At 37.4% G+C, this 57,671-nt stretch carries 49 protein-coding genes (2 of these 49 cut by a window edge); 25 read left to right on the forward strand and 24 right to left on the reverse strand.

The window, feature by feature from the left end; translation table 11 throughout:
* Window positions 1–418: the 5' portion of a hypothetical protein gene (locus RGQ13_RS03215; protein ID WP_348392118.1), read on the reverse strand. It extends 290 nt beyond the left edge of the window; the window shows 418 of its 708 coding nt (coding positions 1–418); it begins with the start codon at window positions 416–418; the stop codon falls past the left edge of the window.
* A gap of 133 nt (window positions 419–551) precedes the next feature.
* On the opposite strand from RGQ13_RS03215, the gene RGQ13_RS03220 reads away from it, so the two are divergent.
* The 6 genes from RGQ13_RS03220 to RGQ13_RS03245 all read left to right on the forward strand — a co-directional run bounded on the left by RGQ13_RS03220 (window position 552) and on the right by RGQ13_RS03245 (window position 7,880).
* Window positions 552–917, forward strand: coding sequence for a YacL family protein (locus RGQ13_RS03220; protein ID WP_348392119.1), 366 nt, complete (start codon window positions 552–554; stop codon window positions 915–917).
* Window positions 918–1,078: 161 nt separating this feature from the next.
* On the forward strand, window positions 1,079–2,326 hold the full coding sequence (locus RGQ13_RS03225) for an efflux RND transporter periplasmic adaptor subunit (RefSeq protein WP_348392120.1): 1,248 nt from the start codon (window positions 1,079–1,081) through the stop codon (window positions 2,324–2,326).
* 5 nt (window positions 2,327–2,331) lie between these two features.
* Complete coding sequence (locus RGQ13_RS03230; RefSeq protein WP_348392121.1) at window positions 2,332–5,469, forward strand: efflux RND transporter permease subunit; 3,138 nt, start codon at window positions 2,332–2,334, stop codon at window positions 5,467–5,469.
* Between the two features lie 55 nt (window positions 5,470–5,524).
* Window positions 5,525–6,118 carry a lipase family alpha/beta hydrolase gene (locus RGQ13_RS03235; RefSeq protein WP_348392122.1) on the forward strand — a complete coding sequence of 198 codons (594 nt, stop codon included), beginning with the start codon at window positions 5,525–5,527 and terminating at the stop codon, window positions 6,116–6,118.
* A gap of 164 nt (window positions 6,119–6,282) precedes the next feature.
* Complete coding sequence (locus RGQ13_RS03240; RefSeq protein WP_348392123.1) at window positions 6,283–6,621, forward strand: P-II family nitrogen regulator; 339 nt, start codon at window positions 6,283–6,285, stop codon at window positions 6,619–6,621.
* A gap of 14 nt (window positions 6,622–6,635) precedes the next feature.
* Entirely contained in the window at window positions 6,636–7,880 is a 1,245-nt protein-coding gene (locus tag RGQ13_RS03245; RefSeq protein ID WP_348392124.1) for an ammonium transporter, read from the forward strand.
* A gap of 160 nt (window positions 7,881–8,040) precedes the next feature.
* Here the strand turns inward: RGQ13_RS03245 and RGQ13_RS03250 are convergent, their stop codons facing one another.
* Entirely contained in the window at window positions 8,041–8,874 is an 834-nt protein-coding gene (locus RGQ13_RS03250) for a 2OG-Fe(II) oxygenase family protein (RefSeq protein WP_348392125.1), read from the reverse strand.
* Between the two features lie 140 nt (window positions 8,875–9,014).
* Here RGQ13_RS03250 and RGQ13_RS03255 point away from each other — a divergent pair, with 140 nt between their 5' ends.
* The gene (locus tag RGQ13_RS03255; protein WP_348392126.1) at window positions 9,015–9,395 is read left to right on the forward strand and encodes a hypothetical protein; all 381 of its coding nucleotides are present in this window, start codon (window positions 9,015–9,017) and stop codon (window positions 9,393–9,395) included.
* Window positions 9,396–9,411: 16 nt separating this feature from the next.
* Window positions 9,412–9,906, forward strand: coding sequence for a TlpA disulfide reductase family protein (locus RGQ13_RS03260; protein ID WP_348392127.1), 495 nt, complete (start codon window positions 9,412–9,414; stop codon window positions 9,904–9,906).
* Window positions 9,907–10,026: 120 nt separating this feature from the next.
* Here the strand turns inward: RGQ13_RS03260 and putA are convergent, their stop codons facing one another.
* Window positions 10,027–13,824 (reverse strand): bifunctional proline dehydrogenase/L-glutamate gamma-semialdehyde dehydrogenase PutA, encoded by a 3,798-nt coding sequence (putA, locus tag RGQ13_RS03265; protein ID WP_348392128.1) that lies wholly within the window; start codon window positions 13,822–13,824, stop codon window positions 10,027–10,029.
* A gap of 211 nt (window positions 13,825–14,035) precedes the next feature.
* Here putA and RGQ13_RS03270 point away from each other — a divergent pair, with 211 nt between their 5' ends.
* The gene (locus RGQ13_RS03270) at window positions 14,036–14,515 is read left to right on the forward strand and encodes a winged helix-turn-helix transcriptional regulator (RefSeq protein ID WP_348392129.1); all 480 of its coding nucleotides are present in this window, start codon (window positions 14,036–14,038) and stop codon (window positions 14,513–14,515) included.
* A gap of 147 nt (window positions 14,516–14,662) precedes the next feature.
* On the forward strand, window positions 14,663–14,950 hold the full coding sequence (locus tag RGQ13_RS03275) for an Lpp/OprI family alanine-zipper lipoprotein (RefSeq protein ID WP_348392130.1): 288 nt from the start codon (window positions 14,663–14,665) through the stop codon (window positions 14,948–14,950).
* A gap of 119 nt (window positions 14,951–15,069) precedes the next feature.
* On the opposite strand, the gene RGQ13_RS03280 is transcribed toward RGQ13_RS03275, so the two are convergent.
* Window positions 15,070–15,972: a L,D-transpeptidase family protein gene (locus RGQ13_RS03280; RefSeq protein ID WP_348392131.1), complete on the reverse strand. Its 903-nt coding sequence runs from the start codon at window positions 15,970–15,972 to the stop codon at window positions 15,070–15,072.
* A gap of 118 nt (window positions 15,973–16,090) precedes the next feature.
* Here RGQ13_RS03280 and RGQ13_RS03285 point away from each other — a divergent pair, with 118 nt between their 5' ends.
* Entirely contained in the window at window positions 16,091–16,858 is a 768-nt protein-coding gene (locus RGQ13_RS03285; RefSeq protein ID WP_348392132.1) for a class II aldolase/adducin family protein, read from the forward strand.
* Between the two features lie 220 nt (window positions 16,859–17,078).
* Window positions 17,079–18,254, forward strand: a complete 1,176-nt coding sequence (locus RGQ13_RS03290; RefSeq protein WP_348392133.1) for a mandelate racemase/muconate lactonizing enzyme family protein — start codon at window positions 17,079–17,081, stop codon at window positions 18,252–18,254.
* Between the two features lie 26 nt (window positions 18,255–18,280).
* Here the strand turns inward: RGQ13_RS03290 and RGQ13_RS03295 are convergent, their stop codons facing one another.
* The 5 genes from RGQ13_RS03295 to RGQ13_RS03315 form a co-directional block, all read right to left on the reverse strand.
* Window positions 18,281–19,135, reverse strand: a complete 855-nt coding sequence (locus RGQ13_RS03295) for an amidohydrolase family protein (RefSeq protein WP_348392134.1) — start codon at window positions 19,133–19,135, stop codon at window positions 18,281–18,283.
* A gap of 24 nt (window positions 19,136–19,159) precedes the next feature.
* Window positions 19,160–19,888 (reverse strand): SDR family NAD(P)-dependent oxidoreductase, encoded by a 729-nt coding sequence (locus RGQ13_RS03300; protein ID WP_348392135.1) that lies wholly within the window; start codon window positions 19,886–19,888, stop codon window positions 19,160–19,162.
* 27 nt (window positions 19,889–19,915) lie between these two features.
* Entirely contained in the window at window positions 19,916–20,677 is a 762-nt protein-coding gene (locus RGQ13_RS03305) for an NRDE family protein (RefSeq protein ID WP_348392136.1), read from the reverse strand.
* Between the two features lie 15 nt (window positions 20,678–20,692).
* Window positions 20,693–21,916 carry a threonine/serine exporter family protein gene (locus RGQ13_RS03310; protein ID WP_348392137.1) on the reverse strand — a complete coding sequence of 408 codons (1,224 nt, stop codon included), beginning with the start codon at window positions 21,914–21,916 and terminating at the stop codon, window positions 20,693–20,695.
* A 177-nt stretch (window positions 21,917–22,093) separates the two neighbouring features.
* Window positions 22,094–23,929: a DUF885 domain-containing protein gene (locus RGQ13_RS03315; protein ID WP_348392138.1), complete on the reverse strand. Its 1,836-nt coding sequence runs from the start codon at window positions 23,927–23,929 to the stop codon at window positions 22,094–22,096.
* Window positions 23,930–24,064: 135 nt separating this feature from the next.
* Here RGQ13_RS03315 and RGQ13_RS03320 point away from each other — a divergent pair, with 135 nt between their 5' ends.
* Window positions 24,065–24,487, forward strand: coding sequence for a DUF3010 family protein (locus tag RGQ13_RS03320; RefSeq protein WP_348392139.1), 423 nt, complete (start codon window positions 24,065–24,067; stop codon window positions 24,485–24,487).
* A 129-nt stretch (window positions 24,488–24,616) separates the two neighbouring features.
* Here the strand turns inward: RGQ13_RS03320 and RGQ13_RS03325 are convergent, their stop codons facing one another.
* The 3 genes from RGQ13_RS03325 to RGQ13_RS03335 all read right to left on the reverse strand — a co-directional run bounded on the left by RGQ13_RS03325 (window position 24,617) and on the right by RGQ13_RS03335 (window position 28,553).
* A complete protein-coding gene (locus RGQ13_RS03325) occupies window positions 24,617–25,957 on the reverse strand; it encodes a hypothetical protein (protein ID WP_348392140.1) in 1,341 nt (446 codons plus the stop codon).
* A 103-nt stretch (window positions 25,958–26,060) separates the two neighbouring features.
* Window positions 26,061–26,492, reverse strand: coding sequence for a phosphate-starvation-inducible protein PsiE (locus RGQ13_RS03330; RefSeq protein WP_348392141.1), 432 nt, complete (start codon window positions 26,490–26,492; stop codon window positions 26,061–26,063).
* Window positions 26,493–26,732: 240 nt separating this feature from the next.
* Entirely contained in the window at window positions 26,733–28,553 is a 1,821-nt protein-coding gene (locus tag RGQ13_RS03335; protein ID WP_348392142.1) for a DUF885 domain-containing protein, read from the reverse strand.
* A gap of 238 nt (window positions 28,554–28,791) precedes the next feature.
* On the opposite strand from RGQ13_RS03335, the gene RGQ13_RS03340 reads away from it, so the two are divergent.
* From RGQ13_RS03340 to RGQ13_RS03355, 4 genes are all read left to right on the forward strand, one after another.
* Window positions 28,792–29,811: a Fe(3+) ABC transporter substrate-binding protein gene (locus tag RGQ13_RS03340; RefSeq protein ID WP_405054191.1), complete on the forward strand. Its 1,020-nt coding sequence runs from the start codon at window positions 28,792–28,794 to the stop codon at window positions 29,809–29,811.
* Between the two features lie 37 nt (window positions 29,812–29,848).
* Window positions 29,849–31,477, forward strand: a complete 1,629-nt coding sequence (locus tag RGQ13_RS03345) for an ABC transporter permease (protein ID WP_405054152.1) — start codon at window positions 29,849–29,851, stop codon at window positions 31,475–31,477.
* Window positions 31,478–31,481: 4 nt separating this feature from the next.
* Complete coding sequence (locus RGQ13_RS03350) at window positions 31,482–32,528, forward strand: ABC transporter ATP-binding protein (RefSeq protein WP_348392144.1); 1,047 nt, start codon at window positions 31,482–31,484, stop codon at window positions 32,526–32,528.
* Window positions 32,529–32,827: 299 nt separating this feature from the next.
* Window positions 32,828–35,215: a putative Ig domain-containing protein gene (locus RGQ13_RS03355; RefSeq protein WP_348392145.1), complete on the forward strand. Its 2,388-nt coding sequence runs from the start codon at window positions 32,828–32,830 to the stop codon at window positions 35,213–35,215.
* A 111-nt stretch (window positions 35,216–35,326) separates the two neighbouring features.
* On the opposite strand, the gene RGQ13_RS03360 is transcribed toward RGQ13_RS03355, so the two are convergent.
* Together RGQ13_RS03360 and arfB are read right to left on the reverse strand one after the other, a co-directional pair.
* Entirely contained in the window at window positions 35,327–36,157 is an 831-nt protein-coding gene (locus RGQ13_RS03360; protein WP_348392146.1) for a DUF2797 domain-containing protein, read from the reverse strand.
* Window positions 36,158–36,206: 49 nt separating this feature from the next.
* Window positions 36,207–36,620, reverse strand: a complete 414-nt coding sequence (arfB, locus tag RGQ13_RS03365) for an alternative ribosome rescue aminoacyl-tRNA hydrolase ArfB (RefSeq protein ID WP_348392147.1) — start codon at window positions 36,618–36,620, stop codon at window positions 36,207–36,209.
* Window positions 36,621–36,710: 90 nt separating this feature from the next.
* Here arfB and RGQ13_RS03370 point away from each other — a divergent pair, with 90 nt between their 5' ends.
* Both RGQ13_RS03370 and RGQ13_RS03375 read left to right on the forward strand, forming a co-directional pair.
* Complete coding sequence (locus RGQ13_RS03370; protein WP_348392148.1) at window positions 36,711–36,965, forward strand: GIY-YIG nuclease family protein; 255 nt, start codon at window positions 36,711–36,713, stop codon at window positions 36,963–36,965.
* 131 nt (window positions 36,966–37,096) lie between these two features.
* The gene (locus RGQ13_RS03375; protein ID WP_348392149.1) at window positions 37,097–37,819 is read left to right on the forward strand and encodes a DUF3581 family protein; all 723 of its coding nucleotides are present in this window, start codon (window positions 37,097–37,099) and stop codon (window positions 37,817–37,819) included.
* Between the two features lie 131 nt (window positions 37,820–37,950).
* Here RGQ13_RS03375 and RGQ13_RS03380 read toward each other — a convergent pair whose 3' ends face one another.
* Together RGQ13_RS03380 and RGQ13_RS03385 are read right to left on the reverse strand one after the other, a co-directional pair.
* Entirely contained in the window at window positions 37,951–38,181 is a 231-nt protein-coding gene (locus RGQ13_RS03380) for a PGPGW domain-containing protein (protein ID WP_348392150.1), read from the reverse strand.
* A gap of 113 nt (window positions 38,182–38,294) precedes the next feature.
* Complete coding sequence (locus RGQ13_RS03385) at window positions 38,295–38,567, reverse strand: hypothetical protein (RefSeq protein ID WP_348392151.1); 273 nt, start codon at window positions 38,565–38,567, stop codon at window positions 38,295–38,297.
* A 269-nt stretch (window positions 38,568–38,836) separates the two neighbouring features.
* Between RGQ13_RS03385 and RGQ13_RS03390 the strand changes: the two genes are divergently transcribed.
* Window positions 38,837–39,673: a DNA ligase gene (locus RGQ13_RS03390; protein WP_348392152.1), complete on the forward strand. Its 837-nt coding sequence runs from the start codon at window positions 38,837–38,839 to the stop codon at window positions 39,671–39,673.
* Between the two features lie 55 nt (window positions 39,674–39,728).
* On the forward strand, window positions 39,729–40,340 hold the full coding sequence (locus RGQ13_RS03395) for a LysE family translocator (protein WP_348392153.1): 612 nt from the start codon (window positions 39,729–39,731) through the stop codon (window positions 40,338–40,340).
* Between the two features lie 237 nt (window positions 40,341–40,577).
* Here the strand turns inward: RGQ13_RS03395 and RGQ13_RS03400 are convergent, their stop codons facing one another.
* The 3 genes from RGQ13_RS03400 to RGQ13_RS03410 all read right to left on the reverse strand — a co-directional run bounded on the left by RGQ13_RS03400 (window position 40,578) and on the right by RGQ13_RS03410 (window position 43,769).
* Complete coding sequence (locus tag RGQ13_RS03400) at window positions 40,578–41,471, reverse strand: class I SAM-dependent methyltransferase (protein WP_348392154.1); 894 nt, start codon at window positions 41,469–41,471, stop codon at window positions 40,578–40,580.
* Window positions 41,472–41,637: 166 nt separating this feature from the next.
* Window positions 41,638–43,059: a sodium-dependent transporter gene (locus tag RGQ13_RS03405; RefSeq protein ID WP_348392155.1), complete on the reverse strand. Its 1,422-nt coding sequence runs from the start codon at window positions 43,057–43,059 to the stop codon at window positions 41,638–41,640.
* A gap of 248 nt (window positions 43,060–43,307) precedes the next feature.
* A complete protein-coding gene (locus tag RGQ13_RS03410) occupies window positions 43,308–43,769 on the reverse strand; it encodes a DUF6491 family protein (protein ID WP_348392156.1) in 462 nt (153 codons plus the stop codon).
* A 146-nt stretch (window positions 43,770–43,915) separates the two neighbouring features.
* On the opposite strand from RGQ13_RS03410, the gene RGQ13_RS03415 reads away from it, so the two are divergent.
* The 4 genes from RGQ13_RS03415 (at window position 43,916) to RGQ13_RS03430 (ending at window position 49,679) form a co-directional block, all read left to right on the forward strand.
* On the forward strand, window positions 43,916–45,820 hold the full coding sequence (locus RGQ13_RS03415) for a sulfatase (RefSeq protein WP_348392157.1): 1,905 nt from the start codon (window positions 43,916–43,918) through the stop codon (window positions 45,818–45,820).
* Between the two features lie 3 nt (window positions 45,821–45,823).
* Window positions 45,824–47,857, forward strand: a complete 2,034-nt coding sequence (locus RGQ13_RS03420) for an endo-1,4-beta-xylanase (RefSeq protein ID WP_348392158.1) — start codon at window positions 45,824–45,826, stop codon at window positions 47,855–47,857.
* 25 nt (window positions 47,858–47,882) lie between these two features.
* Window positions 47,883–48,569, forward strand: a complete 687-nt coding sequence (locus RGQ13_RS03425) for a polysaccharide deacetylase family protein (protein ID WP_348392159.1) — start codon at window positions 47,883–47,885, stop codon at window positions 48,567–48,569.
* A 192-nt stretch (window positions 48,570–48,761) separates the two neighbouring features.
* Complete coding sequence (locus RGQ13_RS03430) at window positions 48,762–49,679, forward strand: alpha/beta hydrolase (RefSeq protein WP_348392160.1); 918 nt, start codon at window positions 48,762–48,764, stop codon at window positions 49,677–49,679.
* A gap of 105 nt (window positions 49,680–49,784) precedes the next feature.
* On the opposite strand, the gene RGQ13_RS03435 is transcribed toward RGQ13_RS03430, so the two are convergent.
* From RGQ13_RS03435 to RGQ13_RS03455, 5 genes are all read right to left on the reverse strand, one after another.
* Window positions 49,785–51,173 (reverse strand): sulfatase, encoded by a 1,389-nt coding sequence (locus RGQ13_RS03435; RefSeq protein ID WP_348392161.1) that lies wholly within the window; start codon window positions 51,171–51,173, stop codon window positions 49,785–49,787.
* 8 nt (window positions 51,174–51,181) lie between these two features.
* A complete protein-coding gene (locus RGQ13_RS03440; RefSeq protein WP_348392162.1) occupies window positions 51,182–53,011 on the reverse strand; it encodes an alpha-L-fucosidase in 1,830 nt (609 codons plus the stop codon).
* A gap of 86 nt (window positions 53,012–53,097) precedes the next feature.
* The gene (locus RGQ13_RS03445) at window positions 53,098–54,216 is read right to left on the reverse strand and encodes an SGNH/GDSL hydrolase family protein (protein ID WP_348392163.1); all 1,119 of its coding nucleotides are present in this window, start codon (window positions 54,214–54,216) and stop codon (window positions 53,098–53,100) included.
* A gap of 332 nt (window positions 54,217–54,548) precedes the next feature.
* Complete coding sequence (locus RGQ13_RS03450) at window positions 54,549–56,318, reverse strand: endo-1,4-beta-xylanase (protein WP_348392164.1); 1,770 nt, start codon at window positions 56,316–56,318, stop codon at window positions 54,549–54,551.
* Window positions 56,318–57,671, reverse strand: partial view of a sulfatase gene (locus RGQ13_RS03455; RefSeq protein WP_348392165.1) — the 3' portion only. The gene runs 146 nt beyond the window's last position; the window shows 1,354 of its 1,500 coding nt (coding positions 147–1,500); its start codon lies beyond the right edge, outside the window; its stop codon occupies window positions 56,318–56,320. The genes RGQ13_RS03450 and RGQ13_RS03455 overlap by 1 nt, the downstream gene beginning before the upstream one ends.

The raw sequence follows: 57,671 nt of genomic DNA on the forward strand, positions 1-57,671 counted from the left end.
TAAAATCACTCATCATTTCCTGGTTAAGCTGCTGTTTAAATGAGTTTATGCTGTTATAAGGGTTAAATTTAGGTGGTACTTTTGTTGCCGGTGCTTTTATAGGTTGTTTATTGACTGTTACAATTTTAGAAACATTTACTGGTTCATTTTCCTTAGTTTTATTCACTAACTCGCGTACAATCTCTTTCGATTTAATAACTGATTTGTTAACAGTTTCCAGAGGCTGCTTATTTTCTATTATTGGTTTGGCTATAACTTGAGGTGCTTGGTAAATATAACTTCTTATCGGCGTATTCTGTTTTACTACCAGCTTCTTTATATTTTTTGGAGCCGGTATTGGTGTAAATAAAAAGCCCCAAATTAATAAAGCATGTATTACTAAAGAGATAACTAACGCTGTAAATAAACTTCGAGTCACCGCTTAACTGCCATGTTAAAATAATGTTAACTATAAGAGGGTGAAATGATTAAAAAGTTTCATCAACTTAAATATTAATAAACTTTACATCAACTTCTATAATTGCTTCTAGCAGGTAAAATAATGAGAAACTATGGAATACACATTCAAAATTGACTTCATTACTGGCCTTCCTATAGCTGAGTTTAGCTATGGACATGAAGCGTTCGCCCCATGGTTAGAGCAAGAAGTAAGTAAAGATTTGGTAAAGTTGCAACGGGTTATTGAATTTGTTTCTGATGTAAATGTCCAAACCGAGATTCTTGTAGGTAAAGAATACACTTTAACTATTGAAAATGGTGAAGTTGAAGTTAAAGCAAATGTTCAAAATATAGAAAGTGAACTACCCGAAAACCTAGTAGATGATGTCGATGGTTTCGAACATGATTCAATGGCAATATGTGGCATTGAAGACTTGTTAATTATGCTCGAAAGCTGGCGACATTTTATTAAAAAATGACTAGAAATGACACCGAAGTAAATTAGTTTGAAAAACAATTTGCTAAATCGCATAGCTCGGTGATTATTTTATAATTACTATTTATCAGTAAATTAATTAATACTTTATTAAACTTTCGAAGATTAAAGTTTACTAAAAACTTTCCACTGTATGGGATCAAAATGACACAATTAGATGTAAATACTACCCAAAAGAAAAAATCTAAAATTAAGTTAATCTTAATGCCTTTTCTAATTATATTAGTTGGCGTGTTGGGAAGCGGTGCGATGAAATTAATGGCTACTAAGCCCGATAAAAAAGACATGGAGGTAAAGCCCCCATTAGTTAATGTGATCGATATTCAGGCAGGTGATGTAACTTTTTCTATCGCCAGTCAAGGCTCTGTAGTACCCAGAACTGAAACTATTTTAATTTCAGAAGTTTCCGGCCAAATAATAAATGTTTCACCTAAATTACGAGTTGGTGGTTATTTTGCTAAAGGTGAAATGATGCTAGAGATAGACCCGATAACTTATGATGTGAATGTATTACAAGCTGAATCGCGTTTAGAGTCTATGCAGGCGGCATTAATTCAAGAGCAAGCACAAGCAGAACAAGCAAAACAAGAATGGGGTATGACGGGGAAACCACTTGAACAAGCACCATTGTTAGCACTTAGAATACCGCAATTACATAAAGCACAGGCCGATGTTAAGGCAGCAGAAGCTGATTTGAAAGAAGCGCAAATTAAACTTAAGCGCACAAAAATTACCGCTCCGTATGATGCGTTACTCACTGAAAAGTATGTAGATATTGGCCAATATGTTTCAACAAATGGTCAGTTAGCAAAAACCTTAGCTATTGATTTTGCCGAAGTACGTTTACCTATTAAACAAACAGATATCGCCTATTTAGATTTGCCTAAGTTAAACGAAATGGGTGATAAAAGCCGAAAACTTACAATTTCATCTTCGCAAGCGGGTAAGCAATTGCACTGGGATTCTTTTATCACCAGGTATGAAGGAGTGGTTAACAGCCAGTCGCGTGTGCACTATATTGTTGCGCAAATTGATGATCCTTATAACTTGGTTAATGATGAAAGTGATATTGAATTGCGCATTGGCATGTTCGTTAATGCCAATATTCAAGGAAAAACTGCCAAGGATATTGTTGTCTTGCCAAGAGAAACATTACATGGCGCAAATACAGTGTACTTGGCAAAAGCTGATAATACCTTAAGTTTGCATAATGTGAATATTGTAAGAACCGATGCAGAAAATGTTTATGTTGAGAATAACTTTTCAACAACTGATCGGGTGATCTTAACTGGTTTGAGAACCCCTGTAGAAGGAATGCCGATACGAGTGGCAGAAGATTTATCAGGAAACGAGCAAAGTGTATCTACCAACATTGAAACAACAGCGAAATAACTGCGATGACAGAAATTAAAGAAAATTTAACCGGTTTGATTGCATGGTTTGCTCGAAATAGTGTAGCGGCCAATTTATTGATGGTATTTATTTTAGTGATGGGAACTTATTCTTATCAAAATATTACCAAAAAAATGTTCCCTGAGTTTAGCCCTAATAGTATTTTAGTTACGGTGACTCATTTAGGTGCATCGCCTGCAGATGTTGAACAATCTGTTGTGTTGCGTATTGAAGAAAAACTGGAAAATATACAAGGCTTAAAGCGCATAACTTCAGAAGCAACCGAGGGTTTGGCCACGGTTACAATTGAAGTAAATTCAGGTTATTCGTTGGAAGAAAAGCTTGATGAAGTTCAAATGCAAATTGATACCATTACAACATTCCCTGCCCAAATAGAACGTCCCTTGGTTATGAAACAAGAGTTTCAAATGGATGTTATGTGGATAGCGGTTAGTGGCGATATGGACAGGCGCACCAGACAAGAGCTCGCCCAAGATATCCGTGATGACATCATTGCATTGCCAGATGTCAATATTGCCGAAGCTGTAGGTATTAGAGATTATGAAATTTCGGTAGAAATATCAGAGCTGCAACTTATTGAATATGGCCTGACATTTGATGAAATAAGTCAAGCAATCAAGCGTTCATCATTAGATTTACCTGGTGGTACAATTAAGTCTAAAGGCGGTTATATTCAAATCCGAACTGAAGGACAAGCCTATACAGGCCAAGAGTTTTCCAATTTAGTACTCGCCATTAATGAAGATGGCACCCGCTTAACTCTTGGTGATATTGCTACCGTTAAAGATAGTTTTGTTGAAGATGAAGGTTATGCACAATTTGATGGTAAGAATACGACCAGTATTAGGGTTAGGTCGACAAGTGATCAAAACGACTTAGAAATAGCAAAGCAAGTAAGGGAATACGCAGCAGAAAAACAAAAAACCTTGCCAGTTGGGGCTAATATAGATGTTTTTGGTGATTCGTCATATTACCTTGATGAACGCTTGGATATGATGATTTCCAATATGTTGCTAGGGGCCTTGTTAGTATTTATTATCTTAACTTTGTTCTTACGAGTACGTGTTGCACTTTGGGTGATGGTGGGCATACCAATCTCTTTCTTCGGTGCATTTATGATGATGCCATTACTGGGCGAATGGTCAGTAACGGTTAACATGCTCAGTTTGTTTGCCTTTATCATGGTACTGGGGATAGTAGTGGATGATGCTATTGTAATAGGTGAAAGCGTTTACACCGAAGTGCAACGTAAAGGTCATTCGGTAGATAATGTTATTCGAGGTGCGCACCGAGTTGCGATGCCTGCAACCTTTGGCGTGTTAACAACAATTGCAGCATTTGTGCCTTTATTGTTTATTGATACCTCTTTTTCCGGCTTCTTTAGAGCAATTGCGCTGGTAGTTACCTTGTGTTTAATCTTTTCAATAATTGAATCTAAATGGATATTGCCTTCGCATTTAGCCCATATGAAATATAAGGAAATAGATCCAGATAATGCTCACATTGTTCATCGCATACAGTTAAGGTTTAAAGCTTGGCTTGATAATTTTATCGCCAAAAAATACCAACCGCTACTGCGTAAAGCAATAGAGTATCGTTACAACACTATGGCTAGCTTTATTTGTATTCTATTGCTATCTGTGGGATTAATCGCCGGCTCTTTTGTTAAAGTTGAAGTGTTCCCTAATGTGCCAAGTGATTTTGTTCAAGGGCAAGTCATTATGGTTGATGGTACTTCGCCGCAGCAGCGTAATAAAGCACTAGAGTACGTTATCGACTCTGGCTATAAAATGGCAGACAAACATACCTATAATGGCGAGAGTTTTATTCAACACACTATGGTGTTCACCAGAGGCGACCTGCAAGGTGGCTTCATGATGGAGTTGAATAAAGCAGAGTTTCGCGAATTAGATGCTTTTCAGATAGAAAAATTATGGCGTGAAGAGGTTGGTGAAATTCCTGGAGTACGAGAGTTAAGGTTGTTTGCCGGTACTAATGCAGGAGGTGGCTCTGCTCTAGAGTTTCAACTAAATGGTAAGAACGAGATTGAACTCGAGCAAGCAGCCATTGAAGTGCAAAACAAATTAAAGGAATACGATGGCGTATTCGATATTCGTAACTCTTTCAGTCGCGGCAGCAGTGAAGTGAAATTATCTATGCGCCCTGAAGCGGAAGTTTTAGGGCTCACTTTGTCAGATCTTGCTAAGCAAGTACGCCAAGCTTTTTATGGTGATGAAGCACAGCGCATTCAACGTGGCCGAGATGAAGTTAAAGTAATGGTGCGCTACCCCAAGGCTGAGCGTCGTTCAATTTCTGATTTAGAAAATATGTGGGTTCGAACGCCAAGTGGCGATGAAGTGCCATTCTTTCAGGTTGCAGATATAGAATTAACTCAGGGTTTTTCTAAAATCACCCGTATCAACCAAAAGAGAACCATTAAAGTTGCAGCAGAAATTGATAGTGAAAAAGTTGAATCAAGAAAAATTTTATCAGAATTTAATAAAGATATTATTCCAACTATCTTAAAAAAATACCCAAGTGTTAAATATGGCATGGAAGGGGCAAGTAAAGATCAAGAAGACTTTATTGAGCAATTAAAATTTGCAGCCATTACGGCACTATTTTTAATCTATGGTCTTATTGCCATACCAACTAAGTCTTACACGCAACCACTCGTGATAATGACAGTGATCCCGTTTGGTATTATTGGTGCAATATTCGGTCATTGGGTTCTAAACACTACAATTAATATGATGTCGATGTATGGTTTTATCGCTTTATCTGGTGTTGTGGTTAATGACTCATTGATATTGGTTGATTTTATCAACAAGGCAAAAAATACCGGAATGCGAATGCGTGACATAGTTGTCGAATCGGGGATGTTGCGTTTTAGGGCAATATTACTTACTTCATTAACTACATTCTTTGGTATTTTACCTTTGTATTTTGAAACTAGTTTACAAGCCCAGTTTATTATACCTATGGCTATATCATTAGGTTTTGGTATTATGTTTGCTACAGTAATTACTTTATTTTTGATCCCGTCTTTGTATATGATCAGAGAAGATATCAGGGACAAAATCAAAGGTCCAAGCAAAAAAACAAACCTGTTTGTAAACTAATAAGTTAAAACCCAAGGCGCTAATAATGAAAATAATTCTATTACATGGACTGTTTATGAATAAAATCATTATGGCGCCGCTGGCCAATCGTTTAAAAACGCTTGGTTACCAGGTTGAAAATATTTCCTACCCAAGCACCAAGGCTGATAAAGCCAGGTTATTCAAAACTGTAGATAGGCTGGTTGGTGAAGGTCCGGTAATTTTGCTCGGCCACTCTCTTGGCGGTCTGGTGATCACCGAGTATTTATTTACTCAACAAGTATCTATCGAACAAGTACCTTTAGTTATTACCATTGGAACCCCGCATCAAGGCGCAAGAATTGCTAAAGATATGGAAAAATTCAAAATGGATAAACTGCTCGGTTCTTCTGTACAATTTGGCTTACTGCCGAAAAATTTTCAAAAATCATGGTCTGTTCCACAACAGTTAGTTTCTATCGCAGGTAATGTAAAACTAGGTGCAAGGCCTTTGCTTGATCGTGTTTGGGGGGAAGAAGTAGAAGAATCTGATGGTACGGTTAGCATCGCAGAAACAAAAATCCCCGGAATGACCGAACATATCGTTGTAAAACAATCTCATACCTCAATGGTTTATTCACGTGAAGTGGTAAAAATCATCCATCAAAAAGCTTCTCGTTACTCAAAATAATTTACTTACTCTCTAATGCACTCATCTAGTGATTATTGGCACTATTTCAGTGCACTATAATAGTGCTTTAAAACTTTTATTTTCATAAGGTACTGTTTTTAATGGTAATTCAAAGTTGGTACATAACTTGTAACCCTATAATCAGCTTATAAATAGGGGGCGAAATGAAAATAATTAACGCAATAATAAAACCATTCAAACTAGATGACGTTAGAGAAGCAATATCTGAAGTTGGCGTAGAAGGCTTAACCGTATCAGAAGTACGCGGTTTTGGACGTCAAAAAGGTCATACCGAATTATACCGTGGTGCTGAGTACCAAGTAGACTTCTTACCAAAAGTGAAATTAGAAATAGCAGTGAAAGCGGAAGATGCCGAGCGCATTATTGAAGCTATCAGCAAGTCAGCTCATACCGGGAAAATTGGTGACGGCAAAATTTTTGTATACGACCTTGAGTCAGCAGTACGTATTCGTACTGGTGAACTTGATGTTGCAGCACTTTAATAGGGGATTGAACAATGGAAGAATTAGCAACATTAACAACAACAGTCTCTGAATTGAGATTTGCATTAGATACATTTTACTTTTTAATTTCAGGTGCATTAGTAATGTGGATGGCAGCAGGTTTTGCCATGTTAGAAGCAGGCTTGGTTCGCTCTAAAAATACCACAGAAATTTTAACTAAAAACATCACATTATATTCGATTGCATGTGTCATGTTTTTATTAGTAGGTTATAACATCATGTATGTTGATAACGTAGAGGGCGGAATTTTACCAAGTATTGCTGGTTTAATTGGTACACAAGCAGAAGGCGCTGATCATTCTTTAGAATCAGATTTCTTCTTCCAGGTTGTTTTCGTTGCAACAGCAATGTCAATTGTTTCTGGTGCGGTTGCTGAGCGTATGAAACTTTGGGCTTTCTTAGTATTCACAGTTGTATTAACTGGCTTTATTTACCCTGTAGAAGGTTACTGGACTTGGGGCGGTGGTTTCTTATCAGAAGCTGGTTTCTCTGACTTTGCCGGTTCAGGTATTGTACATATGGCAGGTGCTGCAGCAGCATTAGCAGGTGTATTATTACTAGGTGCTCGTAAAGGTAAGTACGGTAAAAACGGTGAAATTTACCCAATTCCTGGTTCAAACATGCCACTTGCTACATTAGGTACATTTATTTTATGGATGGGTTGGTTCGGCTTTAACGGTGGCTCTCAATTACTTCTATCTGATGCTGAAAATGCAACAGCTGTAGGTCAAATTTTCTTGAATACTAATGCCGCAGCTGCAGCTGGTGCAGTAGCTGCATTACTATTAAACAAAGCTATTTGGGGTAAAGCAGATTTAACTATGATTTTAAATGGTGCATTAGCAGGTCTTGTAACAATTACTGCAGACCCTCTATCTCCATCTCCTATATTTGCTAGTTTAATTGGTGCATTAGGTGGAATATTAGTCGTGTTCTCAATCACTTCTTTAGATAAGTTAAAAATCGATGATCCAGTAGGTGCTATCTCTGTTCACGGTGTGGTTGGTTTCTTTGCTCTTATGGTAGTGCCATTTAGCAACGCTGATGCAACATTTGGATCTCAACTGTACGGTGCATTTATTATCTTTGCTTGGGTATTCACAGCTAGCTTAGTTGTTTGGTTTGCATTGAAGAAAACAATGGGTATCCGTGTAAGTGATGAAGATGAATACAACGGTGTAGATAAAGTAGACTGTGGTATTGAAGCTTATCCAGAGTTCGTTTCTCTGAAAAGTTAATCAACAGAACTTAATTTTAAGTTTTAATATAAAGGAGCCGAATGGCTCCTTTATTGTTTTAGAGACGAGAAACGAGAAACGAGAAACGAGAAATCGACACACTAGTGTCGTCCCGTACTTGATACGGGATCTGTTTCAGGAACTCTTGATTTGTTTAAGGCTAAACCACACCTAATTCACGTAACCGTTCCATCAAATAACTGTGCTGGGTATGACGTTCAGACAGTTTTACTTCACTTCTAGGGTGAAGAAATAGTGGTAATGAAATTCGTGATTTGCTCGCATCACTCCCTTCTGGGTTAATTACTCTATGGCTCGTTGATGGAAAATAACCAGCAGATGCTTCTTGCAGCATGTCACCTATATTAATAATTAAGTTACCGAAATCTGAAGGTACATCCAACCATTCACCTGATTGTAATTGTACTTGCAAGCCGGGTTCATTGGCTGCAGGCAGAATGGTCAGTAAATTAATGTCTTCATGTGCAGCAGCTCTAATTGCACCAAGCTCCTCATTACCAGCAAGTGGCGGATAATGTAATACTCTTAGTAAAGTATTCGGAGTATCCATGATCATATTTGATAATGGTTCAGAGTACAGTTTTGCAACCTCTGGAGGACTGTATTTTTCAACCCAATCTAACAACTCGCCAGCAAGGCTTGATGCCAATTTATAGTAATGTAATATTTCAGTTTTTAACTCCTCGGGAATTCGCCCCCAAGGATAGACATGGTAATATTCTTTAATATCTTTTTGTTGATGGCCCTTTGCTGTTTCTGAAATATCAGTACTAAAAAAACCATCTTGTTTAGCAGGGTCAAAAGCATATTGCTCTTTATCACCAAATGAAAAAAATCTCTGCCAGTTACTGTATATAGATTCAACTAATTCTTTCTTAATTGGATGGTTTACTAGTACACCAAATCCTGTTTCTCTTAATGAGGCAACAAACTTTTCGCCGGCATCTTCTGCTTGGTAATCGACAACTTCCATAGTTTTTTCCTGTAATAATTCACTGATTGAATTGTAGCTTACTTTTATTGAACTTATCTTGTTTTTAAATTGCCCCACATCTATGTAAATGCTATGTTAGCCACAAGTTTACATTTCTTCTATTACCTTTGAGGTCTTTCATGAAACCAATAACAATTGCCTTTATTACAACCACATTATTATCACAAGCTGGTTGCGCTTTTTTTGAAGATGATCCATGTGAAGACATTACCTTTAGCTCTGAACAACAAGCTGACTGTGCTCAATTGCAACGTAGAATTGTGAATGCCAAAGGAAACCCTATTAAGCGTACCGAGTTAGAACGTCGCTATGAACAAGACTGTGTTAACTTACGTTATTACCGCGATGATCAAACGCAAAAGCGTTGCGAAAATCAAGCAAGTGTTGATAAATGGATAAAAGAAGAAAAAGCTGAAATGGCTCGTAACCCCGAGCATGGCTTAGAGACTAAAGACGTTACTGAGCCAGTAGAAACTCCGGAAGCTACAAAAACCTTATAACTGAGGAAAGCCTTTTATGTTCAAACTAAATATAAAACGTTTAAGTCGAATTTCTTTAACTGTATTGTGTTTGCTCATAAGTGTCGGCTCACATGCACAAGAAAGTTCAAACTCAGTTAGCAGTAAAGCGCAATTACAGCAATTGCTTGATGCAAATAAAGGCAAAGTTATTTATCTAGATTTTTGGGCTTCATGGTGTATTCCTTGTCGAAAATCTTTCCCATGGATGAATGCCATGGAAGCTAAATATGCAAAGCAAGGCTTTAAAGTAATTACAGTGAATGTCGATGTTGAAAAGACACTAGCCGATGACTTTTTACAAGAAAACCCTGCCAATTTCAGTGTGATTTATGATCCTAAAGGCGCCGTTGCCAAAGAGTTTAAACTAAAAGGTATGCCAAGCAGTTACATGATTAATAAATTAGGTAAACCTGTTTCAGCGCATGTTGGCTTTTATAATGACAAAAAAGATGAATATGAAGCTGAGATTATCAAGTTACTAGAGAACTAGAAACTAGGAATTAGATACAAAAAAAGCCGTAACTGCTGACGCAGTTACGGCTTTTTAATTCATGGAAGAATTAACTTAGAATTGCCATGGATGGCTTAAATTCTGTTTATGTATTACCTTCTAATCTTCCAATTCCATTGTCATTAATGAGGCATTACCACCAGCGGCAGTAGTATCAATTGAAATAGTTTTTTCAGTAACTAATCGTTGAAACAACTTCGCATGGGTTTGCGCAGTAATTATTGGCAATATAGCACCACTTCTAGCGGCTAATCGCTCACCAATTAATTGCTTCAAACGACTTGAACTATCAACAACAGCACCAGTTAAATGGTTATGCTCAAGCACTGTTGGTAAGTGGTTTAATGAAATTGCTTGAAAAATACCAGACACTAAACCAATCTCGCTTAATACTTTTTCACAAGCCATGGCTTCTTCCAAGAAAGTATTACTTACAAGTGCAATAACGTTGTTACCTGCAGCTAATGCAGTTACTACTGAAATTAACCAAAATTCAAAACTAGTATCTTGATCGCCTAGTACTGCAACAATTCCTCTAGATTCCAAATACAGCTTATTTGATTCACCAGTAGGCCCTGGTAATGTAATAGGGTTTGCTAGTTTCTTTTCAATCATTGAAAGCTGTGTACGAGCGGCAATTAATGTTTCTTCTAAATTATCTTGTTGTGAAACGAATAACTTATGAGAAGCAATTTGCGCCAGTAATTGACGAGCTATTGATACACGCACTGTGATCTCAGTGTCACGCCATTTTAGTTCATCATTTTTAGCATTTTGGAGTTTAGCTCCAATTTTCCAAGCTTCAGCTGAATGTTCGGCAAATTGGTTTTCAATGATTTGTTTTTCATCTCTGCTAAGTAAATTGTCTTCACTAAGTTGTGGCTCTTTAACTAAACGCGTTAAATACATTGGCCCACCAGCTTTAGGTCCGGTACCAGATAAGCCTCTACCACCAAATGGTTGTACGCCAACAACGGCACCAATCATATTACGGTTTACATATACGTTACCTGCACGAGAGCGTTTCGCTAAATATGCACTTTTTTCTTCAATACGAGTATGAATACCCATAGTTAAGCCAAAGCCGGTACCGTTTATTTGATCAATAACATTATCAATTTCACTCGCTTTAAAGCGAATAACATGAACACATGGGCCAAATACTTCTTTAGTGAGTACCGATAAGTCACTAATCTCATATAAACGTGGAACGAAGAAATAATTGCCTACATCCCCCATATCTGGGCCTTTGCATTCATAATGTAACGTTGCTTTATCTTTCAAATAATCAACATGATTGTTTAGTGCGGTAAACGCTTTTTCATCAATTACAGGACCAACATCAGTGCTAAAGTAGGCTGGATCGCCAACATGAAGCTCTGCCATTGCCCCCGAAAGCATATTAATTACTTTATCGGCAATGTCTTCTTGCAAGAATAACACTCGTAACGCTGAACAGCGCTGACCAGCAGATTGAAAACCGGAGGTAACAACATCATCAACTACTTGCTCTGGTAAAGCAGTAGAGTCAACAATCATACAGTTTTGACCACCAGTTTCTGCAATTAAAGGCACAGGGTCGCCATCACGCTCAGCAAGTTTTTGTGAAATCCAAGTACCTGTTTCGGTAGAGCCAGTAAACATTATTGCTTGTACACGTTCATCAGGAACAATATGTGCACCTACCTTGCTACCACGAGCAATAACTGGCATTACTACGCCTTGTGGTAACCCACATTCAGTCATTAACTCAATCGTTCGTAAGGCAACTAAACTTGTTTGTTCAGCAGGTTTTGCTACTACGGTATTACCGGTAACTATCGCTGCCGCAACTTGACCTAAGAAAATTGCTAGTGGGAAGTTCCATGGGCTAATACAAAGTACAACACCACGTGACTGCAAGTTTGAATCCGTTAACATCTCTTGTGCGCGTGCTGCATAATAACGACAAAAATCTACTGCTTCTCTAATTTCGCTAACACCATCCATAGGTATTTTACCGGCTTCTTTAATACACAGAGCAATAAGTTCATCACGGTTGGCTTCAAGAGCATCAGCGGTTTTTAATAAAATTTCGGCACGAACATTTACATCTGTTGTTGACCAAGTAGCGAATGCACTATGGGCAGTGGCTAAAATATCTTGCATTCCTTGCTCATCAGCATGGTTAATATAACCAATAACTTCATTGTGATTTGCAGGATTAGTTACAGGTTCGCCGCCGTTAACGTTTTCAGTTGAAATCGCTTTGGCAAACCAGTTATCCAAATTTGCACGCATTGGTGTAACTTGGTCTATATCGGTTAAATCAATACCTTTTGAATTGTCACGCTCAACGCCATACATAGCAATAGACTGTGGGATTTGTGGGTTATAAACATCTTGCCAGCTTTGAACAACTTCAACAGGGTCGCTTAGTAGTGATTCTACCGGGATATTCTCATCAACAATGTTGTTTACAAATGAGCTATTAGCCCCGTTCTCAAGTAAGCGACGTACTAAATAAGCAAGTAAGTCTTCATGTTCACCTACAGGCGCATAAACACGACAAGAAATACGTTCGCCAGTAACCACTTGATCATATAAAGACTCACCCATACCGTGTAAACGTTGAAATTCAAAGCCTTCATGGTTGTCAGTCATTTCAATAATAGTGGCAACTGTATAAGCATTGTGGGTAGCAAACTGTGGATAGATACTATCGCGATAGCTTAATAAAAGTTTTGCACAGGCGTGGTATGAAACATCGGTAGCCGGTTTACGTGAAAATACCGGAAAGTCTTCATAGCCTTCCACTTGGCTAATTTTAATTTCAGCATCCCAATAAGCGCCTTTTACTAGGCGTACCATCATTTGACGATTAGCTTTTAAGGTTTGTTCACGCACCCATTCAACTACGTACAGAGCACGTTTCTGGTAAGCTTGTAATGCAATACCAAAACCATTCCAACCATCAAGATCTTTATCTAAAAATACTGCGCCAATTACATCTAAAGAAATGTCTAAACGGTCAGCTTCTTCTGCATCAACAGTAAAGCCGATATTGTGTGCTTTAGCTCTTAATGCTAAATCTTTTAATCGTGGAACTAACTCTTCAATAACACGGTCACGGTGTGAAAATTCATATCTCGGGTGAATCGCAGAAAGCTTAATTGATATACCAGGGCTTTTTTGTGGACCTTTGCCTTGTGCTGCTTTGCCAATTACTTCAATTGCATTTACGTAGCTAGCAAAGTAACGGTCAGCATCTTTCATGGTGCGAGCACCTTCACCTAACATATCGTATGAATAGGTATAGCCTTTATCTTCAGTTTTAATGGCACGTTCAACGGCTGAATTTATAGTACGACCCATAACAAATTGGGTGCCCATAATCTTCATTGCATAACGAACTGCTTTACGAATTACTGGTTCACCTAAACGACCAATAGTTTTTTTCAATAAACCAAACTGTTGTTTTTTATTTTCATCAGAGTAGGTCACTAATTTGCCGGTAAGTAATAACCCCCATGAAGAAGCATTTACAAAAATTGAGTCACTATTACCAATGTGCGAGCTCCAATCACCTTCGGCTAATTTATCGCGTATTAAGCTATCTGCTGTAGCTTTGTCAGGAACACGAAGTAATGCTTCGGCAAGACACATTAAAACTACGCCTTCTTCACTAGAAAGAGAGAATTCATTTAATAGTGCGTCAACGCCACCTTTGCCGGTTTGATCCTTTCGAATTTGAACAACTAATTGACGAGCACGTTCCCAAGCGCGAGAGCGAGCATTAGCGCCAATTTCAGCTAACGGTAATAAAGTATTTAATACATCGTTTTCATTTGCACGATAGTGATCGCGTATTTGCTGACGAATAGGGTCGGTTGTCGTTAAAGTACCGTTAAAAAGCATAGTATCTACCTATATATATGAATCAGATTTGTTTAGAAGGGTGAGTTCATAAACAAAATAAATTATGTAATTCTAGTTTTTGAATAGCTAAGTATTCAGCGTAAAATAATTTTTGAATTTTAATGAAATAACAACAGAATGTGTTGGTGAAATTCGCTTTAATTCAGTGTATTATTTGGAAATTGTAAATAAATGCACTATAAAATACTAAATGAGTTACAAAAGTAGAACACTTGACCGTATAGATTTAACGATATTAGACACTTTGCAACGACAAGGGCGTATTTCTAATGTTGAACTTGCTAAGCAAGTTAATCTTAGTCCAAGCCCTTGCTTAGATCGAGTAAAGCGATTAGAAACTGAAGGGTTTATTAAACGTTATGGCGCCGTGCTTGATGCACAATTGTTAAATATTGGCATGTCAGCATTTATTCAAGTGACGTTAGATAGAACCACTGCCGATGTATTTAATCAGTTTCGTGATGAAGTAGTTAACATTAAAGAAGTGGCAGAGTGTCATATGGTGGCTGGTGGTTTTGATTATTTATTAAAACTTAGAGTAATTGATATGAATAATTATCGTGATGTTCTAGGAATGATTGTTGAGTTGCCCGGCGTTTCACAAACCCATACTTATGTAGTGATCGAAAACGTTAAAGAAGATTTAGGTCTACCAATCCTAGATAATTAACTAATACCATTAATAATTTAGACAAAAAAATTAGCAAACCATTAAAAAGTAACAATAAAAATCTGTTTTTTTTAATATTTATGCCATACTGATTTAGAATACTAATTGTATTCTCAGTTAAATTACTATGAAAATTGGAGTCAAAGGATGAATAACAAATTAATCACTCTTTCAGGAGTTATATTAGCACTAGGGTTAACTGGTTGTGCTAATAATGATGAACTTAATCAAAGCATTGCTGATTTAAACACTAAAGTTGATAGCCTTTCTGCACAAGTAGAAAGTTTAACTGGTGATCATGCAGGAATGAAAGCTGCTCATGCAGAAAATGCAGCTGAAGCGCAAGCAGCTAAAGAAATGGCAGCAGAGGCTGCTGCTGAAGCAGCAAAAGCGAACGAGCGTGTAGACAACGTAGTTAGCTCTTATAAAAAGTAAACCCTAAAGTTCGTTGGTCCGAATTTATTCGGACGTAATCCCCTAAGGGCGAAATTACTCGGACTTTTTTTTGATTATAAATTCCCAACTGGATTCTCTCCGCTTGGGAATTTTTGTTTCTATAACTCCACTGGGATCCCTTTCGGCTGAGATATTAATTCTTTTAATAACTCCAGATCATCCTCAGCAGAACCAATAAATGTCTTCACCCCTTTGGAAACAGGCAATAGGCTTGGTACATTCCCTTGATTATCTGACAGTGGAGAATGAATTTCGATAAGTCGTTTATCCGGTGCTACATAAGCCATTTTTATTGGTGCATTAATAATTTTTACTTTTGTGCCTGGCGCAGATTGCTTAAATAGCCATTCAATATCTTCAGGGTTCATCCTAATACAGCCTGAACTTGCGCGCATGCCTATACCGAACCGTTGATTAGTGCCATGAATCAAATAAGCACTAGTGCCAATACGCATAGCATAATCACCTAATGGGTTGTTAGGACCCGCTTTAACCATTTTTGCCATTTCAACCCCATGCTTATTAAAGTAATCTCTACGAGTGTCGGCAGTTGGAAACCAGTTTGGATTGGTCCGCTTCTCTGTTATTTCGCTAATTAAAGTTGGAGTAGAGTGACCAATTTTACCAATGCCAACAGGAAAAACATGAACAGAATTGTTCTTGTTATTAAAAAAATAAAGACGCAGTTCTGACAAATTAATAACAATACCGTTATGCTTACCGAAAGGCAGTATAAGTTGTGTTGGTATAATTAATTCTGTACCCGGTTCAGGTCGTAGAGGGTCAACACCAGGGTTAGCTTCCATTAACGCTAAAAATCCGACGTTAAATTTTTGCGCTAATTGCTGAAAATAATCGCCTTTTACAACAGTGTAATTGGTGATTTCACCAACTAATCTACTGTTATCTTTGGGAAGTTTATATTCAATTGCGTTTGCGCTGTTGCTCACAGAGCTAATAATGCAGATAGATATAATAGTTGAGAATACTTTATTCAACATTCATTGGTTCCAAGGGTATAATTTTACTAAGGATAAGTTTACTCTGCTGTAACAATGATTACTAGTATACGAAAATGTATACTACCTTTAATTTTAAACAAAACCTAAGGCGATTAAGTTGTTTGATTTACCCGAAAGAAACCTAAAAAGTAAAGTAAGTGACAGTGAATGGCAAACCAGGTTAGATTTAGCTGCATGTTATCGGTTAGTTGCGCATTTTGGCTGGGATGATTTAATTTATACTCATATTTCAGCACAAATTCCTAACACTGCACATTACCTTATTAATGCTTTTGGCGTTGCTTTTGATGAAGTAACGGCTTCAAACTTAGTCAAAATAGATATTGACGGTAATATTCTTGACGGTGGTGAATTTGACATTAACCCCGCCGGTTTTACCATTCATAGCGCTATCCATGAAGTTCGTCATGATAGCCAATGCGTTATGCATTTACATACCAATTCGACCATAGCAGTTGCATCACAAAAACAAGGTTTATTGCCTTTAAGCCAATATTCAATGTTTTCTATGGCTTCAATGAGTTATCACGATTATGAAGGCTTGGCGGTAAACCCTGAAGAAAAGTTGCGTTTACAGCAAAATTTAGGCACCAATAATCATTTGTTATTAAGAAATCATGGCGGTTTAACGCTTGGTGCTACAATTGGTGATGCTTTTATGCGTATGTACGATCTTAACCGTGCTTGTGAAATTCAACTAATGTTACAAGCAAGTGGCGAAGAGCTAATCATGGTTGACCAACCTATTGTTGATAATATTATTAAACAAGCAAACATAGTACATACAGGATCAACTGGCGGGCAAAAGTCATGGCCAGCGATGATGCGCAAAGCGTATCGATTAGATCCTGGTTTTGCAAAGTAGAAGACTAGAAACGAGATTAAAAGAAACGTGAAACTAAGAGCAAGAGCGGTTGATGGAATATAGTTCTCGTCAACAACTTATATCGGGGCTATATTTAGTTCCTAGTTCCTAGTTCCTAGTTCCTAGTTCCTAGTTCCTAGTTCCTTCTATAATAAGTACCGAATATTAACGTTAAACCGTAAAAATTTATTTAACCCATAAAATCCTCAATGGAGACTCCATGAAAATCACCCGCGTAGAAATTTTTGATATTGAATGCCCAGACCGAGCAGGTTGGAACCCTGTATTTATTCGTATTCATACCGATGAGGGCATTACTGGAGTTGGCGAGGCAGGATTAGCTTACGACTGGGGACATAGTGCTGCTGCTGCGATGATTAAAGAAATAAGCGAGGCGGTATTAATTGGTTTTAATCCATTTAATACTGAGCTGTTGTGGTCGCGTATGCTCAGAGAAAGTTTTTGGGGGTTAGGCGGCGGGCCTGTTCTTTATTCTGCAATGAGTGCTATCGATACAGCTCTTTGGGATATCAAAGGTAAAGCATTAGGTGTTCCGGTTTATCAACTTTTAGGCGGTAAAGTGAATGATAAGTTACGTACTTATGCTAGCCAATTACAGTTTGATTGGGATAAAGAATGCAAAAAGCTTATCCAACCTGAAGAGTATGCAGAAGCGGCATTAAAAGCGATGAGCGAAGGCTATGATGCGGTAAAAGTTGATCCTATCGTATATAACCACGATGGCAGTTCTTCGTTTGATCGTACTAAGTTATTTACTAATCCACAAATGCGTTTATTTGGTGATCGTTTAAGAGCCATTCGTGATGCTGTTGGTGACGATGTAGATATTATTTTTGAATCGCATTCACTAATGGGTGCTGCATCAGCAATTCAAATGGGCAGAATAGTCGAAGAAGTCGGTTGTATGATGTACGAAGAGCCGGTGAATTATTTAAATTCTGCGGTTCATAAAAAAGTCTCTGATAATGTCAATGTGCCTATCGCCGGAGGTGAACGTTTGTATCATCGCTGGGATGTAAGACCGTATTTTGAAGATCAAAGTATTGATGTTCTACAGCCAGATGTTGGCTTGTGCGGCGGTTTTACTGAAGCTAAAAAAGTATGTGATTATGCTGACGTTTACGATATCCGTATTCAAGCTCATGTTTGTGGCGGCCCTGTGGCAACTGCGGCATCATTGCATCTAGAAACAGCTATACCAAACTTTTTAATTCACGAGCATCATACTTATGCGATTAAAGCATGGAACCGCGAATTATGTATCCAAGATCCTCAACCTGTAGATGGCTTCTTCCAAGTTTCTGAAGAGCCCGGTATTGGTATTGAGCTTAACGATGAAGTGGTGATGCGTTCACCTAGAGTGGAAGTTAAGTAACCTGAATTTTGCAAGGTGAGTTCAAGTTAAGTAAAAAGCTTATAAACTTTAGCGGCATTGGAAAAACACAGTGCCTCTAGGGTTTGGCTAGAGAAACCATCAAGCTGTGTATAGTGCTGCCATAATTGCGAATAGCTAAAACTAAACAGACACACCGGAAAGTTACTGGCTAACATCACTCGGTGTTCACTAAAAATAGTAATTACAGAGCTTACAAGCGGCGCTAGTATCTCTATCTGCCAATTATTATCTCGCATTTCCCAACCGGAACACTTAATAAAACAACGTTTATGCTTGGCAAGAGCTGTTAAGCCACTATGTAATTGCTCATTTAGAATATTCTCGCTCGTTGTCCCACAGTGATTAATGATTATGGTTAAATTAGGCAATACAGATAGGTGAGTTGAAAGTTGTTTGACTATAGCCAAATTTGAACAATCACATTGTAATTCAAAAATCAGATCTAATGATTCCAAAAGCTTTAAATTGGCAAGTGTTTTGGGATGAGTAAGAATTGTTTCTGCTTGCTCGTCTAGAATATGGCGAATACCAATAAACGAAGTGTATTGCAGTAATGTTTGTATTTGGCTATGAAAATCAGCCGAGCAAATATTTGCAAAAGCGATGCTTTTAAATGGTTTAGTACAGTGTTGTTCAAGCCAAGCTAATTCTCGCTCTGGTTTGTCGTTATCGAAGCCGGCTTCAACATGAACAAATCCTGCTAACTCTGAGTGACTTTTTATGACTAAATCATTTTCACCAAAGTCACGATTAATTAGCTGCTTGTTCGGCCAAAAAGGTGGATTACTTGCTTCTAGCCAATGATAATCGCCTTGTTCTAAGTTGAACAGATGCAGATGTGGATCAATGAATTTATTCATAATTATTGAGTTTTTAGCTTAGAGCTAGCCTGTCGTATAACCGCCATCAATTAGTTGTAAGCTACCAGTTATAAATGGAGCTTTCTCGCTTGCTAAAAATAAAGCGTATTCAGCCACTTCTTCTGGCTGACCCAATCGATTCAACGGTTGTAATGCTGCTTCTTCAGCATGAACGTCAGCTTTATTTGCTCCGCTTTCATTACAGTATTTATCAATGGCATTGTGATAAAGCGGAGTTTCAATAGTCCCCGGGCAGATAGCATTAGCACGGATGTTGTATTTGGCATAATCAAGCGCTGTAGTTTTTGCCATAGACGCTAATGCATGTTTTGATAAGTTGTAGGCAAAAGAGTTTGTTTTAGCAATAATTGCTTGATCGGATGCGATATAAATAATGCTACCTAGTCCTTGTTTTTTCATCAATGGTATAACCGCTTTAGTAACCGCATAAGCGCCTTTAACATTTAAGGAAAATACTTCATCTAACAACTGTTCTGAAGTATTCTCAATATTGGCTGAACGGTGAATGCCGGCGTTAGAAATTAAAACATCAATCTGCTTTTCTTTGCTTATAACTTGTGTAATGGCTTGATGTACTTGTTCCACATCACTCATATCGCATTGAATAAAATGGCCAAGACTACTGTGCTGAATATCTAAATTATATACAGTATAATCACTGTTTATAAATGTCTTCACAATTGCCAAGCCTATCCCTGAAGAGCCGCCGGTAACAATACAAATTTTATTCATGTTTTTCACTTTTTATTGATATTCATCTTATTGATGCGCGAGGGCAAATTGTTTTATATTAAATATGTCGGCGTTGTTTGTATAACTTTGTTCATAAAAATCAATGCTGCCACTTTGATGTTTTAATATTACCGCGGTAGAACGTGTGCCATATTCGTTCGATTTTATAAAGATACTCGACAGTTTTCGTTCCCATTCCAAACCAACACCTGTTGTTGGCAGCAGTTCATCAGGTGCTTGTGTAGGGTCTTGCATAATGGCAAATAAATGCTCGCTATGTAACTCTTGTTGTTCACTAATTAATTGCTCTAATAGTACTTCACCTTTAGCCATTTTAGGCCAAACATCGTCCATTGCACCATTACATATTGCATGAAAACCATCGTTCAATAATGTATGTTGCAAAGTGCTGCTGTTAAAGCAATACAAACTATTATCCTGCGTATAAACTAGATTAAACGGATTATAGTTCTGACTATGTTGTAGTAACCATTGCTGATTAATTAAGTCAGGTTGTTGCAGCGCCATTTGTACTAATTCGCCCCGTGATTTAGCCTCGGCTTTAAGAGTTAAGCCACTTCTTATATTAGTTAAGGCAGAAAAATCACCCTGGCTATTTAAGCCGAGCCAAGTCCCGTTTGCTTGCAAGTCTTGTCCTGCTAAAATTTCAGGTTGCGAAGGCCAAAAATAAGCCGACTTTGTTGGACGCTGATGAAACTCATCACGATTAGCCGTGATGATTAACGGGTAATCTTTATGTTGGTTAATGGCGATGAATAATATACACATAGTTAATTTAAATACTTAAAGTGAGCTTCGTGGCCGCACGGCTACATTGGCAAAAATAAGGCCCGCGACAAGCGACATGAAAATTAAAAACGTTTGTGAGCCTAAATGATCAGCCTGTACAATTTGGCTGCCAGTTACCATAGAGTTTAACCCTATATATACTTTTGAACCCGGTACTAACACAACGAGCCCTTGTAGCATAACTACAGTTGCAGGAGCTTTTAAGAATCGAGCAAAAAGGTTTGAATATGCTCCAACGGCAAAAGAACCAACAAATGCACTTAGGGCAATACCTACATAATTAGCTGCCCAAACACTTGAACCAAATGCAATGAATCCAGATAAAATCCCCCAGAAAGCATGACGAGGTCTTGCTTTAAAAATTATCACCAAAGACATCGAAAGAGTTAATACTGCAAGCCATTGAGTCCACAAAGGAACAAGTTCAACGTCGACTTTTTCAACGCCACCCCATAATAAGCTTCCTAACGTTAAGCCTAAAATAGCACCAAAATAAAGCTTAAACATCGTCATTAATGCATCCATTATCTTAGCGGTACCAGATATTAAATTACGTTCAGCAATTTCACTTAATCCCGTAGTAAGGGTTAGGCCGGGAATAAACACAATAATACTGGATAGGATCACTAATGGTGCATTTACTGCCGGGTCAATTAATGTAATCGCGCTGGCGCCTACTGCTGCAACAATACTTGCTAAAGGCTCAAGCATATTGCTAACACTTTTAGATTTTTCTGACCAGAGCACTAAAAGAAAAACAATAAAACCAAGTAGTGTTGACCAAAGTACATCATTCCAAGAGGTATGCATGAGCATGGCAAATGCCCCCGAAGACGCACCAAAACCTAGAAAGGTAAGAAATGGAGAATAGGGTGAGGGCTTGTTAGGGATTTCGTTTAAGCGTTCAATGGCTTCAGATAGTGTTCGTTGGCCCGAGTCTAGTTCGTTAACCAGTTCATTTGCTCTAGATAAAGCGCCCAAATCAATACCACCAGGGCTTACTCTAACGATAAAATTATGTTCTTGCTGGTCTTCAACATTAAATAGTACAAACGTTAATGAAGTAGGGGTGATAACAAATGACGCTTGTACTTCTAATAAGCGTGATACATTTTTTAAATGATTTTCTAAACGATAAGCAGTCGCGCCAAACTTATGTAAAAGCTTGCCAAGGGTAATGATGAAATGACGTTTTTGCGTAAACGAATCTGGTTTCACTAAAGATGATCCTATGTAATTGTTACTTTTAGCTTTATGCCGTTAATTTTACTACTTAAATTTAATTTTGGTTAACTTTATTTAAAAAAAATAAATAGGGCCTGTAGAACTGGAAAGTTCTACAGGCCCTAAAGTTTCAGGTAGACCTTTGATACTGAAGCCAGTTGTTTATTTGCTTTACTCGGACAGCATCATTTGACGAATGATTGGCACCGGTGAGCTACCATAACTTAAGAACTGGTTATGAAAATTGGCTAAGTCAAAGTCATCTCCTAGTTTTTCTTTTAAATCTTCTCTTAAGTCATAAATTTCAGAGTAACCGGTAAAATAGCTGGTTAGTTGCACTTGCGAAAGAGTTGCTCTGCGCCATTTACCTTCAGCTTCTGCCTGCTGTTGAAAAGCTTCATTGATCATCATATCTAACGCTGCTTCTTCACTTAAGTTATTTACTTGAATAGAGTAATCGATGATTGAGTTCATGATTGTGCGTAAATTCCACTTGTAATACATCAACCAAAGTTCCGGTTCAAACTCGCCGTAGCCTTCTTCTAACATCATTCGTTCAGTATAAACTGCCCAACCTTCAACCATGGCACCATTACCAAAGATAGATTTAACTAATGACTTTGATTTATTGCTGTGTACTAATTGGGTGTAATGTCCAGGGACAGCCTCATGAATATTTAGTATTTGCAGTAACCAGTGATTGTATTCTTTTAGATAACTTTCAGCCTGTTCAGCATTGAAGTTATCTAATGGCGTAACATTATAATAAGTATTGGCATTTGCATCATATGGGCCAGGTGCATTAATAGATGCGCCAGCAAATCCGCGCTGATAGACTGGAGTTTCACGTACGACTAGAGGTTTATCTGCATCCATCGCTAGTAATTTGTTATCGATGACAAATTTTTCAAGCTCTGGAATTTGCGCGCGAATGCTCTCAACAAAGTTTTCACGCTCAACATGGTTAACTGAAATATGATCAATCACTTGTTTGATTGCCACTAATTTATCAACAGGCATTGCAGTGTCGGCAAAATATTTTGGCCAAAGCTTATCGGCAATCTTTTCCATTTCGCCGAGCACACGGCTTTTTTCCTTTACTGCTTTATCAAAAAGTTGCTTTGCAGTTAAGCTTGAATAGATATCTAAAGCAAACTTCTTCTCATATAATGCTTCGCCAATACGAAAATCTTTGGCGGTACCGTTAGCTTTTAGCTCTTCTAATTTATCTTCGCACCATTTTATGTATTTATTTATTGCTGAAGCACTTTTAGCCAAACGAAAATTAAAATCTGCTTTTTCTGTGTCACTTAAACCTGATTCAATCATGGCTGCATGAATTGTGTCAGTAAATAATCCTACTGCACCTTTGTTTTGCTGAATTGCTAATTCTGTATGAGGAATAGTTGGAATGGTGATATTTGCTTTTGCTGCTTCATAATAAGCCGGTATATTTTCCATACGGCGGAAAATTGCTCTTAAGCGATCATCCTTTGCTTTGTAATCAGTATTTAAAATAACGCCAAATACACCTGCTACATTGTAGTTAGCAGGGTTCCACTGATGGGACTTAAATTCTTCAACAGTAAACAGTTGCGATTCCATTTGGTTTTTTAAAATGTAGTAATCGCTGGCATTAGCCGCACTAAGTTTACTTACATCAAAGGCCGTTAATGTAGCTAATCTGTCTTTAGTAAAAGCGACCTCTTCGTTAATTCGTTTTTCATCAACAATCGGTAGTTGATCATCATATTTATAGTAACCCACATAGACTGCGTATCCAGGGTTGTATTGCCAAAATTCTTCAATTAGGGCACTGGTAAATTGTTCAAATTCTGCATTAAGCTTTGGGTCGACATTACTTATTTTTTCCGAAGGTCCTTTAACAGCTTCTCCCTGCTTAATTTCTGTCAGTTTTTCAACCTCACTTGGTTGAGATGTTTTTTCTGCTGGAGAGCAACCTGTCAAGGCTGCAAAAATTGCAGCAGAGAGTAAATATTTGTTCATGACTAACCTTAAAAATTATATTCAGGAATTTGTATATTTATTAGATTGCCAACAAGTTTAGTGTATAGCAAATTAATTACATAAAAATCTGCGGTTTAGATTATAATGTGTTCATTATATTTATTAGGAGAAACCATGAGAGTTTGTGGTGTAGAAATCAAAGCCGATGAAGCTGTAATTTGTTTAGTCGCATTAGAAGATAATTTGTATGACATTCCTCATTTGCGTGTGCCAAAAATTGCACTGCAAAAGGGTGCCGATGCTGAGCATATTCAGAAATTTCAATTTGCATTTAAAAAGTTAGTTGAAGATTACAAAATTGATGCCGTTGTTATCAAAGAACGCGCCACTAAAGGTAAGTTTGCTGGTGGCTCACAAGGCTTTAAAATTGAAGCTGCTATTCAGTTAATTGAAGACTTACAAGTAGATCTTGTACGTACTAATATTATCAAAGAAAAGTTGAATAAAGCACAAGTGAAAATAGACTTTAGAGATACTGGTTTAAAGCAATTCCAAGAAACTGCTTTTGAAGCTGCGTTTAGCTCGTTTAATCCATAAAAATAAAGCAATAAATTTAAAAGGGGTCAGTACCCTTTACTATTTATAATAGTAAAGGGTACTGACCCCTTTTTTCTATTTTAAAATAACCTGACTCTGACCCTAGTTTTTGGAGTCTGAGCCTAATTGTTATTTAACTAATTCAACAAAATATTGATGTACAGTATCGTTGGTTTTATCCATTTGTTGACTAACATCTGCATGGCCAAGATTAGTGTAGTAGTTTATGTATTCTTGGTAGTTATCAAAACTATGATGTCTTAATAAGTTCACTCGGGTTACATCTATATCAGTATCGCCATCAACAATATCTTCAAAACCAGGCAATAAAGTATTCATTGGTAGTTGCCCTTCGATTGGGCCGTAAGATGTCCACAGAACTGGCATATCAAGTTCTGTATCAGGATTTTTTGCATCAAAGATATAACTGATCACTGCCATTTTGTGTTTACTAACCTTAGAGTAATCATAAGCGCCAGATGCTTCAATTTCAGCCCAAGTAATGTAATCGATGTTCTCATCATCTTCACTTGGTTTAACAGCGAGAGATTCATTATAATCTTGGCTAAATACGGTTTCTCTACTTTTTAAGCTAACTGAACCAAATGGTGAAGATTCTTCTTTAAAGATAAAATCTGCACTAGCGCTATACAATGTTTCGCCAGAAAATTTATGATTCTCAAAGATAATAGTTTCATTCGTTTCAGCTAGTGCTGTTTTAGTAAAGTGACGAGTTTGATTAAATATTTGCGAGGTAGTCATATTCATATCTTTACGATTAAAACTAACTGCTATACCACTGCCATTATCAAACACCTGCCAAGAACCGTTATCTGTGGCTGAAAAGTCTTGATGAAACCCAACAAACCCTTCTTCAAGGTCATAAACAGCAAATGAATGTTCTGCCCATTCTTGGCCTTTGACTTTACAAGACTCAACTTGTTTAAACGTGGTTGTAACGCCATCAACTAGCTCATAGCTTTCAAATTCTGCAGAGCTTATCGCATTTTGAATATTGTTTGAGTTTATGTGGGATAAAACTACATCTTGAGTTATACACTCACAGGTTGAGTTATCTAACTTATCAGCATGTGTCGCGTAGTAAGTCGCTTTTATATCAGTGTCTACTTGGTAGTAAGATACAGCCTGATATGACTCAATACCGTTATCACCTTTATAAGCAGCTAATATTGTAAAGTTGATTTTATCGTTTGTTGAATTTATTTCAACAAGCCCTTCGTTATCTACTGGATGTTCACTGATAACTTGCCAATTTTCGTCTTGTAAAAATACTTGGGCATCAGCATAGGCAGATGTTTCACCGCATGAATTTTTAATCAGTGACTGCACCGTAAACGAGTAACTTGCAGGAGGCTTATTATCTTCATCATCACCACCGCCACCACCACTGCCACAAGCAGTAAGAAGGATCAGGCTCGTTAAAGAAGATAATCGAATAAATTTAGACATAACTATTCCATAGTATTTTTATTATTGGTAAGCATGCTTAAGGCTTACATAGCGCTTATGCTTAATATACCTTCTCTAGGGCTGAGATAAAACAGCTCAAAGGTTATTTTTTATAGTGTTTTAACTGCGATTCAATTAACGAATCGTCAGATTTGTTGTAAGGGTATCTAGAGTGGCCATAACGAATGATAAAAATAGCCAATGCGATAATGGCAATTACACCGGATATTGCTAGCATTCTCATTGTATCAAGGTTTTTCATATCTAAAATTAAATATCGAGCTAACGCTACTATGGCAATGTAAAGCGGCATCCGCACAGGAAGTTTTCCCGATTCAAGATACATGGCAACCATAGCTAACACTTCTAAATAGATAAACAGTAATAATAAATCGGCCAGAGTTACTTCTAAGCGAGCATACATAGAGTGCATTTCAATCCCCATTGCCATAATAGTGCATAGGGCAATTATTAATAATCCAATGTCTTGCACTAGGGTAAGGGGAGCTTTACTTTTGTCGCGAATTATACTCATAAACTTTACTTATTATCGCCTCTTTAGATATCTAGTCTAAAGCAGAAATAAAAAAGGTATGTAGTAATTTGTAATCAGATAAAAAATGGCAATTAGATAATCACCATTTTTACTTCAGGGACGAAGTAATGCTAATCTAACAGGGATGTTATAAGGTTGGCTCACTTCAGGGACGAAGTAATGCCAACCTAACAGGGATGTTAAAAGGTTTGCTCACCTTTAGCTGTGTAATAAAAATATCTACAACTGTTCATCTACCCAAGATTGAATCTTTCGCTCTAAAATTGGCATAGGTAATGCGCCATCAATTAGCACTTGCGTATGAAACTTTTTAACATCAAACTTATCGCCTAATTGGGTTTCAGCATTATTACGCATTTCACGAATAGCTCGTTGACCAGTTTTATAAGCCAATGCTTGCCCTGGAATTGAAATATAACGCTCAACCTCTGCAGTAATGTCACTTAATGCCAGCGATGAGTTATCTACCATAAATTGTATCGCTTGTTCACGAGTCCAACCAAACGCATGCAAACCAGTATCTACCACCAAACGCATCGCTCTAAGTTGTTCATCTGATAGACGACCATACCATTGGTATGGGTCAGTAAACATGCCCATTTCTTTACCTAAACTTTCAGCATACAGTGCCCACCCTTCAGCAAATACAGTGTAACCACCGAACTTTCTAAACATAGGTAAGCTTTGTACTTCTTGTTGAATGCTTATTTGAAAATGATGCCCTGGGGATGCTTCATGAATGCTCAATGTTTCAAGGATAAATTTAGGCTGTGCTTTTAAGTTGTGAGTGTTTATATAAAAAACACCTGGGCGAGAGCCATCAGGGGCAGGGCTTTGATAACTGGCGCCGGCACTTGATGCCGCCCTAAATGCTTCAACTGCTCTTACTTCATAATCAGCTCGAGGGAATACTTCAAACAAAGCCGGTAAACGTGAGTTAATGTCATTTTTAACGTCGGTATATGCTTTTACAACTTCAGCTTCGTTTTTCCAATAAAACTGTGGGTCTTCTTGTAAAAACTGAAAGAACGCTTTTAGATCGCCAGAAAAACCAACTTGCTGTTTCACTTGTTTCATTTCAGCCAAAATTCGAGCAACTTCTTGTTGGCCAAACTTATGTATTTCGTCTGCAGATAAAGGCAGAGTCGTATTCTTCTCTATTTGATATTCATACCATGCTTTACCATTAGGCAGCTCTGACAAACCAACCGTTGCTCGTCCATTTGCTAAGTACCCGTTTAAGATGAAATCATGAAATTTTGCGTAAGCAGGTGATAACGTACCTAATATCAACTCTTCGTATTGAGCCGTAATTGTTACTTTATCATCAGCACTAATTTTATCATTATCAGCCAACATAGTTACTGGACCATAAAACACGCTGTCTTTTGCTTCTTTAACTATATGTACTGATAATTGCGGCAATATTTTTTCTATAATGGCTGTTGGTAAAACATAGCCATTTTTAATGCCTTCGCGCATAGATACAATTACGCTGTCCATATACAACACGAAACCTTGGCTACGTTCGATAAAGTTTTGGTAGTCCAGAACCGTATTAAAAGGTTGAGCACTCTTGCCTGAGCCTAAAGTCGCAAAAGAATTATGAATACCATACATTTGATTTAAAGGCATAAAATGACTATTAAATTCATAGCTCTTAATGCCCAGTTTGCGATCACGCAAAAATATCTCATAACTAAGTAAATCTTGACCTTCTAACTTAGATTTATCAATTGCTTCAATTTGACTCAAATAAGCTTGTTCGTGTTCAAGTTCATTTTTAATGCTTTCTGCTGAAATTGGAGCACTGAATTTATTGTTGTATTCATTTAAGCCAACATAAGTACCAGAGATTGGTGATAGTTCGATACTGTCGGTGAAATAATTGTCGAATAATGTTGCCAGCTTTTCTGACTCTTGCTGCACAGCTGTAACAACTTCAGCCTTGCTATTGCTTGTTTCATCTGTAGCCGAAGTACAGCCGGTTATTGCCGTCATTAACGCGAAAACTAATAATGATTTTTTCATAGAGTTCATACCAATTTTATGTATATAGATTTATGCTTAAGAGGGTAAATGATTTTTTAATAAAAGAAAGGCCTTTGAAACATTAATTTACTATTTAATGGCTGAATGGGCTCACTTCATTGCTGAACTTAACAAATTGATACTTTATTTATATTACGTATAAGTATAATGCAAATGAGAATTATTGTTATTTAGAGTGTGGTGCTCTAAATATTAACTGCTAGTAGGCGAAAATATGTTAAACAAAATCAGTTGGATTAAAGCAACATCGATAGCCACTTTTACTTTACTTTTGACCAGTGTTTCGGCAAATACCCTGGCGAATGAAGTGAACATTTATACATATCGTCAGACATTTTTAATTGAACCTATCTTAGAAAAGTTTACCGCCCAAACGGGCATAAAAACCAATATTGTCTTTGCTAAAGATGGTTTAATTGAGCGTCTTAAAAAAGATGGTAGGTATTCACCGGCTGATGTGGTGTTAACTTCAGACTTTGCACGGTTAATGCAAATTAGTGATGAAGGATTAAGTCAACCGGTTAGCAGTGACATTTTAGCGACTAATATCCCTAGTCAGTTTCGAGATGATAACAACCATTGGTTTGCTTTAACTAAACGGGTTCGTAATGTTTATGCCTCTAAAGATCGTATGGCAAGTCTTTCTGGAGTAAGTTACGAAGAATTAGCTGATTCAAAATATAAAAACAAAGTATGTATGCGTAGCTCTAAGCACCCTTACAATATTGCTTTAGTTGCCTCAATGATTGCTCATCATGGGACTGCAGAAACTAAAACATGGTTACAAGGTTTAAAAGCCAACTTAGCTCGAAAACCACAAGGCAATGATCGGGGCCAAGTAAAAGCAGTTAAAGAAGGAGAATGTGATTTAGCCTTAGGTAACAGTTATTATTTTGGCGTGATGCAACAAAACCCAGAGCAAAAAGTTTGGGCAGATGCGGTAAATATTTTATTCCCGAACCAAAATAATCGTGGCGCCCACATTAACGTAAGTGGTATCGCGATGACAAAATATGCTCCCAATAAAGCCTCCGCTAAAAAATTAATGGAATTTTTATCTTCAGCACAAGCACAACAAGTATACGCTTCAGTGAATATGGAATATCCAGTCAACCCTGCGGTTAAGCCGTCGAGCATTGTTGCTTCTTGGGGATCCTTTAAAGAAGATGAGTTAGCAATGACGAAAATTGCTGAAAACCGTCAAGCGGCAATTAAGTTGTTAGATGAAGTTAAATTTGACTTATAATTAATATTATTCTTATTTATTAGGTAGATAACCTCAATTGATAGCACCAAAGTGGTATTCATCATGGAGTCTTTCTAGTTGGACTGTTGCGGCAATATTAATATTGCCGTTAATATTTCTCATCAATGAATCTTTAGTTCCAGATAAAGAGGTTTTTGAGCACCTGTTAAATACAGTATTAACTGATTATGTGATTAATACTGTGGTTTTGATATTGGCTGTGGTTGTCATTTCTTTGCTTATTGGGGTTCCGTTAGCGTATCTGTTAGCAAATTTTAGTTTTCCGGGGGCTAAGTTTTTCAACTGGGGTTTATTGCTACCACTTGCAATGCCGTCTTATTTAATGGCCTACATTTATACCGATTGGTTAGAGTATGCTGGCCCCGTGCAAAGAATGCTGCGGACAGCGTTTTCATGGCAGAGCAAAAGCGATTACTATTTTTTTGATATTCGTTCACTTGCTGGCGCAGCAGTTGTACTTTCTTTCGTGTTATTTCCTTATGTATTTTTAATTGTAAAAACTGCTTTTAAAGAGCAATCAATTAGCTTTTTACAAGCAGGAAAAATGCTTGGAAAAACTCCTTGGCAAGTATTTTCAAAAATATCCTTACCTTTAGCTCGCCCAGCTTTAGCAATTGCAGCATCTCTGGTAGCTATGGAAACTCTGGCCGATTTTGCCGCAGTCAAATATTTTGCAGTAAATACCCTTACCACAGCGGTGTATGATACATGGTTAGGTTATGGCAGCTTAACTGCTGCAGCAAAAATTTCAGTGATCATGCTACTAATGATCTTCTTGTTTATCTCTTTAGAAAGAATAAGTCGCCGTAAACAAAGAACCTTTTCAGCTAGTTCGTCAACAGAAATACAAACAGTTAAGTTACAGGGTAAAAAAGCCTGGTTTGCCTTTAGTGCCAGCTTTATTGTGTTGTTTTTTGCCTTTATTTTACCGGTAATATATTTAGCTAATATGGCTTGGAAATACCGAGAGCAAGCAATTAATAGTGACTTTTTTAGCTATGGATTTAACAGTTTAACCTTGGCAATAAGCGTTTCCTTTATTTGTTTGATGCTAGGTTTAGTTATCGTAGTGTTTAAGCGATTTCATCAAGGCATGTTAGCAAGTTTACCACTAAAAATTAGCAGTTCTGGTTATGCCATGCCGGGTACTGTTCTAGCAATAGCGGTGTTACTTCCTTTGACTTTTATTGATCATGGGTTAAACGATTTTCTGATTGCTCAAGGTAAAGCGCCAATAGGGCTAATTTTGACTGGTACTTTGTTCGCAATAAGTTTTGCCTATGTTATTCGCTTTGTCGCTGTCGCAATTGGTGCGTTAGAGTCAAGTTATGAACGTATTTCCCCATCAATTGATAACGCCTCAATTATGTTAGGAAATAATCGCTTAATTACCTTAATAAAAGTTCATTTGCCACTTATTAAAAGGGGCGGATTAACCGCTATGTTGTTGGTATTTATTGAATCGATGAAAGAGTTACCGGCAGCATTGTTACTAAGACCGTTTAACTATGAAACATTGGCAACTTATGTTTTTCAGTATGTATCAGATGAACAATTGGAGCTCGCATCCATGGCGGCTATTTCAATTGTATTAGCAGGTTTAATCCCTATTATTTTATTAAATAGAACAATGGAATCGAAGTAGCAATATGAGTCTTTTAGCAATTAATAATTTAACTTGTCGCTATGGGAATAATACCATATTAAATGATCTGTCATTAACGGTAAGTGACGGTGAAATAATGTGTTTATTGGGTCCTTCAGGGTGTGGAAAAACAACGCTACTTAAGGCCATTGCTGGATTAATTGCTACTTCATCAGGCGAAATAAACTTAGAAAATACAGTTTTACTGGCAGACAATGTTAATGATAAAAGTATCAATGTTGACGCCAACAAGCGTGATCTAGGAATGATCTTTCAAGATTATGCATTATTTCCGCATTTAACTATACACGCTAATATTGCCTTCGGTATTACCCATTTAAGTAAAACCGCACAGCAAAATAAGATCTCTGAGTTATTAACTTTAGTGAACTTAGATGATTTAGGTGATAGATATCCCCATGAACTCTCTGGTGGGCAGCAACAGCGGGTTGCCATTGCAAGAGCGCTTGCCCGAGAGCCAAAAGTATTACTGTTAGATGAACCCTTTTCAAATATTGATGCTCAACTTAGATTGCCATTAATTAAAGATATAAAAGCAATTCTTAAACAAAGAAATATGGCCGCTATTTTTGTTACCCATGCCAAAGAAGAAGCCTTCGCTTTAGCTGATACTATGGCGCTATTAAATAATGGCAACATTGTACAATGCGGTTCACCGCAATATTTATACAATTATCCTGCGGAAAAATTTGTTGCTGAATTTTTAGGACATGGTTCAATTTTAACAGCACAAGTACTTAACAAAGAGAAGGTGCGTTGTGTATTAGGTGACATTACATGCACAACGAATAAAACTTTAATCACTAACGAAACCGTAGAGTTATTCGTCAGGCCGCATCAATTTAGTGTTATTGCCGATGAAACAGGTAATGGCGTGATCACTGAATACCAATTTAGAGATGATGGTTACCGGGCACAAGTGAAGGTTGCCGAGCAAAACATTGAAGTTTGGTTACCTGGGTATTTTGATGTCGAATCAACAAAAGTTGTAAATGTTAGCTTAACCCCGCAGCAACTTGTTGCTTTTTAGGCTTTTTAGGCTTTTTATCAAATAACGATAGTTTAAAAATTATATTACCTAAATCACAACTTTTGTGAAGCCTGAAACTTAATCTCATTTGAGCTTATCCTTGTATTTAATTCCTTTTGATTAAGTTTTTAGTTATTTATTTTACAAATTAGTTTATATTGTTGATATCGATGTCAATGCCGATGGCTGAGTATCTATTAAAAATTGTTTTAGTAGTTAAATTGATATTCAAAACTTGGAAAGCTAATTAGATGCATATTGCAAATTACCTAATAAGAAAAATTTTACCAGTATTATTAATGAGTTCATCCATTGGATTTTTTAATAGCTTTACTGTGCTTGCCGTAGAAAACATAAATATTAATATCGGTATACCTCATCAAGTACCACCAACGATGATCGGTGCTAATACGGTAACTCGACAACATTTACCGCATCATCAACCTTGGTATGATTCACTATCAATAGAAACAATCACAAAGACCAATTTTAATTTGTTACGTTACCCTGGCGGCTCTTTAGGTAATAAATTTGATTGGACTTTAGGTGTACAAAAACAATATGCCTCACAAGTCGCTACCCGACAATATTTACCCGAGCATACCAAAGTGGCAACAGATGCCACCGATGGAAAAACCGTTTGGATGTTAAATGTTTATGATGAAACCTTAACTGATACCATTAACGCGTTAAAAGTAGCCCGCGATAAAGGTACTGAAATAAAATACATAGAATTAGGCAATGAATTTTATTTTAGTGATATTTCTGGTTTAGATTACCTTACCCGTTTCCCCACAGGAACCGAGTACGGCTTAGAAATGAACACTTGGATCACCGCATTAAAAGCTGAATTTCCTGATGCGGTTTTTGCTGTTCCATTTACTCGTTCGCCAAATAATGATGCAACAACCAGAAAATCTACTTGGAATAAAAACGTTAATGATGCCCTACTAGAATATGATGCTTATACCATTCACGTTTATGTCGATATCAGCCCTTATAAAACAGGGCTTTATGCTGGTTATAATCACCAAACAATTGATCCTATAGAGCAACAAGCACAATGGGATCACTTTACCCAAGATACAAACGCTGTTCAGTCTATTTTAGGTTCTGCACGTTCAAAATATGAAGAGCTATTAGCTCACCCGAACTTATGGCTACCTGAAAATAAGCCTATATGGTTTACTGAGTTTGGCATGCGTTATTACCCCCATCCTTTAAAAGGCACGTGGGTTGAAGCGTTAGCTGATTTTACTTTATACACAACACTTCTATCACAACCCAATGCCGTAATGGCGACAGAACAGCAATTTATAGATTTAGCCCATGGTAGCACCACAAGTTATGCCAACCTTGCAATTAATGTTGAACAAGACTTAACTACAACTATAGGTGCACTCACAGCCGAAGGTCATGCGGTAAAGGCGATAAGTGCCATGTCACGAGATAAAGAATTAATATCTACACTTTCTTTCCCACAAGCCAGCGTAATTCATCCTTCCACTATTGCGCCATACTCTGCGTTATCCGGTTTAATATTTAGTGATAGTAATAGCTCAAATGCAATAATTGCGAACTTATCAGGGCAAATAGAAAATATTGATACCACTAGTATCGGTCCGCAAGGTGCTTTTGTAACCGTTATTAAAGCAGCAAGCTTTTATACCTTTATTACCGATGACCGTGATGTAACTTATACGTCTGCAATTATGGGGGCAACCTTAGATATACCTCCATATTCAATTGTGACTATTGAAAACATTAATAGTAGTTTAGACCCACAAGATGGCAGCATAAATTACACGCCTAAATATACCAACGCTCGCATTTTTGAAGCCGCGTCAGACAGCTTAGCGCACTCCTTTGATGTTAGCCGTTATGTAACGGATTTAAACCAAACAGATACACTACGCTTTAGCCTTGTCGGGGTTAACCCAAACTGGGCAAGCATTAATGGCTCAGGTCATCTTGAATTTAACGCCAGTGGCCAAACTATTGGTACAACTCATGAAGTTTATGTGCGGGTTGACGATGGTAAAGGTGCAACCGATTACGTTACATTCGATGTTGAAATTGTTGATGGTGCAATCGATAGTGATGATGATGGCTTAATTAACAATGATGAATTTTCGCAAGGTTTGAATGCACTAAACAAGGATACTGATGGAGATAATGTATTTGATAATTTAGATTTATTTCCGCTGGATCCCAATCAAAGCCTACCACCAATAATAGAACCAGAACCAGAACCAGAACCAGAACCAGAACCAGAACCAGAACTAAACACACCTCCACAGTGGAGTAGTACACAAATAGATTTAATCGATGCACTTGAGGGTGAAAAATACAATGTTTCTTTAACTGAATTCGTTAGTGACAATGAAAATGACACCCTCAGCTATAGCTTAACTTCAGCTCACAATTGGTTAATTATATCTTCGGATGGAATCTTAACCGGTATACCAACAGCAAGTGATGTCGGGGTAAATAGTGTAGAAATCGGCGTTAACGATAGTAGTAATACTGTAGTTAGAGTAATCGTAAACATTGGGGTTATTGCTAAAGATACCCCTCAGCCCATAGTAGAGGACATAGCAGATTCGAGTTCCTCTAGTGGCGGTTCAAGTAGTATTCTTGTTACCATTTTATTATTTACACTCAGCTTTAGACGCAAATACCCTTAAGAGCTAAGTAATAGAAAAGGCCTTTAAATTAGATAATAGTTTTTGATACTATTTGTCATCTTTAGAGGCCTTGATGTTTGTTGCACTTGTCAAAAATTATTCTGAATATAGTTAATATGTAGCCGTTACTTCATATGAGGTAAACTTGCGCATATTAATTACGCCAGTATCAAAATACAAATACTGGCCCTTAATGCCCATTAATGTGCCAGATACTTCTGCGGTTTTATCAAAATTAAATGAGCTTATCTTAGTTGGGTACTCTAATACTGGGAAATCAATTTCAACGACGTCTTCATCTAAACGCTGAACAGCATCCTCACCATATTTTAATTTAATGTCGGCTAAACGAGCTTCAATTTGTGGAATTAATTCTGCGGCTCTGGCTTTTAAATCAATACTGTCGGCTTTACCTTTTAGCATATTACGCCAATTGGTTTTATCAGAAATAAATTCAGCTAGTGCTGTTTCTACTAAGCCAGATTGCAAGCGAGTACTCACTTTAAAGATTGGTAGAGCTTGGTTTGCACCTTGGTCAATCCAACGTGTAGGTATTTGGGTATGGCGAGTTATACCAACTTTTATTGCAGTTGTGTTTGCTAAGTAAACATAATGCGGTACGAAGCAATTTTCTTCACCCCACTGTGGCTCTCTACAGGTGCCTTGATCAAAGTGACAGGTTTCAGGTTTCATAATACACATGTCACACTTTGCCAGTTTGATCATACAAGGATAACAAAATCCTTGTGAGTAACTCTTCTTAGTTTTCTTTCCACATTCCTGACAATTAATATTGCCGTTATGAGTTAGTGACAAATGCTTACCGATTAATTCATTAAGTGGTAATGAATGTTCACCTAATGGCAGTTGGTATTCAACTTGGCCATCAATTAATTTGGAAGTCATTTTACGTACGTGGCCAGTTAGGCTGTTTGTGCTCATGTTGTTATTTTGCTCATTTAATTTCGAAAGTTAATTAATAGAATTGGTATTATATTCTGATTTTCGCACGGTTAGATTTAACTTGGCCACGCTTATTTTTACTGTCCATACGTCTTTTTTGCGAGCCTTTAGTGGGTTTTGTTGCCCGCCTAACTTTTTGAATAACCGTTACTGGAGTCAAAAATTCAATTAAGCGTTCAATTGCAGCGGCTCTGTTTTTTTCTTGAGTGCGAAAAGTTTGCGCTTTAATTATGATCACGCCATCTTTATTTATTCTGCTATCACGAATGGCTAAAATTTTTTCTTTAAAATAGTCATCGATTGAAGATGCCTTTACGTCGAAACGTAAATGGATTGCGCTAGATACTTTATTGACGTTTTGTCCTCCAGCTCCTTGTGAGCGTATGGCATTTAACTCAATTTCTTGCTCGTTTATCTGTAATCGATTTGATATAACTATCATAATTGGGAAACCCTGTTGTAATAATACCAAGTCCATTTTTTAATGGATTTGGTATACTCCTTATACTAGCGAGATTGAGAACAATAATAAATGGCTAATCCTTGGTTTGTTTACCTTTTACGATGTAATGACGACAGTTTATACGCAGGAATTACTACTGATGTACAACGCAGACTTTCAGAACATAATGAAGGTGGGCCTAAATCAGCGAAATATACCCGTAATCGTCGCCCTGTTAAGCTTGTTCATAAAGAAGTGTGTAAAGATCGATCTTCTGCAACAAAACGAGAAATGGCAATTAAGAAACTCACAAGAAAGCAGAAACTAGAACTAATCTCCGACTAACCGCAGCATATTATTTATCCAGCCTCAATTGGCCTTTTGTGGTCTGCTTAGTATATAAACCTTCGATTTACATAGCATTCACTGTTAAACTACGCTCCGCAATTTGTTTTGGGCCAGGAAAATTTTAAACAATGTTTATTGAACAATATTATAGTGAAGAAAATCAAAAGGTTAACTTTACTCGTCAACAAGCGAGTGATTTTGCCAAGGAAATAGCGGACGATTTTAATCCTATCCATGGCGTAGATGCCAAGCGTTTTTGTGTACCTGGCGATTTATTATTTTCAATAATTTTACAAAAGTCTGGTTTGAACAAAAAAATGACCTTTAACTTTTCAGGCATGGTGACTGAAAAAGTTGTGTTGAATTTTCCAAATAATGTGACTGACAGTGCACAAGTACTAGATGATAACGATAAAGAGTACTTAAATTACCAAGTGTCTGGCGAACACACCACCTGCCCAACGTTAATTGAAACACTAATTCGTTCTTACGTAGAGTTTTCTGGCCATACTTTCCCACATATTTTAGGGGATTTAATGGAAAAGAATAACGTAATGATCAACCCGGCAAGACCAATGATCATGTATGAAAGCATGGAAATTGCTTTAGACACTCTAGACTTAGCAGATGTTTCTTTAGAGTTAAATACTGAAGAAACAGTATTAAAGGTTGATGGTAAACGTGGTCAAGCAAAGCTTAAATTTGACCTATTAAGTAATGGTGAAGTTGTAGGACATGGTGTTAAGTATATGGTTTTAAGTGGTTTACGTGAGTACTGCAAAGAGGCTATGGAAGAATTAAATACTCGTTTTTATGCAATGAAAGATGAGTATTACGCTAATAAAAAATAGCTAATATAAAATATAAGAAATACATGATCAAAAAGGCTTACTACATTTAGTAAGCCTTTTTACTTTATGGACGAAGGAATATCAATTTGCTGTGTATGGCTTGAAATTGATCGTTTAAGTCACTCAAAGTATTAGGCACGCTTTAGTTTGCGCACCATGCCATCCATTTTTGTAGCCGCTTTACTTGAGTAGCGTTGATATTTTCGGAGCCACCTTTTAGCTGTAGGATATTCAAAGCTAAGCATAGCAAGACCAATTGGAATGAATAATATTGCCGGTCCGGGCAATATTATAAAAATTAAGCCAATTAATAAAGAAAATAACCCAATAATCGATACTGCTTTTGTTTTTAATGTTTGCATTTTTGTTCTCTAATTTTTTATATTATTAAAGTACGTGCAAAACTCACACCAGAAATATAATTAGATAAAAAACAAATGCTTACTTCGTAGTTGTCGATGTTTATTAAATAGTTTTAGTCATTTTTGCCACTTTTTTGTTTCTTTAATCGTTTATTCAGTTTTTTCTGTTCCATATTTGATAGTTTATTGGTTTTGCATTGCCACCATAGCTTTTTTGCTTTTTTCTCTTTAATTTTTAATTTCTCACCTTGTTTAGCGCTATAACCTGAGCGTAACTGACTTCGTACCTTTTTAAGGTCGTCCTGCAATGGACTACAGTTTGGTTTAGCTGCAGCAATAGGTGAAAGCATTAATAGTGAAAGGGCAATCATTGAAGATTTGAACATAAAAACACTCCTTGTTTTTATACCAAATTCACTAATTTACTGTTCATTTTTATTGGCTAAAAAGAATAACTACAGCGTTATAATATTTATAAGTAGAATAACTACTCACTAAATTTCATGCCTTGTATTTATCCATTTTATCTCAATAAAAAGTAGATCACTTAATTAATGAAATTGGTATTAGTCAAAATTATAGTCCAAATTAACAACTATACTTAAACCAAGTCCATTAATTCAACACAACTGTTCAACTAGAAAAAGGATTTTCTATGAAAACTAAACACATCTTTTGCCTCTTTTTTTTAATTTCTATGTTTAACTCGTCTTTGCTTAGCGCTAAGCCCAAGTTGCAACTAGCGAAAACTTACCATGATAATATTGATGTTGCTCAGTATTACGTTAGTGAAAAACTTGATGGCGTAAGAGGGCACTGGGATGGTGAACACTTGTTATCTAAAAACGGTAATGTGTTTTTTGCGCCTAGCTGGTTTATCGATAAATTTCCTAATACACCCTTAGATGGTGAACTGTGGATCAGTCGAGGGAAATTTCAGCAAACAGTTAGCACGGTCAGTAAGAACACACCCGATGATAGTTGGAAAAACATTAAGTTTATGATTTTTGATATACCGAACAGCCCTTTGTCATTTGAGCAAAGACTTGAGCAAATTCAACATCTTGTTGAAACGTCTAACAGTCCGTATTTGAAATTCATCGAACAACTATCCTTTACAGATAACCAACAATTGCAGCATTATTTTGATCGTATAGTTGCTGTGGGTGGCGAGGGTGTAATGTTACATAAAAAGGTTGCCTATTATCAAATTGGCAGAACTAATAACATCTTGAAGTTAAAAGCCTTTCAAGATGCTGAAGCGACAGTGATAGGTTACGCACAAGGCAAAGGTAAGTTCCAAGGAATGTTAGGCGCGCTCATCGTTAAAACTGACTCAGGTAAAACCTTTAAAGTGGGCACTGGCTTCACCACGGCACAAAGAAAAAATCCGCCCGCTGTCGGCACAATCATTACCTATAAATATTGGGGTTTTACTAATAAAGGTATACCTAGATTTGCCTCATTTTTACGAGTAAGAAAAACATTATGAGTATTCCTCAAAATGTGCTTAGATAGGTTTTTTCTTATAAAGAGCTATTCGTTAAATGGTATTAGAATTGTGGTTATCTTTAGTTTTAATTTGCGTGTTAGGGGCTATGTCTCCTGGGCCATCATTAGCATTGGTTGTACGCAATACTCTACTAGGTGGGCAACGCTCTGGTTTGGTAACGGCTATTAGCCATGGTATAGCCATTGGCCTTTATGCTGCCATTGTACTTACAGGAATAGGGGTGATTATTGTCCAATCGCCGATAATTTTTCAGGTCGTTCAATATAGTGGCGCGGCATTTTTACTGTTTCTGGCTTATAAAGCTTTAACAAGTAAAGCTAGCAACGTAGATCTAACTACTGGAGAAACAACTGCCGCAGAAAATATTAATGCTTGGCGAGACGGTTTTTTAATTGCATTTTTGAATCCGAAAATTGCAATGTTTTTCTTAGCATTATTCAGTCAATTTATTGATGCAAACGCTAGCTTTGAACAGCAACTTATCATGGTATTAACCGTTGGCGGTATTGATACCATTTGGTATTGCCTTGTAGCTTTTGGCTTGTCTAGAGGTCCTGTATTGCAGCGCTTAAGATCCAAAACCTACATTATCGACAAAGTAACAGGTGTCGTACTAATCCTATTGGCCATTCGGGTTGTTGTTTAGCTTTATACCAAGTCCATTAATTATCTGCTCATTTTTACTGGTTAAAATGAATAACTACTGCGTTATAAAATCTTTAAGTACGAAAGCATGGATGCTGCAGGTAGAGCGACGCAGGATGCCAAAGCCGAGAATAACTACTTATAAAATTTTATGCCTTGTATTTACCCATTTTTCCTCACTATAAAGTAGATCACATAATTAATAGAATTGGTATTACTCGATAAATAGGCGGACTTGTTAAGCGTGGTATTTAAATATAAGCACTTTTAAGCCTTTACCCGGCATTGCTTCTTTGAAAACACTTGGCGGTTGTATGCTCTCAATGTATTCACATTGTGGGCATTCTGTTGCTATCATGTCATGAATAAATTGCTCGCTTAAGTCTGGTGAATTTAAACACAGCATAACTAAGCCATTATCATTCATTAACTGCGGTAAACGTCGAATGATTTTTGGGTAATCGCGTTTTATATCTACGCTACCTTTTTGAAAAGAAGGTGGATCAGAAATAAGTAAATCATACGGGCCATGCTTTTTTAAGCGGCCATAAGATTTAAATATATCTACGCCTTCAAATTTAACATTTCCCAAATCTTGTTTATTCGCTCGGTGATTGTCACGGCCTTTGGCAAGAGGTGCCTTGCTGATATCCACATTAACTACTTTATTCGCACCACCGTTTAGAGCGGCGACTGAAAATGCACAGGTGTAGGCAAAAAGGTTTAATACATTCTTATTTTGGCTGTTTTCCATAACCCACTTACGGCCGTTACTCATGTCTAAAAACAAGCCATTATTTTGAGCATTACCAAGCTGTAATTGATACTTTAAGCCATGTTCAATTACTGTTAAATGTGATTTTTCTTCACCTAATAACAACTGATATGGGCCTTTAGGGCGACATCTGAATTGCACCATTACTGATGTGCAGCCGTCTATATTAGCAAAAAGCTGCTCTGCTTTATCTTCTAACCACTGTTCGCTTTCCTCTTGATATAAAGCAATTATTGCGACAGGCGGTAACCAATCAACATTCACATGTTCTAAACCTTGAAAGGCATGGCCACGCCCATGAAACAAACGTTGACATTCAATAGTGTCTACTGCTGAAAAGTTAATATGTTCAATCATAATGGTTAAAAGTTACTAAGAATAATAGGGCGGAGTTTAGACTAAATAGTGGATTATGGAAATAACAGAATTTTAGACATCCTTGGCAATTCTAAGTAATTTCATCCCTGAAATAATAAACCCAGCAAAAGCTGGGTTTATTGAATAAAATTAATGTAATTCTTGTTTAACTAAATACATCATAACCAAAATAGATTTTTGCTACAGTATTAATAAATATTGCCGCAAGAATAAATGGAATAAATGTACCTAATGAAAAATCTACATATTTTGCTAAAAAGGTATTTGCAAAACCTTCATTGCCTTGGCTCAATTCTTTATTTAAGTTATGTTTTTTCCAACGATAACTTACAAATAAACAAATTAATAAACCGTTCAATGGCAAAATTGTGTCATAAAACATATCGTAAATAACATCGAATAGGCCTTTATTACCGCCGCCGTAAGTGGTCAAGTTTGTTAATGAATCAACCATTCCAAATGACAATGTTGCCAGTGCTGCAATCAAGCCGCCCCATAAAAATATAGAGCCTAAGGCTTGTTTTCTAGTTTTACATTTTTCATCGATCAAGTAAGAAACTGGTACTTCAATAATTGATACTAACGAGGTAATTGCCGCAAAAAATACCAATAAGAAGAATATTGCCGCAATGCTACTAGCAATAAAGTAACCAGTGGTTGCTTGTAAAGCTAAAAATATTTTAGGCAAGTAAACAAAAATCATTGATACTGAGCTAGAGCTTAAATCATCTGGGTTAACTTCAGGGTTTAGAGCGAATATTGCTGGTAATACCATTAAACCGGCAATAAAAGCGACAGACGTATCACAAATCGCAACCAGTTTGGCAGAGCCTGCAATATCAGTTTTGTTGGAGATATAAGAGCCGTAAGTAACTAAAATACCCATACCAAGCGATAATGAGAAAAATGCTTGCGACATTGCACCACTGATCACCGATGGGTTAATTTTATCTAAATCTGGAATAATGTAAAACTGCACGCCGGCCATGGCGTTATCTAATGTTAATACAAAAATAACTAATAGCACTAACATCACAAATAGAGCTGGCATCATTATTTTTGCCGCTCGTTCAATACCATCTTTTACACCAGCTTTTAAGATAAAGGCAACTAATCCACCTACACCAACCATTGAAACAAATAACCATGGGCTATTAATAATTTCGCCAAAACCATCGGCGCTGGCTAAATAATCTAACTGACCACCTACTGTTAATACCAAATATATAAGTATCCAAATAGTTAGTACGGTATAAAACACGGCAATCATAAACGGGGTGATAATGCCTAACAAACCAGCTAATCGCCATTTTGAGTTCTCACCAGCTAAAGCGCCATAGGCACCAACTGGGTTTTTAGCTGTTTTACGGCCAACAGACATCTCGGCCATCATTACAGGTAAGCAAATAACAACAACAAAAATGGCATACATTAATAAAAATGCGCCACCACCATTTTTAGCAGCATTTACCGGGAAGCCAACGATATTACCTATACCAACGGCAGAGCCTGCCGCGGCGAGGATAAAACCAAGTTTAGAGCTGAAATGCTCGCGTGATGCAGTCATATTTATGTCCTGTATAAAACTTTGTTAGTTTTTTAATTATTATGATAGAAATTTAAAATATTATTTTCAATTTAAGAAAATAATCATGCTCTGATGCTACCAAGGATTATAGGTGATGTCTTGTAGGATGTAAGGAATGTTATTCAAAATGTGTATTATTTACTTCACATCCTTTAGAAATTCTTGAACTTTTATAGCCAAAAGCTGATAAACAATATCATTAAGTTTGAACATTCAAACTTTGTTAACTATTCTGGCGTCTTGTTTTTACTTTCTTTTTTCACTGCTGAATCTTTCTCTGAAACCTTTGCTTCATCAAGTTTTTCTGGATGCCATTTGTATATTCTCATAATGGTACAGCTGTCATGTCGATCCATATCAGCATCAGTGATAATTTTATCACCTCTTGATAAACAACTTGATGCACCACGACTAACTGTGGCTATACGCATCATTGCCCATTGTGGGTCACAAGTGCCAATTAAATCTAATTTATAAGGTTTATTTCTACTGTCATAAACTAAAAGTGCCTTGTTTTCGCCTTCTAATGCACTCCAACTATCCATAGTACGATTGAAGCAAATTTGATTTACCTCTTCGCCTTGTCTTGGATCTATTTTTTTTGGCTCATTATTTAACTCATTATTTAACTCATTATTAGTACATGCAGCCAGAGCAAATATAAATAAGCTACTAGTTAAGATTTTCATAATTACCACCATCAGATTAATTGCATTAAGTATAGAAGATTAGCAATTAATAATTGTATAGACAAAAGTAATCAGGATGATATGCTTAGTTGCGGGTTGATAACGTTGTCAACCGATCGTTTGGAACAACAATTGAAAATATAACTATGAAATTGATGAAGAGCCGGAAGTTAATTAGCAGAAATAAATTTATTTTAGTCATATCTACTCTTATGGTATTACACAGTCATGCGGTATTGGCTAATGCGTTAGATAAACCAAATATACTATTTATCGCCATAGATGATTTAAAACCACTGGCTACCAGTTTTGGTGATTTGGACGCTATAACTCCGAACATTGATGTATTAGCCAGTCAGGGCGTAGTATTTCAGCGAGCCTATAGTCAGTACCCTGTATGTGGCCCATCAAGAATGAACCTGTTAACAGGATTACGCCCTGAATCAAATGGCATTTTGAATCTGTCTGATACAATTCGGGACGTTAATCCGAATGTTGTAACCTTACCGCAAAAATTGATTTCAGCAGGCTATGTTACTGCAGCAGCAGGGAAAATTTTTGACCCTAGAAATGTAGATGATAGTTACGATGCACAATCTTGGACGATACCTTATAGCAAAGTGTTTGGTGATGTAGATAAGAAAACTGCAGACAAGTTAGCGGTGAAAGCCATTGATGCTACAGAAAGTGGTTTTGTAGATGGGAAAATTGCCGAGCAAGGAATAAATTTACTGACTCAGTTTGCAGAGCAAGAACAGCCGTTCTTTCTCGCCGTTGGTTTTAAAAGGCCACATCTGCCATTTTTTGCGCCACAACAATATTTTGATTTGTATAACCAAGCTGAATTTGATTTAGAAGAATTTCAACAGCTGCCGTTAAACAGCAATGGCAGTTATATTGATAGTAAAAGTAATGAACTGATTAAAAGTTACAATCCAGCAGTTGGACAAACATATGAAGTTGGCAATATTACTCCTTCGCAACAGCGAGATTTAATTCATGGTTATTACGCCAGTACCAGCTTTGTTGATGCACAAGTTGGTAAGTTATTGGCAAAAATTGCTGATTTAAATCTTGCCGATAATACCGTTATAGTTTTATGGGGAGATCATGGTTTTCATTTAGGCGATCATGGCTTATGGGGCAAACATACCGTATTAGAACAGGCGAACCAGATACCATTAATCATTAAAGTTCCAAATAACGCCGCGCATAGCACCTACGCATTAGTCGAAAGTACCGATCTTTATCCAACCATATTAGATTTGGCTAATGTTGAAATAGACGAGTATTTACAAGGTGTTAGCCAATTACCGGTTATAGAACAAAGCGAAACGGCAGTAAGAAATGGTGCTATAAGCCAGTATAAGAGAAATGGCGCATACGGGTATTCTTTACGAACACAAAGTTATCGTTATACCGAATGGTGGAATTCTAATGGCAGTGGCTTGGCTTACACTGAGCTATATAATTTAGCTAATGACATTAACGAAACCGAAAATATTTTTGATCCAGAATCGGATCTAGAGTTGCAGCAACAACTATATAACTTGCTTAGAATTAACGGCCAAGGCTTAAATTTATTACAAGGTGAACTAAAAGATGTGGAGCTGTTGGTTGAAGAAGTTTATATCAAAGTAGAGCCACCTGTTGAGGAAGAACCACCTGTTGTTGAAGAACCACCTGTTGAGGAAGAACCACCTGTTGTTGAAGAACCACCTGTTGAGGAAGAACCACCTGTTGAGGAAGAACCACCTGTTGTTGAAGAACCACCTGTTGTTGAAGAACCACCTGTTGAGGAAGAACCTCCTGTTGAGGAAGAACCTCCTGTTGAGGAAGAACCACCTGTTGAGGAAGAAGTTCCTGTTGTCGAAGAAACCCCTGTTGAGGACGAAGCCTTCGTTGTCGAAGAACAACCAGAAGAACAAGAGCCTATTATTGAAGAGGATGAACCTAGCTCTGGCGGTAGTTTATCTTGGCAAATTTTACTGCTGATTTTATTTACAGTTATAGTCAAAAATAAATCAATATTGAATAAGTTTGAAGGGTAGAAAATGAAAAATTTAAACTTTATTATTGTGATTTTATCTGTTTCGAGCTTTCTATTCTCTTGTGGCGGCAGTGGCAATTCCGAAAAGCCAGAGTTTGAAGTAATACCTCCGGTTGAAAACAACGATCCAGCAGAAACTCCAGAAGAGACTCCAGACGAGACTCCAGAAGAGACTCCAGAAGAGACTCCAGAAGAGACTCCAGAAGAGACTCCAGAAGAGACTCCAGAAGAGACTCCAGAAGAGACTCCAGAAGAGACTCCAGAAGAGACTCCAGAAGAGACTCCAGAAGAGACTCCAGACGAAACTCCAGAAGAGACTCCAGAAGAGACTCCAGATGAGACTCCAGACGAAACTCCAGATGAGACTCCAGACGAAACTCCAGATGAGACTCCAGACGAAACTCCAGATGAGAGTAACTATACCTTATCTGGCAACATCAATGGTCTAAGCTCTGGCCAAGTCAGCCTTCAGATAAACAATTTAGAAGAGATCACAATAGTACAAAACGGTACTTTTTCATTTAATACTATTTTTACTGCTAACCAACAAGTAACTGTAAGTATAACTAGTCAGCCAGAAGCCCATATGTGCCAGGTAATCAATTCTGAAAGTCAGTTTACAGAGGTCAACGTTGATGATGTTATTGTATTTTGCCAAAAGGCAAAACAACAGTGTGAAAAAACAACGGCTGCATCTCAAGGGGATGCAGATCTGTCTGGTAACAACATCTCGGGTATTGAACTTTTAGTTAATGATATTGAATGTGGCACTGAGCAATGGCGAAAAGATGCCAATGCTCGCATTGAACAACATAGAAAGACCTCTGGGGAAATTAACCTTGTAGATAAAAATGGTAAACCAGTTAAAAATGCTAAGGTTAATTTTGCCTTGCAGCGCCATCACTTTAATTTTGGCGGCGTTGTACAAGCTAAGATGTGGCATGGTGAGCAAGGCGTAACTAAGCAGCTTTATCAAGAGACCTACCAAAGCTTTGGTTTTAATAAAGCAGGCTTTCAAAATGCTCTGAAATATAAGCTTCGTGGTGGTCATCAAGATTTGGTGCCAGAAATCATGACTTGGTTACATGATCAAGATATTCCAGTACGAGGTCATACTTTAATTTGGCCAGGCTGGAGCAATATGGAATCTTCTATAAGTACAGAAGACGCTCTGCTCATGAACATAGCTTCTGGCCCGACTAATGAATTAACAAATGCTGACTTAAAAGTTTATGTTGATACTATTATCAGCAATTGGGCGAAAAAGTGGGACGTTGATGAGTGGGATGTTGCCAATGAAATTAGAGGCAAACAGGATGTTCAAGAAAAGCTTGGCTATCAAGAAGAAGCACATTGGTTTAAGTTAGCCAAACAGCATGTAAAAAATCCAACAGCCACCCTGTACTTGAATGATAATCGAGTTGTTTCAGATACCGCACTGGGCTCAAAAACTGAAAGAATGGAAATATTCGAATCCGATATGCTTTCTATTCTTGATAATGATGGGCCACTTGAAGCTCTTGGTTTTCAAAGCCGATTTGGTACATTAAGTGATGGCACTTTATTAGATGCGGAAACAATGTACCAGCGTCTACAGTATTTTGATAAATACCAATTACCGATTGCCGCAACAGAATTTGAAATGAAAGCGGGCGGTGAAAATCTTGGCATTACAACTGAGTTAGATCGGGCTTTGATGACAGAGCGAGTGATGAGTGTATATTTTAGTAAGGAAAATGTGACAGATATCCTAGTTTGGACGTTTTTCAAGAAGGGCGATGATACTCAGCGTCATATTGTTGAAATAGATGGCACACCAAATCTTAGAGGACAGACTTGGCTTTATATGGTTAAAAAGCATTGGCATACAAATGAAACAACTTACTTTAATCGTGATTCAAAAGCGTACTTCAGTGGGTTTAAAGGTAAGTATCAAGCAACAGTTTCAATTGATGATTTTTCAGATGAGACTATTGAATTTGATTGGATTGAAGGCAGTTCAGGCGTAACTTTACAGCTATCTAATTATGCCAATTAGCCGTAAAAAGGGTAAAGTTTTTAAGATGAAAATACCTGCAATTGTTTATTTATTGTCAGCCATTATTACTGTTTACAGTTCATTGGTAACAGCGCAAGAAGCGCTACGTCAAATCAAAGTACTCGATGAACAATCGAAAATTATCGCGCTGACTTTTGATGATGGACCTATTCTGGGCGTTACTCAACCAATGCTGTCCTTGCTCGATAAATATCAGGCGAAAGCAACATTTTTCAATATTGGTAAAAAGATAAAGCAAAACCCACAACTAACTCATTTGGTTATTGCTAGCGGGCATGAGATCGGAAATCATTCCTGGTCACATAAAAAACTTACTGAGTTAAACTCCGAGCAACAGCAACTAGAAATACATCAGTTTCAACAGCAGGCAAAATTGGTTGGCCTTAAACCTACTTTATTTCGAGCGCCATTTCTGAAAACAAACCAATCGATTGAACAATTATTAATAGACGAGCAACTCCTGCTCGTTAGTGCATCAGTTATGGCTAAAGATGCCAAAAAAAATGTAGCTGTTAACAATATAGTAAAAAAATTATCTGAAGGTATTAAGAGCGGCGATATCATCTTAATGCATGAGAGGGAACATACCTTGCAAGCATTAAAGATATTATTACCTTTGTGGAAACAAGAAGGATATCAGTTTGTTACTGTATCCCAGTTGATAGCCTTGTCTGTCGTTACAGAAGATTAAAGTATAAGTTAATACATAGAGTATTTTTATAGATGTTCGATCAATTGCTTTACCGTCGATTTATGCTTTGAAATATGTGGGTTGTAGCAATAGTTTAACGGTTATGTTGACAGGTTATGCTAATTAGCAGATTGCACAATATTTAAAAAACGATATCTATTAACTACGAACTTAAACTAACCAGGACTCAGTATGACCAATTCATATCCGACTCGATGGCTACACTTCGCATTTCTGATCATTGCTAGCAGTAGCCTTAATGTTCACGCGAAAAATAAATATAGCATCCCACCACCAATCACTTACGAAAATGTCTCTTACGGCAATCATTCTAACCAGATATTTGATTTTTGGAAATCAGATGTGGAAGGGGCCGCGCCGTTGGTTATTTATATTCATGGAGGTGGTTTTACATCGGGATCTCACGATAAAGTATACGGTGACAAGGTTCAACAATTCCTTAAAGGCGGTGTTCATCATGCCTCGATAGAATATCGTTTCCGACAGCATGCAGAATTGCCGGCAGCGCATGAAGACGTGATTCGCGCCCTGCAGTTTATCCGCAATAAGGCAGATGAGTGGGGCATAGATAAAGACCGCATCGCCGCCTATGGCGGATCAGCTGGTGGCCAACTGGTGTCCTACCTGGCCTGGCATGACGATTTCGCCGATGCGCAAAGCGATGACCCAATAGCTCGCGAATCATCTCGACTAACCGCAGTTGCTCCCAGAGGCGTTCAGTCGACCATGGATAAGGAGTGGTGGGTTGAAAACATCCCTGGCTATAAAAAATCATTCTACAAAGCCCCCGATCTTTCGAAGCCTGTAGTCCGTGACCTAATCAAAGAACTCTCCATTATCACTCACATCAGCGCAGATGATCCTCCCACTTTCATGAGCTACGGCATGAACCCGGACACGCCAATACCTCGAAATAAGAAATCGGTGAAAGGTTGGGCTACACACCACGTCAATTTTGGCATCGCTCTAAAAGAACAGCTCAAACGCAACAGTGTAGAAGTGCATCTGATGTATCCTAAAAACCAGACGAACTTCAAAGATGACGTGGCATTTCTACTACATCACCTGAAGGCTGCGTCGGATGAATAACTATAAATAAGAATAAAGAACTGCCGAAAATACTGAAGGTATTCGTATATGTTTATAATACTTATACCTGTCAAGTTTAGCGACTGATATGGTAGAATAAATGTCTCATTTATTTGACGTCGTCTCTTTAAAGTTTGGATTAATGATTTCTTGATGAGCCGAGATATTAATTTTCCAATCTTTTAATTCTTGCTGTAGGTGAGTCGTTAATTCGGCCGCACTTGAAGAAATGTCCTGCTGTTCGAACGGGTCGTTTTCTAAATCGTATACCTCAACCTGATCAAGATCTGGATACTCTATTAGTTTATAACGCCCATTGTTTATGACATTACGCCAAGAGTTATACCATTTGCCTGTTTTTTCTTGGTAACGTTCCCATTTGGGAAAGAACCAAAATAATGATCGCGGTGGATTTACTTTTGTATTGCCTGTTAGTAATGGCATAAAGTCAACACCATCAAGTGCCTGCTGAGGCGCTTTTGCTTTAGCAAAACTAATCAATGTTGGATATATATCAATGCCCATAATCATTTCATTACTGCGCTGATTATTGGCGATTACTGTTGGGAATTTGAAAATATATGGCACTCGTAAACCACCTTCATAGATTTCGCCTTTGTAGCCCCGCAATTTTCCATTGAGCACATTACCTGGCATTTTATAGCCGCCATTATCAGAGGTGAAAACTACTAAGGTATTATCGCTGATACCAAGCTTTTCAAGGTGTTCGTTCACTCTACCAACATTATCATCTAGTGCTTTTGTCATGGCAGCAACAGACTTAGTAGTAGCATCATATTTGTTGCCCCATTTTTTATCAAAATAAGCTAAATCATCGGCTTTTGCTTGCCAAGGCTTGTGGATAAGGTAGTAAGGGATATATGCAAAAAAAGGTTTTTTGTTATTCGTTGCATTGTCAATAAACTCTAATGCTTTATCTGTCATAAAATCGCCAATATAAACATCATTTGGCAAGTTTTTATCCATGTTTATTTGAGCGCCAAAGTGAACTTTATGGCTTTCATAAGAGACATCAAAACCTTGAGTGTCAGGCAGGTAACTCTTATATTTCTCTAAATGCCATTTACCAAAATGTCCGGTTTGATATCCTGCCGCCTTTAAGGATTCAGCTAAGGTGATGTTATCTAAAGCCAAGTGAGTTGCATTAGGTGGCACTTTAAATTTTATGTAATCATCTTTACCTTTATGGCGATCAACTACTCGATAAATCTCAGTACGTGGTGCATATTGGCCACTAATTATCGCTGCTCTTGACGGTTTACAGGTTGCCGCATTGGCATAACCTCGACTAAAACTCATTCCAGCTGCGGCTAACTTATCAAGGTGTGGCGTTTCCATTATTGGGTTGCCATCAGAGCTTAATGTATGAGCACCCAGATCATCAGCTAAAATAAACACGATATTAGGCTGATTCGCCAGCACAGGTAAAGTATGAAAAATAATGAATAAAGGGAACATCACTTTAATAAACATGTCGACTCCTATAATGCCGAATAGGCAATAATTTCATTAACATTAAGTTGTTTTCCGCTGTTAAATTCAATTCTGATATCTGTCGCTTGGTAGGTCTTTTCAAAAGCAATGCCATTAGTAATTTTTAATTGTTCTGTTTGATACACCTGCTGCCATTGGCCATCAATTTTAAGCATAACTATAAAACCTAACCCCTCAGTAATTAACTTACCGTAGGATTGTGAACCGATACTGAGATAATCAATGGCTTGTTTGCCGTGCAAATTCAACTCAATCCATGGCTTTTTATCAATATGATTAGGTGACCAGCTATCGCGGATATTAATGCCTTCGGAAAAGTTCGTTGCACTACCTGATACCATAGCCGAAGCACTGAATTTTGGACTTTTATCCGAAGAAGATTTTGCGCTTGCTGTTAAGCTAACTGAGTTCTTTATGGTGGCAATTACCGGTAAGTGACTTACGTCCGCACTTACTTCTAGCTTCACCACCGTGCCGGTTGTTACCTGCTTGGCTAAGGTTAAAGTAAGCTTCTTATTTACTTGGCTAACTTCGACTTTACCTCCCGCCAGTAAAGTTGCTGAAGTTACTTTTATCGGTAAATCAGGTAATGATAGCTCGCTACCGACATCGCCATACAAATGCAGATAAATAATATTACCCTTACGAGTAGAGCCACCCCAAGGACCGTCGATATACGGTCCGCCACGAGTGCCATAAATGCTTTCGCCATTGACCTTTAGCCACTGACCCATCTCAAAAAAGCGTTGTGCATGAGTTGGGTTTATTTCACCTAGTGCCGTTGGCCCGGTATTTAATAATAAGTTACCGCCCCTGCTGGCAGTAATTGAGATAAGATCTATTGTGTCGTTAAATGCCATAGGGGGCTTATCACCCATCCATCCCCAGCCTCCGCCAATAATGGTACAGGTTTCCCATGGACGATTAATTTGAAAACGACCAATTTTTCGTTCTGGACCATCGTAATCACCAAAGCGCCACGAAGGGTTTCCCCAGCGATGATTTACTATTAAATGTGGTTGTAATTTCCGCATCATAGTTATCAACTCTGGACCATACCAAGTATCGATACCCTTACCTAAACCATCAAACCACATACCATCAATTTTGCCATATTGGGTTAATAATTCTCTGATTTGTGGAAACAAAAAATTTCGATTAAATTCATCTTTATTTTTTGCATCACGGTACAATTTTTCATACCAGTCGGGTTGAGAATAATAGAAGTGAAATTTAATACCGCGTTTATGTGCCTCTGCCACCAACTCCTTGGTGACATCTTTACCATAAGGAGTATTCATAATATTAAAGTCGGAAACTTTAGTATCCCACATCGAAAATCCAGCATGATGCTTTGCGGTAAAAACCACATACTTGGCTCCGGCACTCTCGATGATGTCCATCCATTTACGGGCATTAAAATTTTTGGGGTTGAAGGTTTTTGCTAAATCATTATATTCTAACTCGGGCACCCCTTTAGTTACCTTACCATCACTCGAGTGGTGTGGCCTGGCACCTTTTCTACCCCAACTCATACTCACCGGAACCTGTGATGAGTGATCCCAATGTATAAATACGCCAAAGCGGTCATCTTGCCATGCATTTATCATCTCTGATTGTGCTTGCATGTAAGGCAAATATTGCGGATCAACTTTCTTTAAATAGTTGATCTGATTTTTTGGGGCAGTGTAAGGAAAGCTAATGCCATCATCATGTGTCCTTTTGATTAAATGATGATCAACTGCTGACTTTGCTATATTGCTAAAGCCGGAGCACAGAAAGAAAAGGCAGGTTAGATAGTAAGTTGTCTTATTCATTTATCGCTCTATTTTTATTATTAATTTTAAATAGCGTTGCTATTTCATCTGGCATATAAATTTATTTAAGGCATATGTAGCCAGTGTTAGTTAGCTGTGTTTATTACTTTAATATGTTCGACCAATTGCTCTGCCATTAATTTATGCTTTGAAACATGCGGATGATAATGCCCGCCAATCTCACTTTTTCCTTTATAGGAAGTAAAAATAAGGGAGCTGGTGTTTTCATTATTTGCTGTAAGTTCAGGTAGCCATTGCGAAATTGAACCGCTTTTCATTGGCCCTATTGCAAATATTAAATGTGCATTTGGAAAGTCATCGCGCAGGGTGTTGATGAAGTTTTGGTAAGCAGCTAAATATAAAGTTTTATTAAGTTCACCTTTAATTTTTCCATTGGCATTATCATTGGTGCCCAAATTTATTAGGATATGTTCGGGAGAATATTCAGCAGGATTCCACTGCTCTTGTGGTTCATTAGGTAAGTAATAATTATATAATTGCGGTAATAAGCCGATATCTTCGTTGTTTATACTTCTATTTCTAGACATCCCTCTGCCAGACCAACACACAATCATGACTTCAGCCTGAAGCTTTCTTGCGGCAATTGCTGAATAGGTTTGGTAGCCATTTTGATTGGCTAAGGTGTTGCCTTCGTTATTTTTTTTTGCTTCATTACCATAACCACAGGTTATCGAATCACCAATGGCCAGTACTTGGCTTTTAAACGTTGGGGCAGGGTGTAATGCATGAGTTGGTTCTATCTCTAAATTCGTTAATTGCACCGTACTTTTGGCCGCTTCATTGCGCTTTAAAATGCTGATGGTGTGTTCACCGTTCGGTAAATTACTGGCGATCAAATATTTGTGTTCACCATTTTTTAAAATTAACGCATGTTCAGTACCATTGATAACAATGTTCAGCGCTGCTTTGTTTTTTTCTTTTATATAAAAACTTGCCCAAACATTACCACCAGACAGGTTAAATGCAAGGCCTGAACCAGTTAAAGAAAACTGCTTACCTTTGGTTACACGGCCGATATATTTTATCTGAGCATCGACTAAGTTTATTGATTGAGTTGTATTGGAGTTAGCCGTAATCGGTTGAATTGGAGAGTTAGCTAGAACATGATTATTAACACTTAAGATGCCAATGCACAGTAGCGCAAATGAATGTAATATAGCTTTGCGATTTACAGTTTTTATCATAATCATTTCTTTAAGTTTGCTCAACAGGATAGAGATAACAGAATTTATACCGACCATGGCAATCCTAAGTTAATTCATCCTTGAATTAACAGAATTTAAACCATCCCTGGCAATTCTAAGTTAATTCATCCTTGAATTAACAGAATTTAAACCATCCCTGGCAATTCTAAGTTAATTCATCCTTGAATTAACAGAATTTAAGCCATCCCTGGCAATCCTAAGTTAATTCATCCTTGAATTAACAGAATTTAAGCCATCCCTGGCAATCCTAAGTTAATTCATCCTTGAATTAAAACGAAGTGTAGTTCTACACTTCGTTTTTATCTTTCAGGTTAATTTACTTTTATATTTACTACGTTCGAATTGGTAAGCTCAACAACTTGATTGATGGTTTTACCATTGGCCAGTTGAATTTTTAAATTGTATTTACCTTTAAAACCATTGAATGATACTTGACCCTGTTTATTAGTGCTTAATGCTACCTTTGTATGCCAAGTTTCATGGATAAGTTTGTCATAAACTTGACCACTTAAATTTAACTCGCCGTTTTCATCATATAAATCGCTTAAGTTCCAATGGATGAAGCCATCAGTATTGGGGTGGGCGAAAAACATGGTGATAAAATCTTTGGTAAATTGTGCTTTTAACTCTTCGTCGATTTCAAAAAAATCAAATTCAGTCAGCACAATTGGTAAATCAAATTCAGCAAAACGATCTAAACGCTGCTTTATTTCACTAATGGGCATAGGCCCTTGAAAATGACCCTGAACACATACTCTATCAATTGCATTGTTATCATTAAAATACTTCAGCCAATCGTAGTATGCATCTTGGTGCCAAGTGTCATAACGAGAAATTATCGCATAATCATTGGCACAAAGGCTGGCGTTAGGACTTGTTTGCTTTGCCGCTTTGAACCATTCCAACGTTGCTTCTTTACCTAAAATATCAACGAAATTTTTCTCCGGAGCAGGTTCATTAATTACATCCCACTCGGTAATTTGTTCAGGATATAGTGCGGCAAACTCTTTTATGTGTTTTAGCAATTCTTGTTGAAATTCTTCAGGGTGTTGTTTGTAATAGTCTTGCTTCTTTTCAATATCTTTATGAGCACTGCGGAAACGGCCCCAAATTAACGCATGACCACGAACTTTTATATCGCGATCCTTTAACCAGGCCATAGCTTTTTCAACACGGTCAGTATTAAAGTGACGCCATTTTAATGAGTTATTAATGGTAACCATATTACACATTTTCTCAGTTTGGGCTAAGCGTTGCTGTTTTTCTTCGGCAGGAATTTTATTGTCACTAAACAATTGTGCAGCATTAAGTCCACAGCCAAAGTTATAATCATGACTAGTTAGCTCAATGTCTAAAGATGCATTTAATATAGGCTGATTTTTATCATCAAGCAGATTTACAGAAAAGTCAGACTTTCTATGTTTTTCAATTTGTTGCTTTGCTTCATCACGCCACTGGGCATCATTTTCAGAACCAAAATATTTCATTTTGGTCATTGGTAATTGCGCAACATCAACTTTATCTTGGTAATTAACTAACTCTAACTCTGCTATTTGAATATGCTGCTTTGGTAAACCACCAAGTAAAAATGCTAACTGCATATTTGGGGTGCTTGGACCGCGATAAACATTTTGAGGAATATAAAATGTTTGCCATTCTTGGCTAAGCATTAAGCGTTTAATAACTACTGGTTTTCCACGACGAGTGTATTTGAAAAACAAATCCATTTGACCAACGCTACCATCGGCAATACTTGAACTTACTGAGCGAGCTACAACTTTAAATAGTATATTATCTCCAATTTCAACCTTGGCATTTTCAAACTTAAAAGGAACTTGCACACCCCATATTTTAGGCGACTGTTTATTCACTTTAATATCAAGTACATCTGTATATTGGCTATCTTTTATTGTCGTCTTTTTAATTTCAGAAAACTCATTAATTTTCTTTAATTTAGTAAGCGCGGGCTGGTATGAAACTATGCTTCCACCTTCAGGTACTTGCTGTTTAGCATTAACTGTCGAAGTGAACAGTAGCGGTGCTATTAATGCGATTGATATTATTTTTATAGATTTTAACATTAGCTAGATTTAACCTTTATTTCTTTTTTTAGATCCCATTTCATTTTCTTACCTGGCTTTCTGTATTGTGCGTTCGCATCTTTTAACCAAGCATTTAATAGTTTTTTCAACTCTTTCACTTTCTCAGGTTGTTGTTTCGCTAAGTTAGTGGTTTCACCTTTGTCTTCTTCTAAATTAAATAACTCGACAAAGCCATCATTGTACCAATCAATTAACTTCCATTTGCCATCAATAATAGCTGAACTTATTCTATCGCCAGTAGAGTTAGGACGAGATATCGGAGAGTGCCAAAACATCGGTGCTCTGGTATAGGTTTCGCCTTTGGAAGCTTTTAAATAACTGACTCCATCAAGATGATCGCTTGGACTCGAATTTAACCCTGCCATTTCAAGTATTGCAGGGTAATGGTCGGTACCAGTTACCTGGACATCAGATGTTGAACCGGCTTTTATCGCTGCTGGCCATTTTACAATGTGAGGAACCCTTATGCCGCCATCATATAACCAGCCTTTTCCGTGCTTATATGGTAAGTTCGATGTGGCCAGTTCCCTATTTTTAGGGCCCCTAGAAGACAGACCGCCATGATCCGAAGTGAAGATAATAATAGTATTGTCGTTAATACCTAATTGCTTTAACTTTGCATTAAGTTGGCCAACACTATCATCAACTGCTTTAACCATTGCAGCATATGTTGGATGATTTTGAATTGTCTTATATTTTGAAATGCCTGTGCCATCACTTTTTATATCGTATTGTTTGCCACCCTTTACTGATTCTATTCCCATACTATTGAGTTTATTGGTAAAGTATTTGGTGTCGTCAGTTAAAGACTGAATAGGCGTATGTACAGCATAGTGTGATAATACCAATAGGAATGGGGCTTTTTTATTTCGTTCAATAAAACCTAAAGCTTCTTTAGTCATTCTATGGGTTAAATATTCCCCTTTTTCACCTTTTGCTTTACCAAAGGTTTCCTTACCTTTTTTTGATTTTGCTCCCCAAGGGAAAAAGTAACTGTCGGGTGCACCCGCAGATCCTGCAAGAATGCTTTCATCAAAGCCTTGCTGTTTTGGCCAACCACTACCTTCTTTACCTAAGTGCCACTTTCCGATAAATCCGGTGTTATAGCCGGCTTTCTGTAGATGCTCAGCAAAAGTCACCTTTTCTACAGGTAAGGAGTTTTTTTTATTATGTACTAAGCTGCTGCCGGTTCTTGTTGGGGACTGGCCACTCATAAAACCAATTCTAGATGGTACACAACGGGGATGTGCAACGTAAGTGTTATTAAAAGTGACGCCCTCAGTAGCAAGTTGATCTAAGTTCGGTGTTTCATGAAATTTACTACCGTATAAT

Origin of the sequence: Thalassotalea psychrophila (assembly GCF_031583595.1) — a bacterium.
Taxonomy (GTDB): Bacteria; Pseudomonadota; Gammaproteobacteria; order Enterobacterales; family Alteromonadaceae; genus Thalassotalea_A; species Thalassotalea_A psychrophila.

Coding starts and splice junctions, on each gene's coding strand:
- RGQ13_RS03305 (WP_348392136.1), bottom strand. CDS start 20,677: ATGTGTATATTATTCATCGCCATTAACCAACATAAAGATTACCCGTTA.
- RGQ13_RS03260 (WP_348392127.1), top strand. CDS start 9,412: ATGTTCAAACTAAATATAAAACGTTTAAGTCGAATTTCTTTAACTGTA.
- RGQ13_RS03445 (WP_348392163.1), bottom strand. CDS start 54,216: ATGATAAAAACTGTAAATCGCAAAGCTATATTACATTCATTTGCGCTA.
- RGQ13_RS03275 (WP_348392130.1), top strand. CDS start 14,663: ATGAATAACAAATTAATCACTCTTTCAGGAGTTATATTAGCACTAGGG.
- RGQ13_RS03390 (WP_348392152.1), top strand. CDS start 38,837: ATGAAAACTAAACACATCTTTTGCCTCTTTTTTTTAATTTCTATGTTT.
- RGQ13_RS03300 (WP_348392135.1), bottom strand. CDS start 19,888: ATGAATAAAATTTGTATTGTTACCGGCGGCTCTTCAGGGATAGGCTTG.
- RGQ13_RS03240 (WP_348392123.1), top strand. CDS start 6,283: ATGAAAATAATTAACGCAATAATAAAACCATTCAAACTAGATGACGTT.
- RGQ13_RS03450 (WP_348392164.1), bottom strand. CDS start 56,318: ATGTTAAAATCTATAAAAATAATATCAATCGCATTAATAGCACCGCTA.
- putA (WP_348392128.1), bottom strand. CDS start 13,824: ATGCTTTTTAACGGTACTTTAACGACAACCGACCCTATTCGTCAGCAA.
- RGQ13_RS03255 (WP_348392126.1), top strand. CDS start 9,015: ATGAAACCAATAACAATTGCCTTTATTACAACCACATTATTATCACAA.
- RGQ13_RS03270 (WP_348392129.1), top strand. CDS start 14,036: ATGAGTTACAAAAGTAGAACACTTGACCGTATAGATTTAACGATATTA.
- RGQ13_RS03230 (WP_348392121.1), top strand. CDS start 2,332: ATGACAGAAATTAAAGAAAATTTAACCGGTTTGATTGCATGGTTTGCT.
- RGQ13_RS03430 (WP_348392160.1), top strand. CDS start 48,762: ATGACCAATTCATATCCGACTCGATGGCTACACTTCGCATTTCTGATC.
- RGQ13_RS03435 (WP_348392161.1), bottom strand. CDS start 51,173: ATGTTTATTAAAGTGATGTTCCCTTTATTCATTATTTTTCATACTTTA.
- RGQ13_RS03385 (WP_348392151.1), bottom strand. CDS start 38,567: ATGTTCAAATCTTCAATGATTGCCCTTTCACTATTAATGCTTTCACCT.
- RGQ13_RS03360 (WP_348392146.1), bottom strand. CDS start 36,157: ATGAGCACAAACAGCCTAACTGGCCACGTACGTAAAATGACTTCCAAA.
- RGQ13_RS03405 (WP_348392155.1), bottom strand. CDS start 43,059: ATGACTGCATCACGCGAGCATTTCAGCTCTAAACTTGGTTTTATCCTC.
- RGQ13_RS03350 (WP_348392144.1), top strand. CDS start 31,482: ATGAGTCTTTTAGCAATTAATAATTTAACTTGTCGCTATGGGAATAAT.
- RGQ13_RS03355 (WP_348392145.1), top strand. CDS start 32,828: ATGAGTTCATCCATTGGATTTTTTAATAGCTTTACTGTGCTTGCCGTA.
- RGQ13_RS03440 (WP_348392162.1), bottom strand. CDS start 53,011: ATGAATAAGACAACTTACTATCTAACCTGCCTTTTCTTTCTGTGCTCC.
- RGQ13_RS03220 (WP_348392119.1), top strand. CDS start 552: ATGGAATACACATTCAAAATTGACTTCATTACTGGCCTTCCTATAGCT.
- RGQ13_RS03320 (WP_348392139.1), top strand. CDS start 24,065: ATGAGAGTTTGTGGTGTAGAAATCAAAGCCGATGAAGCTGTAATTTGT.
- RGQ13_RS03245 (WP_348392124.1), top strand. CDS start 6,636: ATGGAAGAATTAGCAACATTAACAACAACAGTCTCTGAATTGAGATTT.
- RGQ13_RS03225 (WP_348392120.1), top strand. CDS start 1,079: ATGACACAATTAGATGTAAATACTACCCAAAAGAAAAAATCTAAAATT.
- RGQ13_RS03400 (WP_348392154.1), bottom strand. CDS start 41,471: ATGATTGAACATATTAACTTTTCAGCAGTAGACACTATTGAATGTCAA.
- RGQ13_RS03295 (WP_348392134.1), bottom strand. CDS start 19,135: ATGAATAAATTCATTGATCCACATCTGCATCTGTTCAACTTAGAACAA.
- RGQ13_RS03315 (WP_348392138.1), bottom strand. CDS start 23,929: ATGAACAAATATTTACTCTCTGCTGCAATTTTTGCAGCCTTGACAGGT.
- RGQ13_RS03335 (WP_348392142.1), bottom strand. CDS start 28,553: ATGAACTCTATGAAAAAATCATTATTAGTTTTCGCGTTAATGACGGCA.
- RGQ13_RS03370 (WP_348392148.1), top strand. CDS start 36,711: ATGGCTAATCCTTGGTTTGTTTACCTTTTACGATGTAATGACGACAGT.
- RGQ13_RS03330 (WP_348392141.1), bottom strand. CDS start 26,492: ATGAGTATAATTCGCGACAAAAGTAAAGCTCCCCTTACCCTAGTGCAA.
- RGQ13_RS03280 (WP_348392131.1), bottom strand. CDS start 15,972: ATGTTGAATAAAGTATTCTCAACTATTATATCTATCTGCATTATTAGC.
- RGQ13_RS03325 (WP_348392140.1), bottom strand. CDS start 25,957: ATGTCTAAATTTATTCGATTATCTTCTTTAACGAGCCTGATCCTTCTT.
- RGQ13_RS03415 (WP_348392157.1), top strand. CDS start 43,916: ATGAAATTGATGAAGAGCCGGAAGTTAATTAGCAGAAATAAATTTATT.
- RGQ13_RS03290 (WP_348392133.1), top strand. CDS start 17,079: ATGAAAATCACCCGCGTAGAAATTTTTGATATTGAATGCCCAGACCGA.
- RGQ13_RS03380 (WP_348392150.1), bottom strand. CDS start 38,181: ATGCAAACATTAAAAACAAAAGCAGTATCGATTATTGGGTTATTTTCT.
- RGQ13_RS03410 (WP_348392156.1), bottom strand. CDS start 43,769: ATGAAAATCTTAACTAGTAGCTTATTTATATTTGCTCTGGCTGCATGT.
- RGQ13_RS03250 (WP_348392125.1), bottom strand. CDS start 8,874: ATGGAAGTTGTCGATTACCAAGCAGAAGATGCCGGCGAAAAGTTTGTT.
- RGQ13_RS03395 (WP_348392153.1), top strand. CDS start 39,729: ATGGTATTAGAATTGTGGTTATCTTTAGTTTTAATTTGCGTGTTAGGG.
- RGQ13_RS03375 (WP_348392149.1), top strand. CDS start 37,097: ATGTTTATTGAACAATATTATAGTGAAGAAAATCAAAAGGTTAACTTT.
- RGQ13_RS03420 (WP_348392158.1), top strand. CDS start 45,824: ATGAAAAATTTAAACTTTATTATTGTGATTTTATCTGTTTCGAGCTTT.
- arfB (WP_348392147.1), bottom strand. CDS start 36,620: ATGATAGTTATATCAAATCGATTACAGATAAACGAGCAAGAAATTGAG.
- RGQ13_RS03235 (WP_348392122.1), top strand. CDS start 5,525: ATGAATAAAATCATTATGGCGCCGCTGGCCAATCGTTTAAAAACGCTT.
- RGQ13_RS03425 (WP_348392159.1), top strand. CDS start 47,883: ATGAAAATACCTGCAATTGTTTATTTATTGTCAGCCATTATTACTGTT.